A 56,636-nucleotide genomic window follows, 5' to 3' on the forward strand; every position below is an offset into this window, starting at 1 on the left:
CTGATGAAGGGGCGGCGGGCCACACGGCCCGCCGCCCCTTCTTCACGTCCGGACCCCTTCTTCGGCCCGCCGGAGGCATGATGGGCTTGGCGGCGCTCCTCTCCGTCCGGTGGGGTTGTCCCCACCCGAGGACTCGCGCCTGCCCCATGGCGGCGCCCCCGAGGACTTGGCAGGCTCGTGTCGTCCGGTCGAGTCACGGCGGCCGGCCCCTGCGCGCAAGGATGCCCGTCCGGATGCCCGGCCGGACGCCCGACAGGAGGAGCCACAGGATGACTGCCGAAGCGGCGGTGACAGGGCGCCCGCCGTTGCGCGAACGCGTGCCGTTGGGGCCGCGCGGGCCTCTTGGCCTGCTCGTCGACCCCATGACCTGGCGGGCCGCGCCGTACCTCATGGTCAGCGCGGCCCTCGGCGTCACCTGGTTCGTGATCCTCGCGGTGGCCGTGCCCGCCGCGCTGGCGATGATCCTCGTCTGGGTGGGCGTGCCGCTGTTCGTGCTGACGATGCTGCTCTGGCGGGTTGGGGCCATGCTGGAGCGCCGTCTCCTCAGGCTCGCCCTGGGCGTCACCATCCCCGATCCGTACCGGCCGAGGCCGGGCCGGGGGCTCGGCGTCCATCTGGGGTGGCTGTTCGGCGATCCCGCCACCTGGAAGGACCTCGGTTACCTGCTGCTGCTGTTCCCGCTCGGCATGGTCGAGTTCTTCGTATCGCTGACGTTGTGGGTGTGCTCGATCGGGTTCCTCATCCAGCCGGTCCTCGTGACCATGGGCCAGACGACCGCGATCACCGACCAGCTGGTGATCGCCAGCGTGCCCGAGTCGCTGCCGTGGGCCTTCGTGGGGCTGCTTCTGCTGGTGGCCACGCTCTACATCGTCCGGGCCATGGCGTGGCTCCACGGCACGCTGGCGACCGCGCTCCTCGGTCCAGGTGACGAGGCCCGGGTCATGCACCTGCGGGCGAGCCGGGCCAGAGGCGTGGACGCCGCCGAGGCCGAGCGGCGCAGGATCGAGCGTGACCTGCACGACGGCGCCCAGCAGCGGCTGCTCTCGGTGGCCCTGGACCTCGGGAGGGCCCAGGCCAAGCTCGACTCCCATCCCGAGGAGGCCAGGGAACTGCTCGCCCAGGCCCACGCGGGCACCAAGGCCGCGATCACCGAGTTACGCGATCTCGCGCGCGGCATTTACCCGGCCATCCTCACCGACAGGGGCCTCGACGCGGCGCTGTCGGCGCTCGCCGCCCGGGCGCCGGTCCGCGTGGACGTCTCGGTCGAGAGCGCCGACCGGCCGCCCGCGGCGGTGGAGAGCATCGCGTACTTCATCGTCGCCGAGTCGCTGACGAACATCGCCAGGCACTCGGCGGCCACCGAGGCGTCGGTCAAGGTGAGCCGCGAGAACGATCGGGTCGTGGTGGAGGTACGGGACAACGGCGTCGGCGGCGCGGAGGCACGCCCCGGGGGCGGGCTCGCCGGGCTCGCCGACCGCGCGGCGACGATCGACGGCGCGTTGACCGTCGAGAGCCCGCCGGGCGGCCCCACGCTCATCCGCGCCCGGCTACCGTACGAGTGGTGATGGTCATGAGGTGGCGGCCGCCATGCGGGTGGTGATCGCGGAGGACTCCGTCCTGCTGCGAGAAGGGCTGATCAGGCTGCTCGCCGACGGAGGCATCGACACGGTGGCGGCGACGGGCGACGGTCCGGGCCTGGTCGAGGCCGTGCGCACGTACGAGCCCGATCTCGCGGTCGTCGACGTGCGCATGCCGCCGAGCCACACCGACGAGGGTCTACGGGCGGCGCTCGCGGCCCGTGCGCTGGTGCCCGGGCTCCCCGTGCTGGTGCTGTCGCAGTACGTCGAGGAGCGGTACGCCACCGAGCTCATCGGGCGTGGCGCGGCGGCGGTGGGCTACCTGCTCAAGGAACGGGTCGCCGACGTGGCCGAGTTCCTCGACGCGGTGCGCCGGGTCGCCTCGGGGGGCACGGTCATCGACCCCGAGGTCGTCGTGCAGTTGCTGAGCCGCCGCCGGCACGACCGCCCGATGGACTCGCTCACCGGGAGGGAGGCGGAGGTGCTGGGGCTGATGGCGGAGGGCCGGTCCAACAACGCGATCGCCGGGCGCCTGCGCGTCACCGAGGGCGCGGTCGAGAAGCACATCTCCGGCATCTTCGGCAAGCTCGGCCTCGATCCCACACCTGACGACCATCGCCGGGTGCTCGCCGTCCTGGCCTATCTGGGCCACGTCTAGGTAACGCGCACGGCTCGTCCGCCGGGCGCGGAGAGCGCGCCGTGACCGTATCGGCGGGGTCGTCCTGCGGGTCTCGTGGCGGAGGCGTGACTCGCGGATGGCGCAACGACTGCGGTCACCTGCTGAATTTTCCGTAAATATTGGTGTTCCTTCGCTTAGGCTCCGCAGGCCGCCGGAGACCACTTCGGCGGTGTCGTGTCAGCCTCCAGTCCCGCCCGGGACCTGGTCCCTCCCGCCCGGGAATGATCGATGGCCTGGTGTGGTTACAGGATCTGGCACACTGGTAGCCGAACCACGGCGGTTCCGGTTCCCGCCCGCCCGCGCGTCACCTGACCGCGAGAGACGAAGGCGACCCGGCGACCGCGCCAGAGAGGATTGACATGAAGCCCGACATTCACCCGGAGTACGCCACCACTCAGGTGACGTGCAGCTGCGGCAGCAGCTTCACCACCCGTAGCACCGCCAAGAACGGCGTCATCCACGCCGACGTGTGCTCCGCCTGCCACCCGTTCTACACGGGCAAGCAGAAGATCCTGGACACCGGTGGCCGGGTCGCCCGCTTCGAGAAGCGTTTCGGCAAGAAGCCCGCGAGCAAGTAGCTCGGCAAGAAGCGCCGGCTCGGAGTCGTCCCCCATTCTGGGGGGCGGGCCCGGGTCGGCGTTCTTGGTGATGGCCCCGGTTCTTGCCTGTTTGTGATGGAAGAAGGACACACGGTGAACCTCGACGAGTTGCTCAACGAGTACGCGGAGCTTGAGCAGAAGCTCGCCGACCCCGCCGTGCACGCCGACCAGAACCAGGCGCGGACCCTCGGTAAGCGCTACGCGCAGCTGACCCCCATCGTCTCCACCTACCGTGAGCTCGAAGGCGTCCGGGACGACCTGCAGGCCGCCAAGGAGCTCGCCGGCGAGGACCCGGCCTTCGCCGAGGAGGCCGTCGAGCTCGAGGGCCGCATCTCCCCGCTGGAGGAGCGGCTCACACACCTGCTCGTCCCGCGCGACCCCAACGACGACAAAGACATCATCATGGAGATCAAGGCCGGCGAGGGCGGCGAGGAGTCGGCCCTGTTCGCCGGAGACCTGCTCCGCATGTACCTCCGGTACGCCGAGCGCGTCGGCTGGAAGGCCGAGATCATCGACGCCCAGCACTCCGATCTCGGCGGCTACAAGGACGTCACCGTCGCGGTGAAGGGCAAGGGCGCCGACGGCGTCTGGTCGCGCCTGAAGTTCGAGGGCGGGGTCCACCGGGTCCAGCGCGTTCCGGTCACCGAGTCGCAGGGCCGCATCCACACCTCCGCGGCCGGCGTCCTCGTGTACCCCGAGGCGGAGGACGTCGAGGTGCAGATCGACCCCAACGACCTCCGCGTCGACGTGTTCCGCAGCTCCGGTCCGGGCGGGCAGAGCGTCAACACCACCGACTCCGCCGTGCGGATCACCCACGTGCCGACCGGAGTGGTCGTCTCCTGCCAGAACGAGAAGAGCCAGCTGCAGAACAAGGAGTCCGCCCTGCGGATCCTGCGTGCGCGGCTCCTCGCCATAGCCCAGGAGGAGGCCGACGCCGCGGCCTCGGCCGAGCGCAAGTCGCAGGTGCGCACGGTCGATCGTTCCGAGCGCGTCCGCACCTACAACTACCCGGAGAACCGCATCTCCGACCACCGCGTAGGGTTCAAGGCCTACAACCTCGACCACGTCCTCGACGGCGACCTCTCCGCGGTCATACAGGCCCTGGCGGACGCCGAGATGGCGGACAAGCTCGCCTCCCACTCGTAACGACACAATCGACGAAAACTCCCATGACCCTGCTGATGGACGAGATAGCGCTGGCGACCGCCCGGCTCGCCGAGGCGGGTGTGCCCTCACCGCGAACCGACGCTGAGGAGATCGCGGCGTTCGTCCATGGTGTGCGGCGTGGCCAGCTCCACACGGTGCCCGATTCCGAGTTCGACGCGCTGTTCTGGGAGGGCATCGCGCGGCGCGAGTCGCGCGAGCCGCTGCAGCACATCACCGGGCACGCCTACTTCCGGTATCTGTCGCTGGAGGTCGGTCCCGGTGTGTTCGTGCCGCGGCCTGAGACCGAGGTGGTCGCGGGCTGGGCGATCGACCGGCTGCGCGAGATGGACGTCGCGTCCCCGGTCGTGGTCGATCTCGGCACCGGCTCGGGCGCCATCGCCCTGTCGATCGCCCAGGAGGTCGCGCTCGCCCAGGTGCACGCGGTCGAGGTCGATCCGGTGGCGTACGGCTGGGCCAAGCAGAACATCGTGGAGCATGGTCAGGGCCGCGTGTCCCTCCATCCCGAGGATCTCGCCGACTGCCTTCCCGAGCTCGACGGCCAGGTTGACCTGGTCGTCTCCAACCCGCCGTACATCCCTCCTGGGGCCGTGCCACGCGATCCCGAGGTGCGCGACTACGATCCGTCCCGCGCCCTGTACGGCTCGGGGGAGGACGGCCTCGACGAGGTGCGCGCCGTCGAGCGTACGGCGCGGCGGTTACTGCGTCCCGGAGGCCTCGTGGCCGTCGAGCACGCGGACCAGCAGGGCTCGGCCGTCTATCTCGTGTTCTCCGAGGAGCGCGGCTGGCGGGACGCTCGTAACAACGCCGATCTCGCCAACCGCGATCGTTTCGTCACGGCACGGTTCGGCCAGGAATAGGAGCCCGCACCGGTCTCCCGGCGCCGGGCTCACCCACGTGGGAGGATGAAAAGTCGTGAGTCGACGCTATGACTCTTCGAACATCGAGGAGCGTGCCGCAGGGCTGGCCGACGCCGCGTCGGCCATCAGGGCCGGCGAGCTCGTGGTCATACCGACCGACACGGTCTACGGCATCGGGGCCGACGCCTTCACCCCGTCGGCGGTCGCGGACCTTCTGGAGGCCAAGGGGCGTGGCAGAGACATGCCCGTCCCCGTGCTGGTCGGCACCGTCCGCGCGGCGGGCGCCCTGGTGGAGGACCTCGGCAGCTACGGGCAGGATCTGATCGACGCGTTCTGGCCCGGCCCGCTGACGCTGGTCTGCCGGGCGAGCCGCTCGCTCAACTGGGACCTCGGCGACACTAAGGGCACCGTGGCGATCCGCATGCCGTTGCACGCGATCGCGCTGGAGCTTCTCAAGGAGACCGGGCCCATGGCGGTGAGCAGCGCCAACCGGTCCGGCGCGCCGCCCGCGACGACCGCGGCGGACGCCGAGGAGCAGCTCGGGGAGTCGGTGGCGGTCTACCTCGACGGCGGCGCGTGCGCCGACAGCACGCCCTCCACGATCATCGACCTGACGACCCCCGTGCCCCGGGTGCTGCGTAAGGGCGCCATCTCGGTCGAGAAGCTGCGAGGCGTGATCGGGTACGTGGCGACGGACGCCGAACCGGAACCGGAGCCCGACCTCGCCAAGTCGGACTCTGGCGACAAGGTCGACCTAACCGATAATGCCGACCAGGCTGACAAGCCAGATCAGTCCGACAAGTCTGATCAGGTCGAGAAGGCCGACCACGCCGACCACGCCGACAAGGCCGGGCCGGCCGACGAGGTCCGGCCTTCCGTGACGGTTGAGACTTCGGAGAAGCCCGAGCCCTCGGAGAAGGCCGAGACGTCGGGGAAGGCGGAGACGTACGAGAACTCCGACAAGTTCGACAAGACCGACAAGCCGACCTCGATCGATCCCGTGGACGAGAACACCGGGGCCGGTCTGGCCGACTCGGTGAGATCCGGCAAGTCCGGTGCGGCCGACGCTACGAGGAAAGACGCCTGACGCGACGGGAAAGACGGCTGACACGACGAGGAAAGACGGCTGACGCTGCGCGGGAACGCGAGTGGCGGCGTCCGGGCACCGGCTCCGGCGCCGCTCGCGTCCTCCGCGAATCATGCCGTATGGCTATCGCCGGGGCGTATGGTCGGTGGGTCTCAGTACCGTGAGGTGCGTCTGTGCTCTTGAGCGACGGGCTGTAGCGAGGGAGCATGGCTGCGAGCGGGCGCGAGCCCTCTCCAGTGAGCGGAACCAGGGGGAGCGCGACCACGAGCACCGGGAGACGCCCATGGGCAAGCTGGACGGAATGGACCCGAAGCTGGTCCGTGAGCTGTTGGCCGAGGTCGGGCGGGCCGGTGCGCAAATGCGCACCGTGGAGTCCCGCATCACCCAGCTGACGAGCGGAGCCGGCCTGGCGGTCCCGGCCACCCATCGGCCCGCCCAGGTGGCGGACGCGGGAGACACGCTGGTCAAGGATGTCGGCGCCAGGCTCGTCCTCCTGGAGAAGAAGGAAAAGCAGAACGACCCGGCGACCGGCCCCAAGGGAATGAAGCAGACCGTTCCCGACAAGCACGACTCGAAGTCTCAGGGCGACAAGTCCGAGAAGTCCGACAAGGACGGCACGCCCACCAGCGACTCCCACGACAAGTCGCAGAAGCAAGATCCCCCGAAGACGGACAAGGATCATGCTCCCAAGGCCGACAAGGACCACACTCCAAAGTCCGACAAGAACGACGCCCCCAAGGCCGACAAGCCCGACAAGAACGACGCCCCTAAGGCCGAGAAGCACGAAAATCCCGCCCCCAAGGGCGACACGCACGACGCCCCTAAGGCCGAAAAGCACGACAAGGATCCCGCCCCCAAGGCTGACAAGCACGACCCCAAGGGCCACACGCACGAGGTCCCCAAGAGCGACTCGCAGGACAAGACCCACAAGGTCGAGTCTCCGCAGGCGGAAAAGCCCGAGAGGCACGAGTCTCCCGAGGCCGATCGGTCCGATCCTTCGCCGAAGGCCGACAAGCCGGATCCCGCTCCCAAGCCTTCCGACAAGCACGACGCCCCTCAGGCCGACAAGCCTGACAAGCACGACACTCCCAAGTCCGATAACTCGGATCCCAGCCCGAAGGCCGACAAGTCCGACCCGGCGCCCACGGGGGACTCGGCCCCTCAGGGTGACCCTGCTCCAAATGGGGATTCTGCGCCTACGGGGGACTCCGCTCCGCAGGGTGATGCGGCTCCGAGGGCTGAACCGGCGCCCACGGGGGACTCCGTTCCTAAGGGGGATTCCGTTCCCAATGCGGATTCTGCGCCTACGGGGGACTCCGCTCCGCAGGGTGATGCGGCTCCGAAGGCTGACCCGGCGCCTACTGGGGACTCGGCTCCGGAGGGTGGGCAGCCGCAGTCCGTGCCTCCGGCTGGGGATGGGGGGCAGGGCGGGGCCGATGGGCAGCTTGATACGCCGACTGTGGACAATCCCCACGACATCGACACCACGCAGGAGCGGACCCGGGTGATCGACGTCGATGGCGTAAGGGTCGTCGAGGTCACGATGAAGCCGCCCAGCGCGGAGCATCTCCGCTGGCTGATGCAGAACATGGACAAAATCCCCCCGACGGAACAGCCGGTGGTCGTCCCTCCCGACGGGGCCGCGCCAGGCCATCCTCACGCGGACGGGCCTGTCGGCTATATCGAGCCCGGCGATCCGTCCGGCTCGGCCAAGCCGTCGGCACCCCTGGCCCCGGATTCGGGCGGGCAGGCGACAGGGCAGGCTCTCGCGGCTCCTCAGGGCGTTGTCCAGCCCGGTCAGCATGTTCAGTCAGGTGTTTATGCCCCGGCCGACGACGCGGCCCGATATGGCCATTACAGCGGCGACGGCCCCCAGAACGGCGACGGCCCCCAGAACGGCGACGGCCCCCAGAATGGCGACGGCCTCCGGAACGGCGGTGGTTCCCAGTACGGTGACGGCCCCCAGGGCGGCGGTGGTTCCCAGTACGGTGACGGCGTCCAGAGCGGTGGTTCCGAGAACGGCGGGTTCCGCGATGGTGACGGTTACCGGAGTGGTCCAGGCGGTGCCGAAGCGGGTGCTGGGCAGCTCGGCGGCTCATCCGCGTTCCCCGGTTCGGCCTCGTCGGCCGGGTGGCGGGAGGGCTCTGAGGCGCCGCCGGATGGGTGGGGTTCGAGTTCGTCGCCTGAGGACGAGGGCGGCGTGACATCGCCGTCCGGTTCGTAGAGGAGGGCCGCCTGAGATGTATACCGACCCGCCGGCGCCGCAGCCGCTCCAGCCTGGGGAGACGCCCCCCGCGTCGTCTTCGGCCGACCCGTTCAGCCCGGACGGCCAGGCGAGCAACTGGCGCTTCAACCCCGAGTACCAAAAGCTCGTCGACCTCTGGCAGCAGACGCAGCCGTTGCTCGAAGGGCTCACCACCTCGCTGGACAAGGCGTACCAGATGGCCCGCAGCCGGGATGTCTGGGACGCGCCGGTCGCCGAGCGGTACGTCCAGGACATGACCGAGTGGCGCAACCGTCTCGGCATGTACCGCCAGGCCGTGCTGACCGCCATCAGCGACCAGGCGGCGGACACCCCCCGCTGGGTGCCGACGGCGTCCAGCGCTCCCCACGCCTACAGCTGATCGTCGCCGCGGAAGTGCGGTGACCTGGCATCACGAGGCATACAGTGGGGAGATCGGTGGTCCTTACCGCACGCGTTTCGCGCGGGGGAAGGAGTGGTGAGCGAGCCATGCACGCGAAAGAGCGCGGCCACGAGCACGCTGATGACTTCTACGGGCCTGATTTCTCCGAGCTTCAGCGGGAGGATCCGGAGATCGCCCAGGTTCTGCTCGACGAGCTCGGGCGGCAGCGCGGCGGCCTCCAGTTGATCGCCAGCGAGAACTTCGCCTCGCCCGCCGTGATCGCGGCGCTGGGATCGACGCTCACCAACAAGTACGCCGAGGGTTACCCCGGCCGGCGCTACTACGGCGGCTGCGAGGTGGTCGACCGTGCCGAGCGGCTCGCCATCGACCGGGCGAAGGCGCTGTTCGGAGCCGATCACGCCAATGTCCAGCCGCATTCGGGCTCGTCGGCCAACCTGGCCGCCTACGCGGCGCTGCTCCAGCCGGGCGACACCATGCTCGCGATGGAGCTGTCCCACGGCGGCCACCTGACCCACGGTTCCAAGGTGAACTTCTCCGGGCGCTGGTTCAACGTCGTGGCGTACGGCGTGCGGCGCGACACTGAGACCATCGACTACGACGAGGTCCGCGAGCTGGCGGTGCGGCACCAGCCCAAGCTGATCATCTGCGGCGCCACGGCGTATCCCAGGCTCATCGACTTCACGGTGTTCCGGGGCATCGCCGACGAGGTGGGGGCCTGGCTGCTCGTGGACGCCGCGCACACGATCGGCCTGGTGGCGGGGGGCGCCGTTCCCTCGCCCGTGCCGCACGCCGACGTGGTGACGTTCACGACGCACAAGGCCCTGCGCGGGCCGAGGGGCGGGGGCATCCTGTGCACGGCGGAGCTCGCCTCCAAGATCGACCGTGCGGTGTTCCCGTTCGTCCAGGGCGGCCCGCTGATGCACGCGATCGCGGCCAAGGCGGTGGCCTTCGGCGAGGCGGGGCGGCCTGAGTTCCGCGCGTACGCCGAGCAGGTGGTGGCCAACGCCCGTGCGCTGACCGACGCGCTGGCGGGCGAGGGCATGCGCCCGGTCTCCGGCGGCACCGATACCCATCTCGCGCTGATCGATTTGCGTGGCCTCGGGGTGACGGGAGCGACGGCCGAGCAGAGCTGCGCCCGTGCGAAGATCACTCTCAACCGCAACGCGATCCCGTACGACCCCGAGCCGCCCACGGTGACCTCCGGCATTCGCATCGGCACCCCGTGCGTCACGACGCAGGGCATGGGGGTGACGGAGATGAAGGAGATCGCCTCGATGGTCGCTCAGGCCGTGCGTGATCAGGGTGCGGTAGCGTCGGTGGCCGAGCGGGTGACGCAGCTCACCCGGGGTCATCCAGCGTATCCACGCGGTTAATGTGCTGTTCTGTGCAGTTTTCCGGTCACATCTGACCGGACAATCCGGGAAACTAGGTTCGTGCGCGAATACACTCTCATAGCGCTGGTCGCAGCGGCGGTCACCTATCTGCTGGTCCCGCTGGTCAGGGTTTTCGCGCTGCGCATCGGCGCCGCGCCGGAGATCCGCGAGAGAGACGTGCACACGGTCCGCACCCCGCGCCTCGGCGGCCTGGCGATGTACGCCGGCATGATGGCAGGGCTGTTCGTCGCCAGCAAACTCGACCACATCGGCCCCAAACTGGCCGATTCCCGGATGGGCGACGGCAAGACCGTCATCGCGCTGGCCCTCGCGGGCGGCGTGATCGTGCTGATCGGCTTCCTGGACGACTGGTGGGGGATGGACGCCTTCATCAAGCTCGGGGGTCAGATCGCCGCGGCGGGGCTGCTCGTCGCGTTCAAGCTGACCCTTCTGTGGGTCCCCCTGCCCAACGGCAACACGATCAGCCTCGACAGCACGCTGCAGACGATCATCACCATCCTGATCGTCGTCGTGGCCATCAACGCGGTGAACTTCGTGGACGGCCTGGACGGCCTGGCGGCCGGCATCGTCTGCATCGCCGCGCTGGCGACGTTCGCGTGGACGATCGCGCTCACCGACAGCATGGACCAGGGCCGCCTCAGCATCACGGCGGCCATCACCGCGGTCCTGATCGGGATGTGCCTGGGCTTCCTGCCGCACAACTTCCACCCCGCCAAGATCTTCATGGGCGACACGGGCGCGATGCTGATCGGCCTGGTGCTCGCCACCTCGGTGGTCACGGTGACCGGCACGGTCGACTACAACGGCGCCGCGGGGGCCAGCGACATCAACCGGTTCCCCGTCGTCCTGCCCATCCTGCTTCCCCTCGCGGTCATGGTGCTCCCGCTGGCCGACCTCATCATGGCGGTGGTGCGGCGCACCTCGTACGGGAAGTCGCCCTTCGCGCCCGACCGTGGTCACCTGCACCACCGGCTGCTGCAGGTGGGCCACTCCCACCGGCGCACCGTCCTCATCATGTACGCGTGGACGTTCCTGTTCGCCGCGACCGTCGTTGGCCTGTCGGTCGGCGGCGTGCCACTGATCGTCTTCCCCGTCGTCGTGCTGCTCGCGCTGGTCGTGCTGGTCATGATGGGCCTGCCGGTCTGGCGTTCGGGGCGGGGAGGCCGTGGCGGGGGCGCCCACGCCTCCGGACGGGGGCCCGCGCCCGACTCCGGCCCGGCCGCGGAGGACCCGCCCGTGCCGGGCGCGGCCACCAGTTCGCGCGCCTCGGCGGCGACGGGCTGAACCCTGCGGTTCCTTGACACCGGCCGGCCCGCCCGGTTCCGCCGGGCGCCGGCGGCTGGTCGTCGATTCATCGGTCTACCAGCACGAAAGCCCAGGTAAAGGCGGCCATTCCTGAGCTTGTGATACCTTTCACTAGCAGGGGCGGGCAGGACTCGCCTCGCAAGGTAGCAATCGCTCGCTTGACAACTGTTTCTTGGAGCACCGATGCAGGCCAACGACGTTCGCGCGCTCAAAGGCGCGGCTATACCCACCATCGCGGTCGGGCTGGTTGTCGTGGTCGTGGCCGCGCTGATGGCCGGAACCAAGGGTGCGCTGGGAGCGGCGATCGGGGTCGTCGTGGTCGCCGCGTTCTTCACCGCCGGCCTGGTCGCCGTCACCTGGGCGGGCCGCGTCTCGCCGCAGCTGATGATGCTGGCCGCCGTGCTGGGCTATCTGGTGAAGGTCGTCCTGCTGATGGTGCTGCTGAGCTCCTTCTCGGACGCCACGGCCTTCGCGCCGCGGGCCTTCGGTTGGAGCGTCGTCATCTGCACGATCGTGTGGACGATCGGCGAGGTGCGCGCCTTCCTCAAACTCAAAATGCTTTACGTCGACCCGGATGCCAAGGTCCCCGGACAGGGTGGCCGGTGATGAGCGTAAGATTCCCCGGGGCCGGTGTGGGGTCCGATATGACTAGTCCCCCGCCCGCCTGCTATCGTCGTGCCCGCGATGAGCGAGCAGCGCAAGCCCGAGGAAGACGGCCGCGACTTCGCCAATGCCGCCTGGTCCGTCCCGAGCACACTGATCGCCGGGATGCTGGTCTGGGGCGGTGTCGGCTGGTTGCTGGACCGTTGGACCGGCGTGGGCGCGTTTTTCCCGATAGGCGTCATCCTCGGGGTCGTGCTCGCTGTCTACCTGGTCTATGTGAAGTACGGCCGCTGAGCGCGCCGACCACATCCCGCAGTCTTCTGTTGATCCACCATCTTGGAGGGAACGCCGCGTGAGCGCGCTGACGGTCCTCGCCGACGGAGAGTTCGAAGCCCCGGGGCCTTCGATCTTCAACTTCCCCCCGCTCTGGCCAGGCGCCCCGGAATGGGCGTCGAAGCCCACCTTGCTCGCCGTTGCAGGCGCGCTCATTGTCTGCGCGCTCGGGTGGGCCGCCTTCTCCAGGCCGAAGCTCGTGCCTCGCGGCATGCAGAACATGGGTGAGCTCGGTTACCTCTTCGTCCGCGACCAGGTGGCCCGCCCGTTCCTGGGCAAGGACGCCGAGCGCTGGATGCCGCTGCTGCTCTCTCTGTTCTTCCTGATCCTCCTCTACAACATCTTCGGTGTCGTGCCGTTCGTCCAGATTCCGATCGCGTCGCACATCGCTTTCCCATTCGTCTTCGCGATCACGATCTACGTGATCAAGCTCTACCTGGGGATCAAGCACCAGGGGCTCGTCGGCTACTTCAAGAACATGATGTTCCCGCCGGGGCTGCCCAAGCCGATCTACGTGCTGCTGGCTCCGATCGAGTTCCTCTCGAACCTGATCATCGCGCCGTTCACGCACGCGGTCCGACTCTTCGCCAACATGTTCGCCGGTCACATGCTGCTGGCGTTCTTCAGCGCGGTCGGCTTCTGGTTCCTCTTCGAGAGGTTGACCGTCACCGGCGCCGCGGTGGGCGTCCTCGGTGTGGTGATGACCATCGTCATGACCGGGTTCGAGATCTTCATCGAGTTCCTGCAGGCGTTCCTCTTCACGATGCTGGCCGCGATGTACATCGGCGGCTCGCTGCACCCCGAGCACTGAGTCTCTCTACTGACCTGGTACTGACCGGTGAATCTTCACCGGCCGACAAGTAAAGGAAAGCATCACAATGAGCCTTCTCGCTGAGGTCTCCGGCAACGTCACCGCCATCGGCTATGGCCTCGCCGCCATCGGCCCCGGCATCGGCGTCGGCATCATCTTCGGTCAGGGCGTGCAGGCGATCGCCCGCCAGCCCGAGGCCTACGGCCTGATCCGCCAGAACATGCTGCTGGGCTTCGTCCTCACCGAGGCGCTGGCCCTCATCGGTCTGGTCGCGCCGTTCATCTTCCAGGGCATCAAGTAACGCGAACAACCCCTGACGAAAGGCTGCAGCCATGACTCTGGGAGCCAAGCTCCTCGCCGCGGAAGCGGAGAATCCGCTCATCCCGCATGCTTACGAGCTCATCGTCGGCGGCTTCGCGTTCCTGGTCGTCTTCATCGTCGTCGGCAGGATCCTCACCCCGCGCATCCAAAAGACGCTGGAGGAGCGGACCGAGGCCATCGAAGGTGGCATCAAGAAGGCCGAGGACGCCCAGGCCGAAGCCCAGCGCACGCTGGAGGAGTACAAGGCCAAGCTGAACGAGGCACGTCACGAGGCCGCCCGCATGCGGGAAGAGGCTCGTGAGCAGGCCGCGCAGATCAAGGTCGAGCTCCGTGAAGAGGCCCAGGCCGAGGCCCGGCGCCTGGTCGAGGCGGCGCACGCGCAGATCGAGGCCGACCGCCAGCAGGCGTTCGCCCAGCTGCGCGGCGAGCTGGGTCGCCTCGCGACCGAGCTCGCCGGCCGCATCGTCGGGGAGTCGCTCGAGGACGAGACCCGGCAGAGCCGTGTCGTGGACCGGTTCCTTGAGGAGCTCGAGTCCGCGGGCGGGGCGGCGGTGCGCTGATGAGGGGCCTGAGCCGCACCTCGTTCGCCGCCGTCGAAGAGCGTTTCAACGCGGTGGCCGCGACGGCGGACCTCGGCCGCCTGGCCGAGGATCTGCACGGCGTCGCCGTCCTGCTCGACCGCGAGCACGGGCTCCGGCGCAACCTCGCCGACCCTGCCCGTTCCGCGGAGCAGAAGGCCGAGGTCGTGCGGTCCCTGCTGGGCGGCAAGATCAGTGACGCCGCCCTGGAGACGGTCGTCGCGGCCGTCTCCGCCAAGTGGTCCAGGTCCGCGGACCTCTCGGACGCGCTGGAGCGGCTCAGCGTCATCGCCTCGGCCGCCGAGGCCGAGTCACAGGGCCGGCTCGACGACGTGGAGGACGAGCTTTTCCGGTTCGGCCGCATCGTCGAGGCCAATCCCTCGCTGCGCCTGGCGCTGGTCGACCCGGCCATCCCAGGGGACGCGAAGCGGCAACTGCTCGCCGAACTGCTGGGCGACAGGGTCGCGCCGGCCTCGCTGCGGCTGATCACGCAGGTCGTGCTGCACCCGCGAGGGCGTAGCTTGGAACGAGCGCTGGAGGCGTACATCCAGCTCGTCGCGGAGCAGCGGCAGCAGCTTGTCGCCGTGGTGCGGAGCGCGGTTCCGCTGAGCGATGTCCAAAGGGAGCGTCTCGCAACCTGGTTGCGCACCACTTACGGTCGTGACATCCACCTGAACACCGAGGTGGATCCGCGGGTGCTGGGTGGATTCTCGGTCAGGCTCGGTGACGAGATGATCGACACCACGATCGCAGGACGTATTGAAGATGTCCGCCGCCGGTTGGCCGGCTAGGAGTGTCGAGGCGGCCGATGATTAGGGAGACTGAGTAGAGATGGCGGAGCTGACGATCCGGCCGGACGAGATCCGGGACGCGCTTGAGCGGTTCGTTCAGGCGTACGAGCCGGAAGGCGGGGCGCGTGAGGAGATCGGGACCGTCGTCGACGCCGGCGACGGCATCGCCCACATCTCCGGCCTTCCCTCGGCGATGGCGAACGAACTGCTTGAGTTCGAGGACGGTACGCGCGGTCTGGCGCTGAACCTGGATGTCCGGGAGATCGGTGTCGTCGTCCTCGGCGACTTCAGCGGAGTCGAGGAGGGCCAGTCGGTCCGCCGGACGGGCGAGGTCCTGTCCGCGCCGGTCGGGGACGCCTTCCTCGGCCGCGTGGTCGACCCGCTGGGCAACCCCCTTGACGGCAAGGGCCCGATCGAGGCGGAGGGGCGCCGTCCCCTCGAAGTGCAGGCGCCCTCGGTCGTCCAGCGCCAGCCGGTGAAGGAGCCGCTGCAGACCGGCCTCAAGGCGATCGACGCCATGACGCCGATCGGCCGCGGCCAGCGCCAGCTGATCATCGGCGACCGCGGCACGGGCAAGACCGCGATCGCCGTGGACACGATCCTCAACCAGCGCGAGAACTGGGCCACCGGCGACCCGGCGAAGCAGGTTCGCTGCGTCTACGTCGCGGTCGGCCAGAAGGGCTCAACGATCGCGCAGGTCAGGGCCCGCCTGGAGGAGGCGGGCGCGATGGAGTACACCACCATCGTCGCCGCCCCCGCCTCGGACCCGGCCGGTTACAAGTACCTGGCGCCCTACACCGGTTCGGCCATCGGCCAGCACTGGATGTACCAGGGCAAGCACGTTCTCATCGTCTTCGACGACCTGACCAAGCAGGCCGACGCCTACCGCGCCGTGTCCCTGCTGCTGCGCCGTCCGCCGGGCCGCGAGGCGTTCCCCGGTGACGTCTTCTACTTGCACTCGCGTCTGCTGGAGCGCTGCGCCAAGCTCTCCGACGACCTCGGCGCGGGGTCGATGACCGGTCTTCCGATCATCGAGACCAAGGGCAACGACGTCTCGGCGTTCATCCCGACCAACGTCATCTCCATCACCGACGGTCAGTGCTTCCTGGAGACCGACCTGTTCAACGCGGGTGTCCGTCCGGCGATCAACGTCGGTGTCTCGGTCTCCCGAGTCGGCGGGTCGGCGCAGATCAAGGCGATGCGGAAGGTGGCCGGCACGTTGCGCCTGTCCCTGTCGCAGTACCGCGACCTGGAGGCCTTCGCGGCCTTCGCCTCCGACCTGGACGCGGCCTCCCGCGCCCAGCTGGAGCGTGGTGCCCGCCTGGTCGAGCTGCTCAAGCAGCCGCAGTACACCCCGTATCCTGTGGAGAAGGAAGTCGTCTCGGTCTGGGCCGGCACCAGCGGCGAGCTCGACGACGTACCGCTGGAGGACGTGGCCCGCTTCGAGGCCGAGTTCCTCGAGTACCTCTCCTCGAAGTACAAGGGCGTCCTCGACAGCATCCGCGAGACCAAGGATCTGAACGACGACACGATCACGACCCTCAAGGACGCGATCACGGAGTTCAAGAAGACGTTCCAGACGTCGACCGGCGAGCTGCTGATCCAGGACGAGCCGGTCGAGGCGCTCACGGCGGACGAGGTCGGCCAGGAGAAGATCGTGAAGCACGTCCGCAAGACCGAGAAGAAGTAGCTCATGGGTGCCCAGCTAAGACTGCTGCGGCGGCGGATCAGGTCGGTCAAGTCCACGGCGAAGATCACGCGCGCCCAGGAGCTCATCGCCTCGTCCCGCATCATCAAGGCGCAGCAGCGCATGGAGGCGGCCGTACCGTACGAGCGTGAGATCACTCGCGCGGTGTCGGCCGTCCTCAGCAACACCGCGGAGGTCGACCACCCGCTGACGGTCGAGAAGGACCAGCCGTCAACGGCCGGCGTGCTGATCGTGACCAGCGACCGCGGTTTCGCCGGAGGCTTCAACGCCAACATCCTGCGCGAGGCCGAGGCGCTGGCCGGTCACCTGCGTGGCCGCAACGTGCAGATGAAGCCGTTCGTCGTCGGCCGCAAGGGCATCGGATGGCACCGCTTCCGCAGCCGGGAGATGAGCGGGGAGTGGTCGGGGTTCTCCGACAACCCGCTCTACTCCCACGCCAAGGACATCGCCGGCTCGCTGGTCGACGCCTTCGTGGACGAGAACGGGATCGACGAGATCCACGTCGTGTACACGCAGTTCGTCTCCATGCTTACGCAGGAGGTGCAGGTCAAGCGGATCCTGCCGCTCGAGGTGGAGGAGACCACCGAGGAGCCGGCCGAGGGCCCGCTGCCGTACTACGAGTTCGAGCCGACCGCGGGTGAGGTGCTGAACCAGCTCCTTCCCCGCTACATCGAGTCGCGCATCTACAACGCGCTGCTCCAGTCGGCCGCCTCGGAGCACGCCTCCCGCCGAAGGGCGATGAAGTCGGCGACCGACAACGCCAACGAGCTCATCCGCACCTTCACCCAGCAGATGAACCAGGCTCGCCAGGCCGAGATCACCCAGGAAATCAGTGAGATCGTCGGTGGCGCCAACGCGCTCGCCGACGCCTCAGCGGGGAAAGAGTGAGAAACCACAATGACTGTTGAGACCGTCGCGACCGCCGTAGGTCGTGTGGCCCGCGTCACGGGTCCCGTCGTCGACGTGGAGTTCCCCGTCGAGGCGATGCCGGAAATCTACAACGCCCTCACCACCGAGGTCACCCTCGGCGAGGAGACCAAGCTGCTGACCCTGGAGGTCGCCCAGCACCTGGGTGACAACCTGGCCCGCGCCATCTCCATGCAGCCCACCGACGGCCTCGTGCGCGGCGCCGTCGTGAACGACACCGGCGGCCCCATCTCGGTGCCCGTCGGCGACGTCGTCAAGGGCCACGTGTGGAACACCCTCGGCGAGGCGCTGGACACCCCCACCTCCTCGCTCCAGATCACCGAGCGCTGGGGCATCCACCGTCCCTCGCCGCCGTTCGACCAGCTCGAGTCGCGCACCGAGATGCTGCCCACCGGCATCAAGGTCATCGACCTGCTCACCCCGTACGTCAAGGGTGGCAAGATCGGCCTGTTCGGCGGCGCGGGTGTCGGCAAGACCGTCCTCATCCAGGAGATGATCCGCCGGGTCGCGCTGAAGTTCTCCGGTACGTCGGTGTTCGCCGGCGTCGGCGAGCGCACCCGTGAGGGCAACGACCTCTGGCTGGAGATGGAGGAGGCGGACGTCCTCAAGGACACCGCCCTGGTGTTCGGCCAGATGGACGAGCCCCCGGGCACCCGTCTGCGGGTCGCGCTCTCCGCGCTGACCATGGCGGAGTACTTCCGTGACGAGCAGGGGCAGGACGTGCTGCTGTTCATCGACAACATCTTCCGCTTCACCCAGGCCGGTTCCGAGGTGTCCACCCTGCTCGGCCGTATGCCGTCCGCGGTGGGTTACCAGCCGACCCTGGCCGACGAGATGGGCGTTCTCCAGGAGCGCATCACCTCGACCCGCGGTCACTCGATCACCTCGATGCAGGCGATCTACGTCCCCGCGGACGACATCACCGACCCGGCCCCGCACAACGCGTTCGCGCACCTCGACGCGCAGACCGTTCTCTCGCGGCCGATCTCGGAGAAGGGCATCTACCCCGCGGTGGACCCGCTCGACTCCAGCTCCCGGATCCTCGACCCGCAGATCGTCGGCGAGGAGCACTACCGGGTGGCCCAGGAGACCAAGCGGATCCTGCAGAAGTACCGCGAACTGCAGGACATCATCGCGATCCTCGGCATCGACGAGCTCTCGGAAGAGGACAAGGTCGTCGTCCAGCGGGCTCGCCGCATCGAGCGCTTCCTGTCCCACCCGATGTACGCCGCCGAGGCGTTCACCGGCCAGCCGGGAGAGTTCGTGCCGGTCGAGGAGACCATCCGCTCCTTCAAGGGCCTGTGCGAGGGCGAGTACGACCACCTGCCCGAGCAGGCGTTCTTCATGGTCGGCGGCATCGACCAGGCCATCGCCAAGGCGAAGGAACTGGCCCGCTGACAACTGGGTGCCGGTACGGCCCCGCCGTACCGGCATTCGAGGAAGGTTTGTGATGGCAAAGCTCCGCATCGGCGTCGTGTCGCCGGAACGCGAGATCTGGTCCGGCGAGGCCGACATGGTGATTGCCAAGACCGTGGACGGTGAGATCGGTATTATGCCGAATCATGCGCCCGTGCTGGGTGTCCTCGTAGAGGGCGGTGTCCTCCGCGTGAAGCGCGCAGAGGGTGGCGACATCGTCGCCGCCGTCCACGGCGGGTTCATCTCGGTGGCCAACAACGATGTGTCGGTTCTGGCCGAGACCGCCGAGCTCGGGTCCGAGGTCGACGTGGCCGCGGCTCGTGACGCTCTGCAGCGTGCTCTCGCGTCCGTCGACGCCGACGGCGAGGACACCGACGCCCAGCTCGAGGCCAAGCGTGCCAGGGCCCGGCTGCGTGCTGCCGGCGAAGAGGTCTGACCGACAACGAACATGAAAGTGGGGGGCGACGATGGCGGCGCTTGACATTCTGATAAGCGTTGTGGCGATCGCCGTCCTCCTGGTTCTCCGCGGGCTCGTGCTCGCACGATCCCGGGGGAACGTCGTATGTAGTCTCCGCACGGGAGACCGCGCCTGGAAAAGTGGGGTGGCCCGCTACGCGGGCGGAGAGCTCCACTGGATTCCGTTTCTTGGACTGCGACTGAGGCCGCGCCACGCTATCGCGAGGCGCGGCCTCACCGTTTCCACCCGTCGTCCCCTCGTCGGCGAGGAGGGCCCCGCGGGCTACTGGACCGTCGACTGCGCGGGCGTCTCGCTCGCCATGAGCGAGGACGCCCTCACCGGCTTCCTCGCGTGGGTCGAGTCGGCTCCTCCCAGCGCCCACCTCGACGCGGCGTAGTCGTGTCTCCGCTCGGCGGGTTGAGTGACTAGCGGGTGCCCCCGGGCTTCCAGAGCAGCTCCTGGCCGTTCGCGGCGGTACGGCAGATGATGAACATCAGGTCGCTCAGGCGGTTGAGATACTTCGCGGTGAGCGGGTTCACGTCGTCATGGGTCTCCACCGCCGACCAGGTGGTGCGTTCGGCACGCCGTACGGTCGTGCGGGCCACGTGCAGGAACGCCGGGCCGGGCGCGCCGCCGGGGAGGATGAAGCTGCGCAGCGGCTTCAGCTCCTCGTTGAACCGGTCGCACTGCGACTCCAGCCACTCGATGTAGGACGGCTCCACCCGCAGCGGGGGAAACTCGGGATTCTCCGTCACGGGCGTGCACAGGTCGGCTCCGACATCGAACAGCTCGTTCTGCACCCGGGCCAGCACCTCGGAGATCTCGGGGGACAGGGCGCCCAGCGCCATGGCCACGCCGATGGCGGCGTTCGCCTCCTCGACGTCGGCGTACGCGGCGAGCCGGGGATCGGTCTTCCGTGTGCGGCTCATGTCTCCGAGCGTCGTGGTGCCGTCGTCGCCGGTGCGGGTGTAGATCTTGGAGAGCACCACCGGCTTCTCGTTGTCAGCTCGTGTCATGCCGCCCAGCGTAACGGCCGCCGGGAGACCGCCTCTGCCCGGTTTCCGGCAGATGGCGGCATAGGTCGCGGAGGGGTGGGCAGGCTTCTTACGCGGCCTGTCAAGGTCGCCGGACGTGAGGAGGCGGCATGCCACGCCGGAGTGGTCCGGGATACCAGGTGGTCAGCGTCGGGTCGCGTCTCGACGTGGGCACGGTCGCGAGGCTGCGTCCGCGCCTGCACGACGCGGTCGACTCCGGCGACGGTGACATGATCGTCGATATGTCCGACTTAGAGATGATCGACGCCACCGGTCTCGGCGTGCTCGTCGGCACGCATCACCGCGCGCTTCGCGCGGAACGCCGCCTCGTCCTGCGGGCGGTGCCCCCGCGCGTCATGCGGCTGCTCGCCGTCACCCGGTTGCACCGGGTGCTCACGGTGGAGCTTCCGGCCGCCGCCGTGGCCTGATCGCGGCCTGTGGCCCGGTCACCGGTGGGGCTCAGGGGCCTGGTGAGGGCACTGGGTGATCAGGTGCCGAAGGAGCGCCGGAAGATGTGGACGGCCGTCTCGATGAGGTGTTCCAGGGGCGGCGGGGTGGTAGCCAGAACCCACTCGATCAGTAGCTCCTGGATCGCGCCCACCATTCCGAGGGCGAGCAGGTGCGTCCTCTCCGGCAGGCCGCCCGGCAGGTCTCCCAGGGTCTCCTCGATCATCTGGGTGAAGTCGGTGACCGCGCGCTGCCGGTGGGCGGTGAGGATGTCGCCGGCCCGCCGTACCTCCAGGTGCATGATCCGGGCACGCCGCGCGTCGCGGGTGACGAAGGTGATGTACTCGCCGATTCCGGCCTGGATCCTGCTGTCGGGGTCGGGAGGCGCGTCCCCGATGGCCTTGGCGACCGACAGGAGGGTCTCGCCGACGCAGCGGTCGTAGACCGCCCGCATCAGGTCCTCACGCCCGGTGAAACATTCATAGAAGGCACGGTTCGAGATGCGTGCGGCCGCGCACAATCGTTCGATCGTGGTCGCGGTGAAACCCGCGCCGGCGAACAGCGTGTACGCGGCGGTCAGCAACCGCTCCCTGCGGTCGGCTAATCGCTGCTCCGCCGTCATTCCCCGGTAGTCGCGTCCCGTCGCCACTGCACACCTCGCGTCCTGCTGGCCCCGTAGGAACCCATCATTATGGACGCAAGATCGTTTTTCGGGAAGTATCGGGACAACTAGCTCTTGCGCCCGCCGTGCAGGAAGGTGACCACCTTCACGAGTCGGTCCAGGTCAGCGGGGGTGCGGCTGAAGGACGTCAGATTCATTCCTGGTATGGCGAAACGCTGCCTGGAGATCGCCTTCGGGCGTGCGAACTCGCGCAGCCCGTCCGCGCCGTGAATGCGCCCGAACCCCGACTCGCCCACCCCGCCGAACGGCAGCGAGGGCACGCCGGCGAAGGAGATGACGGAGTTGATCGCCGTCATGCCCGTGAGCATCGCACGGGCGAGCTCCATGGCCCTGCGCGTGTTGCCCGAGAAGATGGTGCCGCCGAGGCCGTAGGCGACGGCGTTGGCCTTCTCCAGCGCCTCCTCCACCGTGGCGACCTTCCGCACGGTGATCGTGGGCCCGAAGGTCTCCTCGCGCACCGCGCTGGACTCCTCGGGGACGTCGGTGAGCACCACGGGGTCGACGTACGGGGGCCTGACGGACTCCGCGCCGCCCACCACGGCCTTCGCGCCCTTGGCGAGGGCGTCGTCGACGTGCCGCCGGATGATGTCCGTCTGGGCGGGCATGGTGATCGGCCCGTAGTCGGCCCCGCCGCGTACGGCTCGCGCCCGCTCGGTGAGCTCACGAAGGAAGTCGTCGTAGACCCGCTCCACCACGTAAACACGCTCGACGCCCACGCAGGTCTGGCCGGCGTTGGACATCGCGCCCCAGACCGCCGCGTCGGCCGCGGCGGCGAGGTCGGCGTCCACGTCGACGATCAGCGCGTCCTTGCCGCCGCACTCGGCCACGATCGGCGTCAGGTTGGCCGCGCAGGCGGCCATTACCCGCTTGGCCGTGGCGGTCGAGCCCGTGAAGGCGATCTTACGGACGCCAGGGTGCGCGGCGAGCGCGGCCCCGGTCTCGCCGAGGCCGGTGACCACCTGGAACACCTGGCGCTCGGGGACGCTCTGCGCGAACAGCTCGGCCAGCAGCGCGCCGACCCCGGGAGTGAGCTCGCTGGGCTTGAAGACCACGGCGTTCCCGGCGGCCAGCGCGTACGCGATCGAGCCCATCGGGGTGAAGACGGGGTAGTTCCACGGCCCGATCACGCCGACGACGCCCAGCGGCAGGTACTCCAGGGTAGCCGCGAGGTTGATCCCGATCATGCCCGTCGCGACCCGGCGCGGTCCGAGGACCTTGCGCGCCTTGCGGGCGGCCCAGTCGAGGTGGGTGATGGCGAGCACCGTCTCCAGGGTCGCGTCGCCGATCGGCTTGCCCGTCTCCTCGTGGATCAGGGCGGCGACGCGGGTGAGGTTCTGGGTGAGGACGGCCTTGAAGTCGAGCAGCCGCCGCTTGCGCCGCTCGAACCCGAGGCCCGCCCACCACCTGGCCGCCTCCCCGGCGCTCTCCACGGCCGCCCGCACGGCTTCTGCGTCGTGGATGGGATGGGTGCCCACGACGGCCCCCGAGGCGGGGTTCACGGAGTCGAACGTGCGCTGCTCGGTAGCCGTTGACATGGCGTCTCCTTCTCGGGCCCTTGCGGCCACGCTCGCCCCCCGGATCAGGGCTCCCGGACCGCGCTGCTCCCCGCCCAGGGGATCTGGGGCCACCATAGCCCCATCGTTGCGGGGCAAACCATCTCTCGCGCCCTTGCGCCCCCGCCGCTACGCGGGAGTGCCGAGGGAGCGGTCCGGGGGACTCGGCGGTCGCGTCCCGGATTCGTCGAGGTCCGCCAGCAGGGCCGCCCACTGGGCGCCGATGACGTCGAGGCCGTAGTTCGCGGCGGTGCCCACGGCGTTCGCGCCGAGCGTGCGGCGGAGCTCCTCGTCCTCGATCAGGCGGCAGATGCCGCTCGCGAGCGCGGCGGCCTTCTTCGAGCGGACGAGCAGGCCGTCGTGCTCGTTGGTGATGATCTCCTTCGGGCCGTGCGGGCAGTCGAAGCTGACCACCGGCACCCCCTTGCTCATCGCCTCGAGGATCGTCATGCCGAACCCCTCGTAGCGCGAGCTGACGGCGTAGATCGACGACTTGGCCAGCTCGGCGCCGATCTCCGGCGTGCTGCCCATCAGGAAGACCTTGTCCGACAGCCCGGCGTCGTCGATCCGGGTCTGGAGCTTCTCCTCACGCTCGGGCGTGCCGCCTCCGTAGATGCGCAGCACCCAGTCGGGGTGCGCCTTCGCCACGGTCTTCCAGGCGTTGACCAGCCGGTCGAACCCCTTGGCCCAGACGATGCGGCCGATGCCGACGACGACCTTCTCCTCCAGCGACGAGACGTCGCCCCCGAGGTCGGGAATGGCGTTGGGGATGCGCAGCAGGCGCTTGGGCGGGTGGGACTTCAGCATCTTGCTGTACTGCTTCAGGTCCGCCTGGGTGAGCGTGGTGAAGGCGTCGAGCCTGCCGTACCGCCTCTTGATCTGGGCCTGGAGGGCCGGCCCGTGGGACTCCAGGGTGACGTGCTCCTGGCCGATGGTGAGTACCTCGGGCGGCGCGAACAGGCTCACGACGAGGTTGAACCCCGGACGCGTCCCGATGACCACGCCCCCTTTGAGTGATCGGAGGAAGCGGACCAGCCTCAGGTCGGTCAGCAGGCTCATGCTGAGATACGCCTTCTCCTCCTGCGGGACCAGCCTGCTGGGGCGGCGGGAGAGGAACTCCGCGATCCGGCCGCGCGGGACGGTCCTGTCGTCCAGGAAGGACACCTTCACTCCGGGAGGCAGTTCGAAGAACGGCTCCTCGGCCGTGCGGATCAGGCTGACGATCTCCACCTCACGGTCCCGCGACAGATAGGAGGCGAGGTTGAGCACTGTGCGGATCGTGCCCCCCATGCCGTAGGCGTGCAGCAGCAGGATCCGGACGGTCCCCGTACCACGTGCCGGCGCCTTCCGCGCCCTCCTCCTGTTGAGCGCTTCGAGCAGCCCCAGGGCCGCGCGGGCGAAAGCCTGCCGTCCCCTCGCTAACACGCTAAACACTCCTTGCCTGGTGAAGTCATGGTTATGCCCCCTCGTAGTGTCATATGCCATGCATCGCCGGGAGCATGCCTAATCCGAGGTGAGAGTAGTAAGTCCCGTCACCTCGGCAGGTAAGAATTCGGTTAGAGCGCCCCTTACCCAGCCCCCGCTCATGATCTAGACGATCGGCGGCACCTCAAACGTTGCATGGGTTTTCCACAAGTTCGCCGAGTAGTCGGGCAACTACCCGTCAGGGGGCTCTCCGCCGGGCTCGTGCCCGCGGAGACGGCGACGACCATCGTGGCGGTGCTGCAGGGCGGGTACCTGCTGGCGCGGGCCGCCGGCTCGGCGGAGCCGTTCGACCAGGCGATCAGAGGCGTGCTCGCGCTGCTCACCTCCCAGGCTCGCTGAAAGCCGATGATCCGACCGGAGGTTCTCATGCATGCCATGCAGTACGAGATAACGCTGCCCGCGGATTATGACATGGCCATAATCCGTCACCGCGTAGCCACAAAAGGGACGGCTCTCGACGGGTTTCGCGGACTCGGACTGAAGGCGTACGCCATTCGCCAGCGAGGCTTCGGCGGCTCGCCGGTCAACCAGTACGTCCCGTCTTATCTGGCGCCCGCTCGGAGAGCCGCCCGGACCGTGAGCGCCGCGGTCAGAAGAGCGTGTCGGTGCGCTCGATGCCGCGGAGGGCGTCGTAGTCGAGGGTCACGCACCCGATGCCGCGATCGGTGGCGAGCACCCGCGCCTGCGGCCTGATCTCCTGGGCCGCGAAGATGCCCTTGACCGGCGCGAGCAGCGTGTCGCGGTTGAGCAGCTCCAGGTAGCGCGTGAGCTGCTCGACCCCGTCGATGTCGCCGCGTCGCTTGATCTCGATGGCGACGGTGCCGCCGAGGTGGTCGCGGCAGAGGATGTCGACCGGGCCGATCGCCGTGGGGTACTCCCTGCGGATCAGGCTCCAGCCGTCGCCGAGGGTGTGGATGTGCTCCGCCAGAAGCTCCTGCAGGTGGGCCTCGACGCCGTCCTTCTGCAGCCCGGGGTCGACCCCGAGCTCGTGCGAGGAGTCGTGGAGGATCTCCTCCATCGTCAGGATGAGCTTCTCGCCCGTCTTGCCATGCGTGACGGTCCAGGTGCCTTCTTCCTCGCGCACCTTGCACGGTGGGTTCATCCAGTTGAGCGGCTTGAAGGCCCGGTCGTCCGCATGGATGGACACCGAACCGTCCGCTTTCAAGATCACCAAACGGATTCCTGAGGGCAAATGCGCTGACAGGCGGCCTACATAGTCCACGGTGCAGCGGGCGACGACGAGACGCATCGGGCCAGCCTAGCTGTCGCCTCCGGGGGGCGGGGCTACAAGAGGTTGACAGTAGGTTGGCAACAGGCCGCCCGGACTGCCAGCGTGAGAGATCTGACATTCGCTGCGCCCCAGTCATTGCAACACCCTAAGGTTCCGCGAAAAAGAACCGTGGGCCCATTCTCTGGGGCCCTGCCGGCTCTAGCTACTTGCTCCCGAAAAAGGGTCGTCGAAGCTTTGGGCAGGGGGCTGATGGTCGGCCTGTTGTCAACGGCCAAGTGCGTGTGGGTCTGGCCCACTTTTGCATGGCCACGGACACCTGTGGGGCGGGGGGCTGCTTGCCGATCCGATTTACACTCTCCAGTCGGTTCCTCGTTTGCGGATTCTCCGAACTAACGATCTTTGTTGCGCGGGTAACCGTTCACGGGTGCGCGCGTCCATGAGTGCCTTGCGGCGTCGCACTGTTTTGCGGTTGCCGATTCTCGTCCTGGCGGATAGGGCAGGGCGCGACCCACGGAGCCCAGCGGGCTAGGCGTGCGCCCGCCGTCGGCGACGGCCCGCCCGCACGCACGGCGCAGCCGGGCGGTCGTCCGCATCCCGGCACTGACGGTTATGGGGCGGACTTTCCCGGAGTGGTCCGGGCAAGAAAGAGGGAGGCGCACCGGCCTCCCTCCCTCTCATAAAGTCTTATAGTGCTGACTTTTCCGGATCGGTCCTACAGCCCTTCCCGCAAGTCCGCCTCACGCGCCCTGCGTTCTGCCATGGCTTCGGCTGAGGTCGGACGCCTCCATGAAGCCGGGCTCCACAGCGTCAGAGAGGGCGTTGATGATGCGCTGCTGGAGGTCTTCCGGAAGGAACAGATCCATGGCCGGTGCCTTCGGGCTGCCTCCCACGTACAGCCGGACTCCGGTCTTCCGTAGAAGCTCGCAGCGGGTCTTCCAGTCGGGGGTACGCTCCCAGAACTGACGGAAGGTCTGTCCGGTGCCGGACTCCTCCCACCGCGACGGGATGACGGGCAGGGCCTCAAGCTCGGCCAGGGCCGTCTCGTGGTCCTCCATCGCCTTGATGACCGCGTTCGCTCCAGCGGTCCCAGGCTTCATGTGGACGAGGTTGCCTGCCAGGTTGTCCAGGGCCTCTCGGAGTTCCTTGATTTCGGAGGACCAGTCGGAGCCTGGCACGTAGGTCTTGGTGGTGATCTCCAGATCACCGGCTAGGCCGAGGAAAGCTTCCTCCAGATGGATCTCCAGGACATCCCGCTCCCACGATTTGACGTACTGGCATTTGGTGCCGACCCGGACCGTCTTGCACAGGTGGTAGGAGTAGTGCCTTGCCGAGCCATCGGCGAGTGTCCGGGTGGCCGAGTTCGAGTAGAGCATCTGGCCGCACGGGCAGTAGACGATGCCGACCATGGGTGAGGTCTCGCGGGTAAGGTTTTTGTACGCCTTGCCGCGATGGTCCAGCACCTCCTGGAGCTTGTCGAACTCCTCGCGGGTGAGTATCGGTTCGGCCCACTGCACGGGCAGACCGTGCTTCTTTAGAACCTCGCCCCTGTGGATCGCGTAGCCCATGAGGGAAGCCTTCGACATGACCGCCTTGAGCGCGGAGGTCGACCACTTGGTTCCCAGCACCTTGCTGACGGCTCCCTCGCGGCCTTCGAGGGCGTTGACGTGTCGCTGGTAGTCGAGGGTGGTCAAGATGCCGCGAGCGTTCCAGTCCTTGACGATGCTGCCCATCGACTGGCCCTTGTTCACCAGGCGGTCGTAGGTTTCCCGCACGAGAGGGCCGGTGATGGGGTCAACGTCGAGCCTCCACCGCATCTCGCCCTTGTGCTCCACGCGGACCGCCCGGTAACCGAAGGGCCACGTGCCACCCGACCAGAGCTGTTCTTCCCGGTACCAGCCAAGCTGGTTGAGCTTCTTCTCCTGGACGGCCTTCCGGTAGTTGGCTGCCTGTGTCGCCTTGATGTTGGCGATCATTCGGCCGTTGGGGGTGGACAGGTCGAAGCCGGGGTCATCGAGGATGATGACCGTCTTGTTGTTCTCCATCACCCAGCCGACAAAGGCGGCCCAGTGCAGGTCGTCGCGGGTGATCCGGTCCTGGCTCGTGACCATCATGCAGTCCCACTCGTAGACCAGTGGCTCGCGTAGCCACTTGCCGAGTGATGGCCGCTTGTCCAAGTTGACCGCGCCGGAAACGGTGGCGTCCTCCACCCAGCCGGCCAGCGTGTGGCGGTCCTTCCGGATGGCCGCTGCTAGCTGAACCTCCTGGCGCTCAAGCGCCGACGACTGCTCTGTGTCCCTGCTGATCCGCTTGACTGCCAGCACACGCAAGGCATGTCTCCCTAGTGCTCGTGGGGTAACCCAGAGTAAAAGGAAGTTTGGACTACTGCAAAACCGAACCGTCCACCTTGATGAGGATCAATCGGGGCGCCATCGGGAGGTGCGCCGTCAGTCGTCCCACGTAATCCACGCTGCATCGCGCGATGACCAGCCGCATGACCGCCAACCCTACCGCCCGCCCCGGCCCGGCCGGGGCGGTCTTCGAAGGCGGCCGGGAGGTCGCCTGGGGGCGTTTTGGGATGACGGCGACCCCTCTGGGAGACTGGCCGACAACGGACAGGGAGGGCAGGATGGCACGCGCGTTCGAGACCGTCGGAGTCGTCGGGCTCGGCACCATGGGTGCCGGGATCGCCGAGGTGTTCGCCCGCGCCGGGCTGAGCGTCATCGGCGTGGAGGTCGACGCCGCGGCGCTGGAGCGCGGCCGGGGGCACATCCGCAGGTCCACCGACAGGGCGGTGAGCCGGGGCAAGCTCACCGAGGCCGAGCGCGAGGAGATCGTCGGCCGGGTGACCTTCACCGGCTCCCTGGACGACCTGGGCGGCGCCGACCTGGTGGTCGAGGCGATCCCCGAGGTCATGGACTACAAGCGCGCCCTCTTCGCCGACCTCGACCGCATCTGCGGGCCCGGCGCCGTGCTCGCGACGAACACCTCGTCCCTCTCGGTCACCGCGATCGCCGCCACGACCTCCCGCCCCGGGCGGGTCATCGGCATGCACTTCTTCAACCCCGCCCCCGTGATGAAGCTCGTCGAGGTTGTGCACACGGTGGTCACCGACGACGGGCTCGCGGACGACATCGCCGCGCTCGCCCGGCGCCTCGGCAAGACCCCGGTGACCGTGGGCGACCGGGCGGGGTTCGTGGTCAACCGGCTGCTCCTCGGCTACCTCAACCACGCCGCGACGCTGCTGGAGCGCCGCGTGGCATCTCAGGAGGACATCGACACCGCGATGAAGCTGGGCGCCGGCCTTCCCATGGGCCCGTTCGCGCTGCTCGACCTCATCGGCCTGGACACCTCGCACGAGGTCTGCGAGGTGCTCTTCCAGGAGAGCCGCGACCGCGTTCACGCGCCGGCGCCCATCCTGCGGGAGCTGGTCACCGCCGGGCTGCTCGGGCGCAAGTCCGGGCGGGGCTTCCACGACTACGAGGGGGCCGGGCGGGCGCGCACCGCCTCGGAGTTCCCGCCCAAGATGGGCGTGGCGTCGGTCCACGTCATGGGCGAGGGCGCCGAGGGGCTGTCGGCCAAGCTCACCGCCGCCGGGTTCAAGCCGGGTGACGCGCAGGACGCCGACGTGGTGATCGCGCTGTCCCGCACCCCCGTGGTCGAGCACGCCACACGGCTCCCGCGCCCCGAGCGCCTGGTCGGGCTCCACCTGGTGGGCGGCGAGGTGGCCGAGCTGGTGTCGACGGCGCTCACCTCGCCCGAAGTGGCCCTGGCGGCATATGACCTCGTCAAGGTGCTCGGGCTGACGCCGGTGCCGTGCGCCGACCGCGCCGGGTTCGTGGTCGACGCGCTGCTGTATCCCTATCTGAACGACGCCGTGCGCATGTACGACTCCGGGTACGCCTCGATCGAGGACATCGACACCGCGATGCGGCTCGGCTGCGGCTACCCCGCCGGGCCGTTCGAGACGCTGGACGCCATCGGGCTCGCCACCGTGCGCGACGGCCTGCGCGCCCTCTACGCCGAGTACCGCGAACCGTCCTTCGCGCCCGCTCCGCTGCTCGACCGCCTGGTGACCGCCGGGGTGACGGGCATCCGGGGCCGGTGACGGAAGAACACCGTCGACATCGACGTTTGTGACGTTATGAGCCCCCGCCGAGCCCGCCGTGTCGACCCTTCAGGCAAGGGCCGGCCGGGTGATCCCATTCGTCCGCTGGACGGCGTTCTGCGCGGGATGGAACGGGTAGAGGACTGGCCGGACGGCGAGTGGAAGGTGCGGAGGGTGTCGGGCGCGGGCGCGGACAAGATGTACAGGTGCCCAGGCTGCGACCACGAGATCCGGCCGGGCCTGCCGCACGTCGTCAGCTGGCCCAACTGGACCGGTGGCGAGGATGAGCGCCGCCACTGGCACACCGCCTGCTGGAGCAAGCGCGTCGAGCGCGGCCCCGGCCGCTCCCGCTACTGAACGGCTCACGCCCGAACCGCTCACGAAAGACCGCGACTTTGAGGAGCCGGCATTGGAGATTCGCTCGTCGACGGTTCTGCCCGCCGTACGGGAGGACATCGAGCTGCACACCGCCGACGGGCTGACGCTCGTCGGTGAGCTGGCGCTCCCTCCGGAGGGGCGCCCGGTGGCCACGCTGATCTGCCTGCACCCGCTTCCGACGGCCGAGGGCATGATGGACAGCCACGTGCTGCGCAAGGCCGCCTACCGGCTGCCCGCCCTCGCCGGCATCGCGGTGCTGCGCTTCAACACCCGGGGCACCGCCTCCGATCGGGGCAAGTCAGAAGGGGCCTTCGACGACGGCGAGGCGGAGCGGTTCGACGTGGCGGCGGCGCTGGAGTACGCCGAGTTCAACGACCTGCCGAACCCCTGGCTGCTCGGGTGGTCGTTCGGCACCGAGCTGGCGCTGAAGTGGGGGCACGACCCGCTCGTCCAGGGCGCGATCCTGCTGTCGCCACCCCTCAACCGGGCCGGGGACGCCGACCTGGACGCCTGGGCGGAGTTCGGGCGGCCGCTGGTCGCGCTGGTGCCGGAGTTCGACGACTACCTCAGGCCCGAGGAGGCGCGGCAGCGCTTCGCCAGGGTCCCGCAGGCCGAGGTGGTGGGCGTCGACAACGCCAAGCACCTGTGGGTCGGCGAGCCCTACGTGCGCATCGTGCTGAATGAGATCGTCAGGCGGGTCAACCCGGCGGCCTGTCCCTTGCCCACCGAGGTGTGACGCCGCGCCGCGCGGACCCATAGAATCTTGTTCGGTTCTAGCGAGGAGGCTGCCGTGCAGGCGTTTGATCTTTCCGGGCGGAACGCGCTCGTCACCGGTGCGTCACGAGGCATCGGGCGGGCGATCGCCCTGGCCTACGCTGAGGCCGGCGCCGACGTCGCGCTGGTCGCGCGGTCGCCCGAGACCCTGGCCGAGGTGGCCAAGGAGGTCGAGGCCCTCGGGCGCCGGGCGTACGCCATCCCCTGCGATCTCGTCGAAAGGGACGCGGCGGGCGCGGCCGTACGGGAGGCGATCGAGAGCATGGGCCACCTCGACATCGTCGTGAACAACGCGGGCGGCTCCAACTTCATCGTCCCCTTCAAGGACCTGCGGCTGTCCGGGTGGGACAAGCTCATGAAGCTCAACCTCGACTCGGCGATGGCGGTGTGCCACGCCGTCGCGCCGCACCTGCTGGAGCGCGGGTCCGGTTCGGTGATCAACATCGCGTCCGTCGCCGCCCTGGGCGCCCCCTTCATGGCCCCGTACGCCGCGGCCAAGGCCGGCCTGGTCGCCCTCACCAAGACCCTCGCCCTTGAGTGGGCGGGCAACGGCGTCCGCGTCAACGCCCTGTGCCCCGGCTGGACCGCGACCGACCTCAACCGCAGCCTCTGGGAGGACGAGAACGCCAGCCGGGCCACCATCTCGTCGGTGCCCATGGGCCGCTGGGGCACCCCCGAGGAGATGGCCCACCCGGCGGTCTTCCTGGCCAGCACGGCTTCCGCCTACATGACCGGCCAGGTGCTGTTCATCGACGGAGGCGTCACCGCCACCTGATCTAGAGCCGGGCCTGCCGGGGGAGGACCACCTCGCGGACGATGAGCGCCACGGCGGCGGCCACCGGGATGGCCAGCAGCGCGCCCACGGCTCCAAGCAGCGCGCCGCCGAACAGGGCGGCGATCACCGACACCGCCGGGGCGACGTCCACCGACCTGCTCATCACGCGCGGGTAGATCACGTAGTTCTCGACCTGCTGGTAGACCACGAAGAAGATGACGCAGGCGATGCCGAGGGTTCCCGACTGGAGGAACCCGACGGCGGACACCAGGACCGCGCCGACCGTCGCGCCCACCAGCGGGATCAGGTCGGTGACCGCCACGACCAGCGCCAGCGCCAGCGCGTACTTGGCTCCGGCGATCGTCAGGAACAGCCAGGACAGGCCGCCCGCGATCACCGAGATCAGCACGTTGCCCGCCACGTAGCCGCCGATGCCGGAGAGGATCTCGTCGCCCATGGCCCGCGTGCGGGGACGGCGGCTGGCGGGCACCAGCAGGAGCAGGTACTCCTTGATCACCGGAAGCGATCCGAGGAAGTAGAGCGTCAGCACCAGCAAGGTGAACCCGGAGAAGAACGCGTCGAGCACGACCGCCCCCGCGCCCAGGATGCCTCCGGCCACGGTCGCGCCGAGGCCGCCGCTGGTGATGTAGGTCTGAATGTTTGCGAGGATCTTGTAGTCGGTGTCCAGCTGCTTGATCGTGGGGTTCGCCATCAGGGACTGGACGTAGCCGGGCACGGCGCTGACGAAGTCGCTGGACTCCTGGCTGACCGGCGGCACGATCGCGAGCCCGAACAGCACGAAGAACGCGATCACGCCCAGGAACACGATTGAGATGGCCCAGCGCCGGTTCATCCCGCGTCTCTGGAGGGCCTCCACGACGGGGTTGAGCCCGACCGCGAGGAACGCGGCCACCACGATCAGCACGATCACACTGCGGGAGCTGATCAGAGCCTGGGCCAGCGCCCACGCCGTGAGCACGCCGAGCGCCGCCGTCAGGCCCCACAGGAACGGCCCACGGGCCAGCGGCTTGCCCGGCACGCCGTACGGCAGCGCGGCGTCCTCACCGTCGTCGGCCGAGCCGTCCAGGCTACTCGGGGCCGGCATGGCGGAGGAGCCGGACGCCCTTCTGGCTTGAGAGCCCTGCCTGGACGCGGCCCGCGAATCCGGCCTCGGCGTGGCCTCGGAGCCCGGCTCAGGCGTGGCCCGGGAGCCTCGGCTGGGTGCGGCCGTCCGGGACGGGTAGGGCACGCCCGCCGCGGCGGGCAGGATGTCGGTCGCCTCGGCCGCGTCCGCATAGGTGGCGCGCGTGGCTCCCGGCCTCCCAGGGATATCGGGTACCGCGTCCGTCGCGCGATCGGGCACGTCTGCTCCTCGGCATCAGGGGGTGAGAGGTGAGGTGGTGACGGCGGGAGGGCATGCCCCTGAGGGGCCACCATGGGCCCTCTGCGTGCCGTACGGGGGTGGAACAGTGCGGACAACAGAGGAGAGCCTAGCGACCATGGTGATCGCCAGGCTCTCCCGGTAGCCGTCCCTAACGCCCCTGAAGTGGTGAGGTGCCTACTCCTGCCACCACTCGGACTCGTCCTCAGCCGACGCGGGGGCCCGCTGCGGGGCCGGTGCGGGGCTGGGCTTCTCGGCCGCGGCGGGCGTGGCCGCGAGGGCGGGCTTCGGCGGCGCCGCCGCGACCGCCGGGGCCTCGTCCATGCCCGGCAGCGCCGCGCCACCGAGCAGCTGGCGCAGCTGCGCGAGGTGGCTCGTGATGCTGTCGCGCTGGCGGGTCAGCTCGTCGACCTGGCGCTGGGCGACGGTCCTGTTGCGCTCGGCCTCGGACTTGGCGTCCGACACGATCGACTCGGCGCTGGACTTGGCCTCGGCGACCAGCTGGTCGGCGTTCTTGCGGGCGTTCGCGAGCAGCTGCTTGGCGTGGGTGTCCGCCTCGCGACGGCTCTGCTCGGCCTGCTGGGTGGCCTTGGTGGCCCGCTGCTCGGCGGTCGCGGCGCGCTGCTCGGCCTCGGCCACGAGCTTCTGCGTCGCGGCCTGGGCGGTGGCGTGGCGCTCGGACTCCTGGCGCTCGGCCTCCTCGCGGCGGGCGGCCAGCTGGATCTCAAACTCGGCCTCGTCCTGGGCGCGCTTGGCCTCGGACTCCTCAAGGACGCGCTGGGCCTGGGCCCGCATCTCGTCGGCCTGGCGCTTGGCGGTGGTCAGCACCTCGTCGCGCTCGCGCTTGGTGGAGGCGCGGAGCTGGGCCACCTCACGCTCGGTGGTGGTGCGCAGCTTGGCGATCTCACGCTCGGCGTCCGCACGCTTCTCGGCGACCTCGTGGTCGGCCGTGGCCCGGAGCTTGGAGACCTCGCGCTCGGTGGTGGAGGTCAGCTCGTCGGCCTCGCGCTTGGCGGTCGAGCGGATCTCCTCGGCCTCCCGCTCGGCCATGGTGCGCATCTCGTCGGTCTCGCGGGTGGCGAGCGCCCGCTTCTCGGCCGCCTCGTTCTCGGCGGCCGCCCGCACGTCCGCCGCGTCCACCTTCGCCGCGGCCTTTATCTCGTTGGCCTCGGACCTGGCGGCCTGCACCAGCTCGGTGGCCTGCTCCTCCGCCAGACGCAGCAACTGCTCAATGCGGGCACCTAGCCCGGAGTAGGTCGGGCGCTCCTGCTCCTGCAGTTGGCGCTGCGAGTCGGAAAGCTCCCGCTGCAACGCGGAGAGCTGCTCACGGGTCTGACGCAGGTCGGTGTCGAGCTGCTTCAAGTGGTCGTGAACCTGGTGCCGGTCGTAGCCACGGAGAACCACGTCGAATTCCCGCGTGGGGGCGTCTTCAAAGAAATTGTTCAGCTGGGCGTCGATGTCGGACTGCATGAGGCTCGATCCTGGGTTGTCGAGACGGCTACACGGGCCGGACGGGGGGGCGGACATCCGAGGCGGGGACCCGCTTCCAACGGTCGCGCTCGCTCGGGCACTCGCTAGCAGGGGTGGACTCTCGCTCACCCCTGGATCCATGTGCTCGGCTCGCCCGTCCATGGCGGGATCCACGTCCGGATGGTAGGCCAGCGTACTCCGGTGTTGCCGAATTGGAGGTCCCGTCCGACTTTCTGCGCGACTTGTTACGAATAAGCCATTGTTGAGTTTCGTCAGCTACGAGTGGCGCATGGGGGACTCCACCAGCTCTGTCAAGACTCCTCCCACGTCTTTCGGATGAAGAAACGCGATTGAGGTGCCCATTGCTCCGTGGCGGGGGTGTTTGTCGATCAATCGCACCCCCGTGCCGCCGATCTGTTCGATCGCCTCGGTGACATCCGTCACCCCGTAGGCGACGTGGTGGAGGCCCTCCCCCCGTTTGGCGAGGAACTTCCCCACCGGGCTGTCGGAGCTGAGCGGCTCCAGCAGCTGGATGTAGGAGCCGCCTCCCTCGCCGTCCGCCACGTGCAGCATGGCTTCTTTCACCCCCTGCTCCTGGTTGACCTCCCGGCTGACGACGGTCACGCCGAAGGTCGCCTCGTAGAACGCGATCTTCTCCTCAAGATTCTCGCAGGCGATGCCCACATGGTCGATTCTCAGCAGCATTGCGTGTCCTCCCTGCGCGTACGGCGGCCACCGCCGGCCCACTCCCGGGTGACCTCTCTGAGGGCGAGTGGTCCGTCGTAGGTATGGTGGCAAAGTCGCCGAAGACCCCATCATGGAGGCCCTGGTGTCCAGTTCTCCCGCCACCCCGTCCGGCATGTCGCGTTCCGTCATCGTGGCCGGGGCCCGCACGCCCATCGGCCGTTTGCTCGGCTCGCTGTCGGACCTGTCCGCCGTCGAGCTCGGCGGGCTCGCGATCAAGGCGGCCCTGGAGCGCTCCGGCGTGGCGCCCGAGCTCGTCCAGTACGTGATCATGGGTCAGGTGATCCAGGCGGGCGCCGGCCAGATCCCGTCGCGGCAGGCCGCGGTGAAGGCGGGCATCCCGATGAGCGTGCCGTCGCTCACCATCAACAAGGTCTGCCTGTCGGGCCTCGACGCCATCGCCCTGGCAGACCAGCTGATCCGCGCCGGCGAGTTCGACATCGTGGTCGCGGGCGGCATGGAGTCGATGACCAACGCCCCCCACCTGCTGCCCGGGCTGCGCAAGGGCGTGAAGTTCGGCGGGGCCGACATCCTCGACTCGATGGCCTTCGACGGGCTCACCGACGTGTTCGACCAGGTGTCGATGGGCGAGTCCACCGAGCGGCACAACACCCGCCTCGGCCTTGGGAGGGCGGAGCAGGACGCCTTCTCCGCCCGCTCGCACCAGCTCGCCGCCGCCGCGGTCAAGGACGGCAGGTTCGACGACGAGATCGTCCCGGTGTCGCTTCCGCAGCGCAAGGGCGACCCCATCGTGTTCTCCGCCGACGAGGGCATCCGTGGCGACACCACCGTGGAGACGCTGAGCAGGTTGCGGCCGGCCTTCGCCAAGGACGGCACGATCACGGCGGGGTCGTCGTCCCAGATCTCCGACGGCGCCTGCGCGGTCGTGGTCATGTCCAGGGCCAAGGCCGAGGAGGTGGGCCTCACCTGGCTCGCCGAGATTGGGGCGCACGGCAACGTGGCGGGCCCGGACAACTCCCTGCAGTCCCAGCCTGCCAACGCCATCCTCCAGGCCCTCGGCAAGCAGGGCATGGGCGTGGAGGACCTCGACCTGGTCGAGATCAACGAGGCGTTCGCGGCGGTCGTGCTCCAGTCGTCCAAGGAGCTCGGGGTGCCGCAGGACAAGGTCAACGTCAACGGCGGGGGCATCGCGCTCGGCCATCCCATCGGCGTCTCGGGCGCGCGGATCGTGCTGACGCTGGCCCACGAGCTCCGCCGCCGGGGCGGCGGCGTCGGCGCGGCGGGCCTGTGCGGCGGCGGCGGCCAGGGCGACGCCCTGATCATCACCGTTCCCTCGTCCTGATCCGAGCCGGTACGTCCCCGCCGGAGGTTCTGGCGGTGATGGGCGGAACTCCCTAGCATCGTTCATCGTGGCGGAACGGCCGGATGACCGCGTGTGGCGGCGATTCACGGGCACGGCCTCGCCTCTGATCGACGGGGAGCCCTGCCCGGATGTCGGCGTATCCGTCGAGTGGGGCGACTCGCCGCTGTTCCTGCTCTCCTCGCCCGGCCAGGCTCCGGGCGGCCTGCTGTGGGTGGTCACCGGCGACGACGACGCGCGGGTCACGTTCGACGAGGGCGGCGTGACGGTGGCTCTCGGGCCGCTGCACGCCCCCACGTCGCCACCGATCTGGTGGGCGGCCGTCGCGAGCCCGATGGGAGCCCGGTTCGACCTGCCGATCGAGGCCCGCACGGGCACGGCGCGGATGTCCGTACGGGGCGACCTCCTCTCCGGCACCGTGCGGTTCTCCGGGGTGCGGTTCGACGGCGGGCAGGTCCGCTACGAGGCGACGGTCACCGGCCGCCCGGCCGAGGACGCCGGGGTTCCACCGGCGCCGGAGGTGGCCGCGCGGGAGCCGCGCGGCGATCCGTCCTCGCCGATCAACAGGCTCAACGCCCTCTCCAGGCGGATTTCGCGCGACTTCGCCGATGGACACCTAGGCGCGCTGGTCGGCCACCTGCGAGAGGCCGCCGCCCTCCGGCGCGAGCTGAGCGTCGGCGACGCCGTGACCGGGGCGTGGGGCCGTTTCCTGGCCGACGTGCGGGAGTCTCTCGCCCTCGACCGGCAAGTGCTGGCGTCCATCGCGACACTCGGTCACCTCGACGCCCTGATCGCGGCGGCGGACTCGGAGCTCGCGTCCGCCGCCGGGCTGGTCGGCCGCCTGGACCCGGCGCCGCACGGCCTGGCCGAGCTCGCCGCCTGCGTCGCCGAGGCGGCCGATCTGCTGGCCCGTACCCCCGCACGGCTGCGCGAGCTCGCCGACGGGTTCGCGGTGACCGTGGATGACGTCGCCGTGGCGCTGACCGGCGCCGCCGCACGGCTGGAGCACTATCGCGACCACCTCGGCAGGCTCGACCCGGTCGGCCACGCGCGGCGTACCAGGGCGGGCAACATCGAGGCGATGGCGCGGATGGCCCGCTACGTCGAGCAGTGGCGAGCGCGCGTAGGGACCGACTGGGACCGGATCCTGATGATGGAGGAGGCCAAGTCCTTTCTGGGCGGCCTGGTCGGCGTCTTCCTGGAACTCGGTGACGGCGGGGCGGCCTTGGCCGCGTCCGAGATGGCCCGCGCCCGCGCGTTCGCCGACCTGATGAGCGGCCGGCGGCAGGCGCCCGTGCTCACCCCGGCCCGGATGTCCGCGCTGCTTGGGGAGTACGGCGGGCCGGTCGTGGAGTACTTCCTGCACGACGACCGGCTGATCGTCTTCGTGGCCGGCCCGGACGGCGCGATCGAGACGGCCGACCTGCGCGTGGACGGCGGCGCGCTGCTCGGGTGGATCGACGAGCTGCACCGCCATCTCAGGGACGAGGTGGTCGACCGCGCGCGGTCGCGTGAGCTGCTGCGCCTGCTCGGCGGCGTCCTTTGGGATCCGGTGGCCAGGTGGCTGCCCCGCGACCCCGAGACCGCAGTGGCGCTGGTGCCCCACGAGGAGCTGCTGCGCGTGCCGTTCCACGCGCTGGTCGGTGCCGAAGGACGTCACCTCGCCGAGCGCCACACCACGACGGTGCTGCCCGCCGCCTCGATCCTGCCCTCTTTGATGGCCCGGCGTACGAGCGCGCCGGCCGCGCCGCCGAGGTTGTGCGCGCTGGTCGACCCCGAGCCCATGCCCGGCGGGCTGGCGCCGCTGCCGCTCCTGCGCGAGCGCTTCGGCGTGGTCGGCGACCTGTTCACCGGCGCCGAGGTCCACGTGGGCCCCGCCGCGACGCGGAACGCCATGGTCGAGGGCGCGGCCGCACGGCCCTCGGTGCTCTGCCTGGCCACCCACGCCCGAGCACTGCCCGACGATCCCATGGCGTCCTTCGTCGCGCTGGCCTCCGGTGAGCTCAGGGCCGACGCCGTACACGGGCTCGACCTGCCCGCGCGGCTGGTCGTCCTCGCTGCCTGCGAGACCGGCGCGGGACGGGTGACCGGCGACGGGGTCATCGGCCTGAGCCGGGCCTTCCTCGCGGCCGGACCGCTCGCCGTGCTCATGACGCTGTGGCCGGTGCGCGAGCGCGACAGCCTCCGCGTGCTGCGGCGCTTCCACGAGCTGCACCTGAACGGCGGGCTCGGCACCGCCCAGGCCCTGCGGGCGGCGCACTGCTCGCTGCTCGCCGGCCGCTCCGGCGACCCGCAGGGCTGGGCGGCCTTCACGCTGTTCGGCCTGCCCGACTGACCCGTTCTTGGAGGTATCGAGTGATCGACCCCGGCTACGCGATCGAGGCACGAGTCGACCTGGTCGCCGAGGAGACCCTCCAGGGCGCGGGTACGCGGTTCACCCGTGAGGCGGGGGCCGTGCTCGGCCGTCCCATGGTCGTCGCCGTACGGCCCGCAGACCTGCCGCCCGAGGTGGCGGCGGCGCGCGGCGCCGGGGGCTGGTCCTACACGCAGGTGCTGTTCCCCTTCGACCTGGAGGAGGCGGCTCCCGGACTCGGCTACGTCGAGGCCGTCTTCGAGGTCGCCCTGGACGACCGTGACGTGGTCGCGCGGCAGCTCACCGCCGTCCGCTACGACGACCCCTCGGCTCTCGGCGCCCTGACCACGTTCGGGGACGGCCGAGGCGACTTCCGCTGGCGGATCCGCCCCCAGCCCGGCGCGTCCCTCGTCGAGGGGAGCCGGGTGGCCAGAGTGCTGCTGGAGGTGCCCCGGGGCACCACGTCGCTCACCGGGACGATCGGGGTGTCGGCGAGGCTCGCCGACACCGAGCTGGGCGTCGACGTTCCCGTCACGACCCAGGAGCCCGTGCCGTTCGTGCTCAGCCTGCCGGACGACACGTTCTCCGCGCCCTCCCCGCCGGGTCCTGTGGCCCGCGAGGAGCCCGTGCGCCACGGTGCCAGGCGCATGTGCGTCACGGTCGACGTCGAGGGATACAGCAAACGCGACGCGACCGAGCAGGGGAGGGTGCAGGCCGTCCTGGTGCGGGTGCTCGACCTGGCCCTGTCCGCCGCGCAGGTCGCCGCGTGCGAGTACGACCGCCAGGCGCAGGGCGACGGCCACCTGATCGTCATGCCCCCGGGCATCGACGAGCCGAGGGTGATCCGCCGCTGCCTGCGCGAGCTGGCGAGCGAGCTGGCCGAGGCCAACCGCCATGTGCGGCCCGAGTACGCGGTGCGGGTGCGTGTCGCGCTGGACGAGGACATGGTCTACCCGGAGGTCAACGGGTTCGGCGGCGACGGCGTGGTACGGGCGCACCGGCTGCGCGACTGCGCGGAGGCCAAGGCGGCCCTGGCAGGCGCTCCGGGCCACCACATCGTGATCGTCTCGGAAGGGCTCTACCTCAGCTCGGTGAGGACGGCCTTCTCGGGCGACCCCGGCTGGCGCTTCGAGCGGACCGTCGCCAGGGTCCCCGACAAGGACTTCTCCGAACCCTGCTGGATCCACGTGCCGGTGGGTCAGGGAGCGGTGTAGACGTCCAGCGGGGCGGTGAGCGTCAGGGTGGGGGCCGACATGAGGGCGGTGAGGTCCGAGGCGTCCACCTTGGGAGCCCACTCGGCGTTCATGACGGCCGGTCTCCGGCCGAGGTCCACGTCACCGCCGATCTCGGTGGTCACGGTCGTGCCCCGCAGGTCCAGCTGGACGGCCAGCCAGAAGGTGACTCTGTTCCCCTCCCGTAGCCACTGGCCCGCGCCCGGCCTCAGGTCTGGACGGCTCGCCACGGTGGAGAAGGACAGCCGCCCGTCCTTCTCGGCCCGCCAGACGCCGCTTCCGAGCCAGCCGGCGGCAATGCCCTTCCACTCGGATGACCCCGACTGCTGGGTGAGCGGGGTGAAGGCGGTGATCCGCATCTCGACGGGGAGCGGCCGGTCGCCCCACGGGCGGTCGTCGACCAGGCCGGTCCGTTCGGGTGCCGGTGCCGCCGCCGTGGGGAGGGGGGTGCTCGTGGCGGCGGGGACGGCCCCCGCGACCGTCCCCGTCGTCAGGCCCCCCGTGACCAGGGCCCCCGGGATGAGAGCCGACAGCAGATAGGGCGCGAAGCGTTGCCGTACGGCGCGCACGGACGTCCACACGCGCATCCACAGCGGCGCGAGAAGCGGCCAGTTGACCAGCAACACGATCATCTCGAACAGCGTCGCCCGCGCGGATGCCAGATCGGCCCGCAGGTCGCGCGCCACCATGCCGAGCGCGTCGCCGAACGAGTAGCCGGTCAGCAGGTACGCGAGCAGCTCGAAGACCGCTATGGCGCCGACCCGCACGACGACCGCCGCCGGCCACAGGGCGGCGAGGACGGCCGTGCCGCCCGGGCGTGGGACGGTGGCCCACAGCCGCAGCCGGAGGGGCGGGTGGGTGAGCCCGTCCAGGAGCCTTCCTGTCAGGCGCCGGCTCCGGACAGGGCCGAGGGCGCGGCGCAGCGCGTCCGGTCCCGCCTCGTGCAGCGCGAAACGGTCGGCGCTGAGCTCGGCGACCCAGAGACCCGCCACCGGCAGGATCAGCCCGATCGGGATCGCGGCCGCGTCGTGGAGCAGGGACGCGAGCAACGCGGACCTCTCCGACGCCCCGGCGAGCAGCGAGAACGCGAACACCACCACCACCAGGGCGAGGAGGATCAGGCTCCACACCCTGACGAACCACCCGAACGGGCCGGCGAGGCCGACGATCAGATGGTCGCCCTGCCGCAGGTGGGCGACCTCATGGAGCAGCACGGCCTGAGCCGCCTCCCGATCGTCATGCCACAGGCGCAGTAAGGGGGGATAGACGGCGATACGCGCCTCCCGCCAGCCGGTGGGGTACACGCGGGCCATCCGATCGTGGCGCTCGCCGAGCCGCAGCTCGATCGCGGAGGCGTACCGCCGTACGAACGCGGACATCTCCTCGATCACCGGATCGCCGCTCGGCTCCAGGTGGTGCCGCCGCTCGGCCCAGCGCCCGCGCGCGCCGGGGAACAGGACGCCCGCGATGCCGGCGAGCAGGAGAGCGGCGGGGAAGAACTCCAGCAGGCCCGCGCCTGTGAGGAGGGCGACGGCCGCCTGCCGCGCACCGGAGGCCAGGGCCCCGGCCAGCGCGGTCATGCCGCCGGCGTCGGCCTGGAAGCTCTCCACGAGCCCCGGTACAGATGGGGCGGTGACTCCGAGGAAATAGAACCAGAGCCAGGGAGGCAGCATCCATCCGGTGGTGTCGCCACCGATGGCGGGCAGGTGCTCGGACGGCGGGTCGCCGCGCAGTGGCCCGGCGGGAGGGCTGCCCGCGAGCGCACGGAGGAACACCTCGATCTCGGGCACGTCGCGATCCTGCTGGAAGACCAGCTTGAGCGTGTCGTAGGTGAGCTCCCGCGCCCGGTCGGGGGCGACCCCGTGGGCGCGAAGGCGGTCGCCGAACGCGCCGATCACCCGATCGAGCTTCGGTTCGGCCGTGCTCTCCTCCTGCGGCGCGCTCCCCGTGATCCCGCGCATGACGAGAAGCGCCAGCAGATCGGCCAGCGGGTGGCCGTAGGCGAGGCCGAGCAGGTGGTCGGCCAGGTAGCGCAGCCCATCCAGGACGACCGGCAGCTCACCCGGTCCGAGGCCCGCGCCGAATCCTCCGGGCTCGGAGCCTTTCGCCGCCCGCAGCAGGTCGCGGCGGCGCCTGCCTCCCGCGATGTAGGCGGCGCCGACCCGCTCGGCGGACGTGGTCTCGGCGGGGGTGACCCGCTGGGCGATGCGCCGCGACCAGACGGCGACGGTGTCCGGGGAGCCTGCCATGTCCGTTACCGGAGGTCGCCCGCGAGGGGCGTGGTCGCCGGGAGGGCATCGCGTACGCGGCGGGCCGCCCCGGCGATCGGAGCGGCGCGCCGCGCGAGGTCAGGCCGAGAAGTCGACACGGAAGGCATAGAAACCCTCGTTCGTCGCGCCGGTCAGCGTCAGACGGGCCCCGCTGCTTCCGATCGTGCCGCTGATGCGGGTGCCGGTCTGGAGCGCGTAGACCATGGGGATGGTCCCGAGGCCGGAACGGCAGGGAATCAGATCCTGCTGGCCGAAGAAGGTGTTGTAGGTCGTGGCCTTGTCGGTGTGCGAGGCCACAAGGCGTCCGGAGAACCTGCCGCTGCCGCTGTACGAGCTGGTCCAGTAGTTGAGCAGCACTCCCGGGGGCTTGGCCACCGCCGCCGAACCGACCTGGAACGATCCGGTCGCGCCGATGGATCCGACGTAGAACAGCCACGTGAAGGGATTGCGCTCGACGTATCCGCCGTACGTCTTGCGCGGGCCGGTGCTGAACTGTGCGCTGGTCCGGTAGGAGGTGCGGCCGGTCAGCCGGCGGCCGCCGCCGTTGCCGCAGTAGTCGTAACTCTCCAGGATCACGGTGGCCCTGCCTCGGAAGACCTTCGCGGTGGAGGCCTTCGCGGCCGAAGCGGGGGCGACCAGCGCCGTCACGAGACTCAGCGCGATCAGCGCGCCTAAGGTGATCAGCCTTTTCTTCATCGGTGTCCTCCAGAGCAGGAGCGGAGCACGAGCGCACGGCGATGATGTCAGCTCTGGAACGGTTCAACCCCATCAAATGATTGGATTTCCGTGGCCGGATTTCGGTGGGTGGCGGTGGCCTTCCGGAACCACGTTGGACCGGATTTTTCACGACTCAGAGGAGCGTGCGGGTCTTTACAGAGACTTGTCAATATGTGAGGGACGTCGCCGTGCGCGGCAGTCGTCGGGCCGACGCTCGGTGAAACGGGCCGCACGTGGGGATCAACCGCTTGTCTTCCGGCCGTCAAGGGCGGCCGTCAATGGGCTATTGACGGCCGGGGCCGGTTGTTTTATCTTCCTCTGGAAATTAAAACGTTTTTCAGCGGGCTGCCTGGCGGCAGGCCCTGTACGTCGACCTGACCTCCGCCGTCCGAGCCGGGTCCAACACGGTCGCCATAGCGGCGCGCAACACCACGGCGAGCCCGGCGGGAGTGATCGCCAGGCTCAGGGTGACCACCGCCGGTGGCACGGTCGACCTGGTCACCGACGGCGCCTGGAAGGCCGCGAGCACGGTCACCCCCGGCTGGACCGAGCCCGGGTTCGCCGATGGATCCTGGCCCGCGGCGGCGGTCTCCGGCACCTACGGGGCCGCTCCCTGGGGCACCGGTGTGGCGGCCCCCGACCTCGCCGCCGCCTCGCCGCTCACCGTCGGCGCCCCGACCACCGAACGGCGGCCCACGCCCATAGGCGTCGACGCGTCCACCCCTCGCTTCGGGTGGCAGCTCACCGGCGGCTCGGGTGAGCAGGTCCAGGCGGCGTACCAGATCATCGTCGCCTCCACCGAGAGCGGAGCCCAGTCCGGCACCGGCGACCTCTGGAACAGCGGGCGGGTGGTCTCCGGCCGGTCCGTCGACGCGGTCTACAGCGGCGGAACGCTGGCGTCCGGCACACGCTACTACTGGCGGGTCCGGGTCTGGGACACCCAGGGCCGGGTGGGCGCCTGGGGGCCGGTCACGTGGTTCGAGACCGGCCTGTTCGCCCCGTCCACAGAATGGCAGGCCGACTTCGTCGGCGCCCCGGCCGGCACGCCCGCCCTGGCGGGGGCCAGCTGGATCTGGTACCCCGAGGGTGACCCCGCGTCGAGCGTGCCGGTGGGCACCCGCTTCCTCAGGCGCACGTTCACGCTGCCCGCCGGCACGATCGGCCGGGCCCGCCTCACCGTCACCGGCGACGACACCGCCGACGTGTGGGTGAACGGCAGACAGGTCAGCTCCTCGCCGAGGGGCGTCGACTCGTGGAAGTCCGCCGCCGTCGTCGACGTCGCGGCCTGGCTGCGGGCGGGCGCAACACCCTCGCGATCTCAGCGGAGAACACCACCGCCTCACCGGCCGGGGTGGTCGCCGCGCTGGAGGTCGACGTGGCGGGAGCGGGTACGACCAGGCTCGTCACCGATGCCGGGTGGAAGGCCTCGCAGAGCGGGCCATCGGGCTGGCAGAACGCCGGGTTCCGTGCGTTTCACCGACGGCACCACCCAGACCGTCCGCACCGACTCCTCGTGGCGCACCGCGCCGAGCCCGATCCGCGTGGACGACCTCTACCAGGGCGAGGAGTACGACGCGCGGGCCGTCCGCGCCGGCTGGGACACCGCCGCGTACGACGACGCCGGGTGGGCCGCGGTCACCGTCCGAGGCGGCGCCAAGCCGCACCTCGTCTCGGCCGTCGATCCCGGCGTCGCCGTGCAGGCGAGCATCACCCCGGTCTCGGTGGCCCAGCCCAAGCCCGGTGTGTGGGTCCTCGACCTGGGGCAGAACTTCGCGGGCTGGAACCGGCTGCGCGTGCGCGGAGCGGCCGGCACCACGGTGACCATGCGCCACGCCGAGGTGCTCAACTCCGACGGCACCATCTACACCGCCAACCTGCGCGCGGCCCGCCAGACCGACCGTTTCACCCTCGCGGGGACCGGCGCCGACGAGGTGTACGAGCCGAGGTTCACCGTGCACGGCTACCGCTACGTCGAGCTCACCGGCTTCCCCGGCACGCCCACGACCGCCAGCGTCACCGGGCTCGCCGCGTGGACCAACGGCCAGGCGACCGGCACCTTCACCTCGTCCAACGCGCTGGTCAACCAACTGCAGCACAACATCCTGTGGGGAGCGCGCTCCAACATGCTCTCGGTCCCGACCGACTGCCCGCAGCGTGACGAGCGGCTGGGCTGGACGGGGGACATCGGCATCTTCGCCGCCACCTCGACCTTCAACTTCGACGTTTACGGGCTTCTCGACAAGTTCGCCGACGACCTGGCCGACGCCCAGCACGCCGACGGCGCCTTCACCGACGTGGTGCCCGACGTCTGCTGCGGGGCGGGCAAGGCGGGCTGGGCGGACGCGGGCGTCATCGTCCCTTACACGGTCTGGCAGCGCTACGGGGACGTGCGCGTCGTCGACGAGCACTTCACCGCGATGAAACGCTGGGTCGACTACTCCAAGAGCACCGCGGGATCCGACCTGATACGCAACCAGGACACCTACGGCGACTGGCTCAACGTCAACGACGACACCGCCAAGGACCTGATCTCCACCGCGTTCTTCGGCCACAGCGCCCGGCTGCTCGCGCAGATGGCCGCCGCGACCGGACGCACCTCCGACGCCGCCACGTACGGCACGCTCGCCGACCAGGTGGCACAGGCGTTCACCAGCAGGTTCGTGGCGGCCGACGGCACCGTGTCCGGCAACACCCAGACCGGTTACGTCCTCGCGCTGGCGTTCGGCCTGGTGCCCGACGCCCGGGTGCAGCCCGTCGCCGACAAGCTCGCGGCCAAGGTGGCGGCGAGCGGTGGCCACCTCAGCGTGGGCTTCCTCGGCGTCGAGAACCTGTTGCCCGTGCTGGCCGACCACGGTCACCTGGACACCGCGTACCAGATCCTGCTGCAGCCTGGATATCCCGGCTGGGGCTACTTGAACAGCCGCGGGGCCACCACGATCTGGGAGCGCTGGGACGGCATCCGCACCGACGGCTCCCCGCAGGACCCCGGCATGAACTCCTTCAACCACTACGGTCTCGGTTCGGTGGGCGACTGGCTGTACCGCTCGGTCGGCGGCCTCGGTCCCGACGCCCGTGATCCCGGCTACCGCCGGATCACCATCGCGCCCCGGCCGGGCGGCGGCCTCACCTCCGGCAAGGCCGACCTGCGCACCCCGTACGGCAGGGCGCTGAGCGACTGGTCCATCACCGGCGGCACACTTACCCTGCGAGTGGAGATCCCGGCCAACGCCACCGCCACCATCAAGGTCCCGGCCGCGTCGTCCTCGGCCGTGACCGCACCCGCTCAGGCGGCATCGATGGGCTACACGGACGGCGCGGCGGCCTTCCAGCTCGGTGCCGGCTCCTACACCTTCACCGCCCCCGCCTGACCGCGACCCGCTGAACCCGGCGTCCCCTGGGGCGGCCCGTCGTTCGACGAGCCGCCCCACCGCTTAGAAGGGGCAGGGGCGCGAACGTCTGACCGCCCGCGTTACGCCGCTCGCCGGGTGCCGGGGATCGCGGCCAGCAGCTCGCGGGTGTACTCGGCCCGGGGATGTTCGAAGATCTCGCGCGGGGTGCCGGACTCCACGATGCGCCCGGCCCGCATCACGTGCACGGAGTGGGAGATCATGCGCACGACCGCGAGGTCGTGGCTGATGAACAGGTAGCTGAGTGAGAGCTCCCTCTGGAGCTCGGCGAGCAGCTCCAGGATCTGTGCCTGCACGAGGACGTCGAGCGCCGAGACGGCCTCGTCGAGCACGACGAGCTCGGGCGACAGCGCGAGCGCTCTCGCGATCGCCACGCGCTGGCGCTGCCCGCCGGAGAGCTCGTGCGGGAGCCGTTCGGCCATCGACGAGGGCAGCGACACCTGGTCGAGCAGCCGGGCCACGGCCTGCTTCCTGCTCGACGCGGTGCCGACGCGGTGCACCCGTAGCGGTTCCAAGATTGACTTCTCGACGGTGTAGCGGGGGTCGAGCGAGGCGTAGGGGTTCTGGAAGACGGGCTGGACCCGGCGGCGGAACGCGAACAGCTCGCGCCGCCGCAGCGAGGTGAGGTCGGTGCCGTCGAAGAGGATCCGTCCTGAGGTGATGTCGTCGAGGCCGAGCAGCAGGTTCGCGGTGGTCGACTTGCCCGATCCGGACTCGCCGACGATGGAGACGGTCTGGCCGCGCGGGATGCTCAGGCTGACCTCGTCGACCGCCGTGAACCGGGTGGCGACGCCGGTGCCCGCCGCGCGGATCGTGAAGTCCTTGCGCAGGTTCTCGATCTCGACGAGGTTCCCGGCCGAGGCGGGCGGGTGGGACTCGGCCCGGTCCCGCGTGGTCGCGGCGGGCGCCGGCACCATGGTGGTGGAGGACAGGCTGGGAACCGCCCTGAGCAGCCGCTCGGTGTACTCGTGCCGGGGGTCGGCGAGGATCTCGGATGCGACGCCCGCCTCGACGATCTCACCTCGGTACATGACGACGACGGTGTCGGCACGTTCCGCCGCGAGGGCGAGGTCGTGCGTGATGAGGAACACCGCAGTGCCCATGTCCTCGGTGAGCGTCTCCAGCTGGTCGAGGATGCGCCGCTGCACGGTGACGTCGAGCGCGGAGGTGGGCTCGTCGGCGATGAGGAGCTTCGGCCGGCAGGCCAGGCCCATGGCGATGAGCGCGCGCTGGCGCATGCCGCCCGAGAACTCGTGCGGGTACTGGTCCGCCCGTCGTGCCGGGTCGGGGATGCCGACCATCTCCAGCAGCTCGACCACGCGTGCGCGCGCGGCCCTGCCGGTGGCGCGCCCGTGGACTTCGAGGGCCTCGGCTACCTGGTCGCCGATGCGCATGAGCGGGTTGAGGTTGGACATCGGATCCTGGGGCACGAGCCCGATCGCCGCTCCCCGGATCGCGGTCATCTCCCGCTCGCTCGCCCGGGCCAGGTCGCGTCCCTCGAAGATGACCTCGCCGCCCGTGATGCGGCCGTTCTCCGGCAGGAGCCGGTTGACCGCGGCCGCCGTGGTCGACTTCCCGGAACCCGACTCGCCGACGACCGCCACGGTCTGGCCCGGAAGGATCTCCATCGAGACGTTCTTCACGACCGTGACGTCCTGACGGCCTGTGCGGAACGCGACCGACAGGTTACGGAGTTCCAGGAGTGGGGTGGGGGTCGTCATGTTCTCTCTTCGATCTCTGTCGCGGTGGCCTTCAGCAGTTCATGCCAGAGCGCCTCGCCGGGTACGGGGGTTCCCTCGACCAGCAGGCGGTTGCTCGCCAGGGCGAGGGCGACGCCGCGATCGGGTACGAAGCCGACGGCGCATCCGACATGGCCGGGATGGCCGAGCACCGTGAGGGTCTCGCCGCCGAGTTCCAGCCGGTACCTGCGGAAACCGAGCGCCTGGGCCTCGTCGGGGCCCGCGGCGAAGAACTCCCGCGCGACCTCGGGCCGTACGAGCGTGTCGTGCTCGCGGTAGCCGGCGAGCGCGGTCGCGAAACGCAGCAGATCGGGGACCGTGGAGAAGAGCCCGGCGTGGCCCGAGACCCCGCCGAAGGCGTGGTAGGCGTTGCCGTCGGCGACCTGCCCGTGCACGGGCCCGCGGCGCCAGCCGGCGAAGTCGCCGCTGCGATGGGGCACGGGGTACGGCAGCCCCGAGTCGAGCATGGCGATCTCGATCCGGTCGTCGCGTGCCCCCGTCGCCACGGGTTCGCCCGCCGGTCGCGCGTATCGGGTCGCGTCGAGGCCGAGCGGCCCGGTCACGAGGTCGGACACCGCCTGTTGGAGGCCGAGACCGGTGACGGAGGTGATGACGCGCCCCAGCAGGATGAAACCGAGGTCGGAGTAGTGGCGCTCCGCACGCGGCTGGTAGCGCAGGGGCAGCTCCTCGGCGACGCGGTGGGCCTCCTCCGGGCCGTCGGCCGCGATGTAGAGGGGGTGCCACTCCCACAGTCCCCCGCGGTGCAGGAGCAGATCGCGTACGGTGACGCTCTCCTTCCCGCCGCCGTGGAAGCCGGGAAGGTAGCGGTTCACCTCCGTGTCCAGGTCGACGATCCGGTCGGACACCAGGCGCATGAGCGCCGTCGTGGTGCCGACGACCTTGGTCACCGAGGCGAGATCGTGGTGCGTGCCGATCGTCAGGGGATCCTCGCCCTCGCGCACGCCGTCCTGCCAGCGGACGGTGCGGTGACCGGCGCACGCGGTCGCGTCGAACCACGGGGTCCGCGCCGCCAGGGCGACGCCTGGGGGCGGACGCAGGTCGTGTGGGGCGGCCGGTCCGCCGGGGGGAGCCGAGACGAGGCGCTCCGCGGCCGAGGCGAGGGCGTTCATCCCTGACACTCCTCCACGTCCCGCGCCGGGCTCGCCGGGTGTTGCTTCACCAGGCGGATCTCGGGCTCGCCGAACTCGGCCGTGGTGCGGGACCCGCCGTCCGGCACCCAGCCCTGGCGACGGTAGAAGCCGACCGAGGGCTCGTTGTCGCGGAACACCCACAGCAACGCCCGCGAGGCGCCGGCGGCCGAGAGCGCGGACTCCGCCGCCCGCAGTAGACCGGCGCCGAGCCCCCTGCCCTGGACGCCCGGGTCCACGTAGAGCGAGTGCACCATGCCGTCGCCGTCGTCCTGGCGTACGTACCGCGTCACGCCGAGCACCGAGGAGGTGCCGCCCCGGTGGCCGAGGGCGACGACGACCTCGGCCCGCCCCGGTTCCTCCAGCACCCTGGTCCAGAGCGCCCGCGCCCGATCCCGCGTCATGCTCGCGACCAGGCGCGCGGGCAGGACCCGCGCGTAGCTGTCGTGCCAGCACGAGAGGAAGACCTCGACGATTCCATCGAGATCATCACGTGTCGCCAGGCGGAGGGTGGGGGGCATCGCGTCCTGCTCGGCGTGCCGCCGGGTCAGTGTGAGCGCGCGAGGAGCCTCGGTGGCCGGGGCGGGAAGGACGAGCGGCCCCGCTCCCGGCGTGAGGGTGCCGAGGACGCGGGCGGCGCGGGCTCCCGTGCCCGCCGGCACGGTTCCCGGCAGGCCGTGCGCGGTGTGCCAGCCGATGAGGGCGAAGGCGATCGCCTCCTTGTCGTCGGCGGGAGCGCCGTACTCGTCGGAGAGCCCGATGGTCACGCCCGGCAGGGCGCGGCGCAGGCCGTCCATCAGCACGGGGTTGCGGCACCCGCCACCGGAGGCGATGACGAGGTCCACGCCACCCGCGGCCAGATCCCTCGCGACCGTGCGAACGGTGAGCTCGGTGAGGGTCGCCACGAGGTCGGCCGCCCCGGGCCGGCTGCCGGCCTTCGCCATCGCGTCCTCGACATAGGCCAGGTGGAAGTGCTCCTTGCCCGTGCTCTTCGGGGCGGGCCACCGGTAGTAGGGGTCGTCGAGCAGGACCCCGAGAAGGCGCTCGTCGACCGTCCCGGAGGCGGCGATCCGCCCGTCCTCGTCGAATCCCCGCTCGCTGAGCCCGTCGCTCACCACGACGGCGTCGATCAGCGCGTTCGCCGGGCCGATGTCGTAGGCGATGAGGTCACCCGCGCCGCGCATCAGCGTCATGTTGGCGATGCCGCCCAGGTTGAGCGCGGCGGCGGTGCCCTCGTGGCCCGCGAGCAGGAGAGCGTCGAGCAGGGAGACGAGAGGAGCGCCGTGGCCGCCGGCCGTGATGTCGCGGACACGCACGTCGGAGAGCACCGGCGTGCCCGTACGCTCGGCGATCCAGGCGGGCTGGCCTATCTGCAGGGTGCCAAGGGCGTGCGCGCCGTCCACCCAGTGGAACACGGTCTGGCCGTGCGAGACGATGAGGTCGACCGCACCGGCTTCCGCGATCGCCGTGGCCGCGACCTCGGCGAAGCTCTGGCCGATGAGGGTGTCGAGCTCGCACATCTCGGCGAGGGTGGTCGCCGCAGGGGGGAGCGCCTCGATGAGGCGGGCGCGGAGTCCGGCCGGGTAGGGCGTGCTCGCGGTGTACTCCACCACTCCGCTGAGCGTGCCGCCGGAGCCGTCGAAGTCGACCAGGGCCGCGTCGATGCCGTCGTGCGAGGTGCCGGAGATCATGCCGAGGATTCTCATGACTGCTCTCCGAGCGCGACCCGGAGCCGGCCGCTGCTCTCGATGAGGCGTGCCATGGCCTCCTGGGGGGTGAGGCCGAGGCGGAAGGCCACGATCGCCTGTTTCACGTTGTAGTCGTTTCTGTCGAGGGTCCTGATCGCCTCGTCCCGCCTGGCGCCGGTGATCGTGCGCATGATGCGGATCGCCCGCTCGCGCAGCTTCTCGTTGGTGGCCTTGACGTCGACCATCAGGTTGCCGTACGTCTTGCCCAGCTGAACCATGACGATCGTCGAGAACATGTTGAGCACGAGCTTCTGCGCGGTGCCTGCCTTGAGCCGGGTGGAGCCGCTCACCACCTCCGGCCCCACGATCACCTCGATCGCGTGCTCGGCCGCCTCACTCAGCGGGCTCCCGGCGTTGCACGAGAGCCCCACGGTCAACGCCCCGCGCTCCCGCGCCCGCCGGATCGCCGAGAGGACGAACGGGGTGCGTCCGCTTGAGGTGATTCCGACCACGGTGTCGAGCGAGCCGACGCCGGCGGCCTCGATCGCGGCGACCGCGGCGTCCGTGTCGTCCTCGGCCCCCTCCGACGGGGAGACGATCGCGCTGTGGCCGCCCGCCATGATGCCGAAGACCTGCTCCGGCGGGGTGCCATAGGTGGGTGGGCACTCCGAGGCGTCGAGCACCCCGAGCCGCCCGGGGGTTCCCGCGCCGACGTAGATGAGGCGTCCACCGGCCTTCATCCGGTCCGTCGCGGTCTCGATCGCGCTCGTGATCTGGGGGAGCGCCCGGGCGATCGCGCCGGGCACCGTGGTGTCGGCCTCGTTCATGGCCGCCGCGAGCTCGGCCACCGTCATTGTGTCGATTTCCGTGTACCGGGGGTCGGTGGCCTCTGTCGTGAGATCACCGAGCCGGGCGAATTCGGAAGAGTTCACGATCAACGCTTTCCTCGGTTTCTCGGATCGAGAGTGTCGCGCAGGCCGTCGCCGAGGAGGTTGAGCCCGACGACGAGCAGCACGACGACGGCTCCGGGCGCGATCATCGTCCACGGAGCGATGGAGACCAGGGTGCGGGCCTCGAAGATCATCGACCCGAGCGACGGCGAGGGCGGAGGTGTGCCGAGGCCGAGGAAGCTCAGGGACGCCTCGGTGAGAACCGCCCAGGACAGGGATAGGGCCACCTGGATGATGACGATCGAGGTGATGTTCGGCAGCACGTGCCGCATCATGATCATTACCCGGCTCTGACCGGTGCTCGTGGCCGCCTTCACGTACTCGATCTCCCGCAGGGAGAGAACGGGGCCGCGGGTGACGCGGATGAAGATGGGCACGTAGACGATCGCGATCGCGACGGCCACCGTGAACCGGTTGCGGTCGAACACCGATGCGAGCGACAGCGCCAGCAGCAGCGGTGGGAAGGCGAACAGCACGTTCGTCACCCCGCCGATGACGCCGTCGGCGAAGCCGCGGTAGAAGCCGGCGACGAGCCCTCCCATGGTGCCGATGACCGCGGAGAAGGCCACGGCGACGACCGAGATGAGCGCCGAGCTCGCGGCGCCCGCCGCGACGCGGGAGAAGATGTCGCGGCCGAACTGGTCGGTGCCGAGCAGGTGCTCGTGCGACGGAGGCAGGAGACGCGCGGGCGGGTTCTGGGCGATCGGGTCGTAGGGGAGCGCGTGGAAGAAGGACAGCAGCGAGACGATCGCCAGCACCACGACGATGACGAGGCCGGCGAGGCCGCTCGGGCTCCTCAGCAGGCCCCGGCAACGGTGGGCACCCCTGTGTGCGCCCGGCGGAATCTGCGCGGTCTGCGCGATATCGGTCATCGGGCTCTCACCCTGGGGTCGATGACGCGGTAGAGGACGTCGGTCAGCAGGTTGACGATGACGAACGTCAGCGCGATGACCAGGACCGTGCTCTGGACGACCGCGTACTCCTTCTGCTGGATGCCGAGCAGGACCTGCCGGCCGATGCCGGGGACCGAGAAGATCTGCTCGACGACGACGGCCCCGCCCAGCAGGTAGCCGAACTGCAGGCCGGTCATCGTGACGATCGGGACGAGCGCGTTGCCGAGAACGTGCTTGGTCTGCAGGCGTCGCGCCGGGACGCCCTTGGCACGCGCGGTGCGGACGAAGTCGTCCGAACGGACCTCGAGAACGGCGGTCCGCGTGGTGCGCAGGATGGGCGCCGCGATGCCGAACCCCAGCACGAGCGCGGGCATGAGCATCTGCCGCAGGTTGAGCAGGGGATCGGAGAAGAGGGTCGCGTACCCCTGGCCGTTCGGGTTGAAGCCGAACGAGGACGCGAAGACGGACAGCAGGGTCGTCGCGAGAAGGAAGGCCGGGATCGAGAGGCCGGCGAGGCTGACGAACTGGCCCACGGCGTCCCTGGGGGAGTCGGGTTTCGAGGCCGCCAGCATGCCGAGCGGGACGCCGACCAGCAGGGCGAGGATGATCGATAGCACGGCCAGCTCGAAGGTGACCGGCAAGGAATGCAGGGTGAGGTCGAGCACGCTCTGCTGGGCGCGCGCCGAGTAGCCGAGGTTGCCGGTGAAGAGGTTGCCGAGCCAGGAGAAGAACTGCGTGAACAGCGGCTGGTCGAGACCGTAGTAGCGCTGGAGGGCCTCCTGCTGGGCCGGGGACAGCGCCGCGGCCTCCGTGCCGAGCCCCGCGGTGATCTGGTTGCCGGGTATCGCGCGGAGCATGACGAACACGAAGACGGCCACGCCGAGGAGTGTGCCGATCATGCTCGCCGCGCGCCGCGCGACGCGGTTGCGGATGAGTGTCTGCAGCATATGCCTGGGTCCTCGCCCCTGGTGGGGTGCCACGGGGGCACCCCAGGAAGGCGGCTAGTTGACGGCCGTGGTGCGCAGGTACTGGAGGGAACCGTTCGCCATCGGGGTGAAGCCCTGTACCTGGGAGGTGGTCGCGGTGTAGGTGTAGCCCGTGAACAGCCAGACCCACGGCGCGTTGTTCTCGAGCTCCGTGGACACCTTGTCGTAGATCGCCTTGCGCTCGCCCTGATCGGTCGCCGCCTTGCCCTCGGCGAAGAGCTTGTCGAGCTCCGGCGAGCTGTAGCCGGTCACCTTGTTGAGGTTTCCCTTGCTGGTGAAGTAGCGGCTGTACATGCCGTCGGGGTCGGGGCGTCCGCCGTTCAGGGCGACGGCCGCGTCGAAGTCGCCGGCCACCCAGCGGTCTACGTACGCGCCGGACTCCAGCACCTCGAGGTCGAGGTTGATCTTGGCCTCGGCCAGCTGCGCCTTGAGGCTCTGGGCCTCGTTGACCGACGTCGAGTACTCGCCCTGGGAGACGATCGTCTTGATCGTCACCCCGGAGCTCTTCCCGGCCTTGCCGAGGTACTCGGCGGCCTTGCCGGGATCGCGTGTGGGGCAGGGACGCTGGTCGGGGTTCGACTTGAAGGCGGGCGCCGTGATGGGCCCGGTCACCGTGCCCTCGCCGAGGGCGGCGGTGTCGAGCACCTGCTTGCGGTCGACCGCGCACTGGACGGCGAGGCGCACGTTGACGTCGGTGAGGTCGCCGCGGCGCGCGTTGAGCTGCAGGACGTGGTAGCTCAGCTGCGGGGTCTTGGCCACCGTGAGCTGCGCCGCCGCCGCGGTCTTGGCCACGAGCGGGTCGTCGAAGACCGCGAGCTGCACGTTGCCCGACTGCATCGCGGAGACGATGGAGGACTCGTCGGGGATCACGCGGAACTCGACGCCGGCCAGCTTCGGCTTCTCGTCGCCCCAGTACTTCTCGTTCTTGACGAGGTTGAGCGACTGGCCCGCGACCCGGTTCTTCAGGACGAACGGCCCGGTGCCGTCGGGGGTCGTGTTGAGCGACGCCTCGGTGTCGTCCGAGGAGAGCATGGCCATGTTGACCACGGCGAGGTTCGACGGCAGGGCCGCGTCCGGCGTGCTGAGGTGCAGCACCACGGTCTTCGGGTCGGGCGCGTCGACCGAGGTGACCGAGGCCAGCGAGGCGCTCGCGACGGCGGCGGTGGCCTCGTCCTTGATCTTGTCGAGTGAGGACTTGACGTCCTTGGAGTCGAAGGCGCTGCCGTCGCTGAAGGTGACGCCGTCACGCAGAGCGAAGGTCAGCGTGCGGCCGTCCTTCGACGTCTCCCACGACGTGGCCAGCCCCGGTACGACGTTGAGGTCCTTGTCGAACTCGGTGAGGGTGCCATAGATGTTCTGCAGGACGTTCACCGCCTGGAACTGCGTGGCCTTCCAGGGAAAGAGCGTGTCGGGGTCGGACGTCACGCCCACCACGAGGCTGCCGCCGGTTCCGCCCGCGGCGCCGGGCTTCGCTGCCGGCGTCGAGGACGAGCACCCGGTGAGCGCGGCGGACGCCGCCGTGGCGACCCCGATCGCCAGGAGGGCGCCACGGGTCATCCGTGATCTGTGCCACATATGGTCTCCTCAGTGACATTCGATGCTGCTCTGCCGGCGCGCTGAGCAGCCGCGCGGTCACCGAGGAAGCATCCGTGGTCCAAGTAGGGCATAAAAGTACACGCGTTGGTTTGGTTTGTGTAATTTTATTGCCGTGATGACCGGACAACGCTGGGGCGAGGGAGTCGGGATGAGTGCAGGCGGGGCCGGTCACACGGACTCGGGGGTGGTCCTGGTACGGATCCGGGCGGCCTTACCCGGGTTACGGCCATCGGAGAAGCGCCTGGCGCAGGTCTTCCTCGACAACCCGGCGGAGGCCGCCAACCTGTCGATCGCGGAGCTCGCCGCCCGGTGCGGCACCTCGACCACCTCGGTCGTGCGCTTCTACCAGCGCATGGGCTACGCCCACTACAAGGACTTCCGGATCGACCTGACCCGGGAGGTGACGCGGGAAGAGCTCACGACATCGAACATCTCCGAGATGTCCGGCGACATCGACCGCGACGACACGCTGGACGAGATCGTCGCCAAGGTGGCGATGAACGAGACGCTCTCCATCGCCGACACCGCCCGCACGCTCGACACCGAAGCGCTCGGCCGTGCCGTCGCGCTCGTGCTCTCGGCCCGCCGCCTCGACAGCTTCGGCGTCGGCGCGAGCTCCTTCGTCGGGCTCGACCTCCAGCAGAAACTCACCCGCATCGGCCGGACGGCCATCAACTGGCGTGACCCGCACTCGGCCTGGACCTCCGCGGCCACCCTCGACGACGCCTGTGTCGCCATCGCCATCTCGCACACCGGCGCGACCGTCGACACCGTCGAGTTCCTCGCGATCGCCCGCAAGGCCGGCGCCGCGACGATCGCCATCACGAACTTCCGCGAGTCACCGCTCGCCGCGACGGCCGACATCGTGCTCACCACCGCCGCGCGGGAGACCAGGTTCCGCTCCGGCGCGCTCGGCAGCCGCATCGCCCAGCTCATGGTGGTCGACTGCCTGTTCACGGGCGTCGCCCAGGCCTCCTACGACGCGTCGATGGAGGCGTTGCGCAGCACCTACACCATCGTCC

Annotated in this window: 50 protein-coding genes and 2 pseudogenes (1 of these 52 running past the window's edge); 33 read left to right on the forward strand and 19 right to left on the reverse strand. The window is 69.9% G+C overall.

Annotation, left to right across the window (positions count from 1 at the left end; translation table 11 throughout):
* The first annotated feature begins 269 nt into the window (after positions 1 to 269).
* From AB0O34_RS09225 to AB0O34_RS09325, 21 genes and pseudogenes are all read left to right on the forward strand, one after another.
* The gene (locus AB0O34_RS09225; RefSeq protein ID WP_363914365.1) at positions 270 to 1,565 is read left to right on the forward strand and encodes a sensor domain-containing protein; all 1,296 of its coding nucleotides are present in this window, start codon (positions 270 to 272) and stop codon (positions 1,563 to 1,565) included.
* 22 nt (positions 1,566 to 1,587) lie between these two features.
* Positions 1,588 to 2,235: a response regulator transcription factor gene (locus tag AB0O34_RS09230; RefSeq protein ID WP_363914367.1), complete on the forward strand. Its 648-nt coding sequence runs from the start codon at positions 1,588 to 1,590 to the stop codon at positions 2,233 to 2,235.
* Between the two features lie 380 nt (positions 2,236 to 2,615).
* On the forward strand, positions 2,616 to 2,834 hold the full coding sequence (rpmE, locus tag AB0O34_RS09235) for a 50S ribosomal protein L31 (protein WP_363914369.1): 219 nt from the start codon (positions 2,616 to 2,618) through the stop codon (positions 2,832 to 2,834).
* 96 nt (positions 2,835 to 2,930) lie between these two features.
* Positions 2,931 to 4,001, forward strand: a complete 1,071-nt coding sequence (gene prfA / locus AB0O34_RS09240) for a peptide chain release factor 1 (RefSeq protein WP_363914371.1) — start codon at positions 2,931 to 2,933, stop codon at positions 3,999 to 4,001.
* Positions 4,002 to 4,024: 23 nt separating this feature from the next.
* A complete protein-coding gene (gene prmC / locus AB0O34_RS09245) occupies positions 4,025 to 4,879 on the forward strand; it encodes a peptide chain release factor N(5)-glutamine methyltransferase (protein ID WP_363914373.1) in 855 nt (284 codons plus the stop codon).
* A 55-nt stretch (positions 4,880 to 4,934) separates the two neighbouring features.
* Positions 4,935 to 5,585: pseudogene (locus tag AB0O34_RS09250) on the forward strand (L-threonylcarbamoyladenylate synthase); the annotation flags it as partial.
* A 664-nt stretch (positions 5,586 to 6,249) separates the two neighbouring features.
* Positions 6,250 to 8,190, forward strand: a complete 1,941-nt coding sequence (locus tag AB0O34_RS09255) for a hypothetical protein (RefSeq protein WP_363914375.1) — start codon at positions 6,250 to 6,252, stop codon at positions 8,188 to 8,190.
* A gap of 16 nt (positions 8,191 to 8,206) precedes the next feature.
* On the forward strand, positions 8,207 to 8,590 hold the full coding sequence (locus AB0O34_RS09260) for a hypothetical protein (RefSeq protein ID WP_363914377.1): 384 nt from the start codon (positions 8,207 to 8,209) through the stop codon (positions 8,588 to 8,590).
* A gap of 107 nt (positions 8,591 to 8,697) precedes the next feature.
* Positions 8,698 to 9,984: a serine hydroxymethyltransferase gene (gene glyA / locus AB0O34_RS09265; protein ID WP_363914379.1), complete on the forward strand. Its 1,287-nt coding sequence runs from the start codon at positions 8,698 to 8,700 to the stop codon at positions 9,982 to 9,984.
* A 60-nt stretch (positions 9,985 to 10,044) separates the two neighbouring features.
* Entirely contained in the window at positions 10,045 to 11,289 is a 1,245-nt protein-coding gene (locus AB0O34_RS09270; RefSeq protein WP_363914382.1) for an MraY family glycosyltransferase, read from the forward strand.
* 204 nt (positions 11,290 to 11,493) lie between these two features.
* Positions 11,494 to 11,916 carry a hypothetical protein gene (locus AB0O34_RS09275; protein WP_363914384.1) on the forward strand — a complete coding sequence of 141 codons (423 nt, stop codon included), beginning with the start codon at positions 11,494 to 11,496 and terminating at the stop codon, positions 11,914 to 11,916.
* A 78-nt stretch (positions 11,917 to 11,994) separates the two neighbouring features.
* On the forward strand, positions 11,995 to 12,207 hold the full coding sequence (locus tag AB0O34_RS09280; protein ID WP_358551084.1) for an AtpZ/AtpI family protein: 213 nt from the start codon (positions 11,995 to 11,997) through the stop codon (positions 12,205 to 12,207).
* A gap of 58 nt (positions 12,208 to 12,265) precedes the next feature.
* Positions 12,266 to 13,057: a F0F1 ATP synthase subunit A gene (gene atpB, locus AB0O34_RS09285; RefSeq protein ID WP_363914386.1), complete on the forward strand. Its 792-nt coding sequence runs from the start codon at positions 12,266 to 12,268 to the stop codon at positions 13,055 to 13,057.
* Positions 13,058 to 13,124: 67 nt separating this feature from the next.
* Entirely contained in the window at positions 13,125 to 13,358 is a 234-nt protein-coding gene (gene atpE / locus AB0O34_RS09290; protein ID WP_248964339.1) for an ATP synthase F0 subunit C, read from the forward strand.
* Between the two features lie 31 nt (positions 13,359 to 13,389).
* The gene (locus AB0O34_RS09295; protein WP_358551088.1) at positions 13,390 to 13,938 is read left to right on the forward strand and encodes a F0F1 ATP synthase subunit B; all 549 of its coding nucleotides are present in this window, start codon (positions 13,390 to 13,392) and stop codon (positions 13,936 to 13,938) included.
* Positions 13,938 to 14,747: a F0F1 ATP synthase subunit delta gene (locus AB0O34_RS09300; protein WP_363914389.1), complete on the forward strand. Its 810-nt coding sequence runs from the start codon at positions 13,938 to 13,940 to the stop codon at positions 14,745 to 14,747. Before AB0O34_RS09295 ends, AB0O34_RS09300 begins: the two co-directional genes overlap by 1 nt.
* 40 nt (positions 14,748 to 14,787) lie before the next feature.
* On the forward strand, positions 14,788 to 16,437 hold the full coding sequence (atpA, locus tag AB0O34_RS09305; RefSeq protein ID WP_363914391.1) for a F0F1 ATP synthase subunit alpha: 1,650 nt from the start codon (positions 14,788 to 14,790) through the stop codon (positions 16,435 to 16,437).
* Positions 16,438 to 16,440: 3 nt separating this feature from the next.
* Positions 16,441 to 17,343, forward strand: a complete 903-nt coding sequence (locus AB0O34_RS09310; RefSeq protein ID WP_363914393.1) for a F0F1 ATP synthase subunit gamma — start codon at positions 16,441 to 16,443, stop codon at positions 17,341 to 17,343.
* 9 nt (positions 17,344 to 17,352) lie between these two features.
* Complete coding sequence (atpD, locus tag AB0O34_RS09315; protein WP_363914395.1) at positions 17,353 to 18,780, forward strand: F0F1 ATP synthase subunit beta; 1,428 nt, start codon at positions 17,353 to 17,355, stop codon at positions 18,778 to 18,780.
* A gap of 52 nt (positions 18,781 to 18,832) precedes the next feature.
* On the forward strand, positions 18,833 to 19,234 hold the full coding sequence (locus AB0O34_RS09320; RefSeq protein ID WP_363914397.1) for a F0F1 ATP synthase subunit epsilon: 402 nt from the start codon (positions 18,833 to 18,835) through the stop codon (positions 19,232 to 19,234).
* 61 nt (positions 19,235 to 19,295) lie between these two features.
* The gene (locus AB0O34_RS09325) at positions 19,296 to 19,652 is read left to right on the forward strand and encodes a DUF2550 domain-containing protein (protein ID WP_363914399.1); all 357 of its coding nucleotides are present in this window, start codon (positions 19,296 to 19,298) and stop codon (positions 19,650 to 19,652) included.
* Positions 19,653 to 19,680: 28 nt separating this feature from the next.
* On the opposite strand, the gene AB0O34_RS09330 is transcribed toward AB0O34_RS09325, so the two are convergent.
* Positions 19,681 to 20,271, reverse strand: a complete 591-nt coding sequence (locus AB0O34_RS09330) for a cob(I)yrinic acid a,c-diamide adenosyltransferase (RefSeq protein WP_363914401.1) — start codon at positions 20,269 to 20,271, stop codon at positions 19,681 to 19,683.
* A gap of 128 nt (positions 20,272 to 20,399) precedes the next feature.
* Here AB0O34_RS09330 and AB0O34_RS09335 point away from each other — a divergent pair, with 128 nt between their 5' ends.
* Complete coding sequence (locus tag AB0O34_RS09335) at positions 20,400 to 20,717, forward strand: STAS domain-containing protein (RefSeq protein ID WP_363914403.1); 318 nt, start codon at positions 20,400 to 20,402, stop codon at positions 20,715 to 20,717.
* Positions 20,718 to 20,776: 59 nt separating this feature from the next.
* Here AB0O34_RS09335 and AB0O34_RS09340 read toward each other — a convergent pair whose 3' ends face one another.
* The 3 genes from AB0O34_RS09340 to AB0O34_RS09350 all read right to left on the reverse strand — a co-directional run bounded on the left by AB0O34_RS09340 (position 20,777) and on the right by AB0O34_RS09350 (position 24,396).
* Positions 20,777 to 21,385: a TetR/AcrR family transcriptional regulator gene (locus AB0O34_RS09340; protein WP_363914405.1), complete on the reverse strand. Its 609-nt coding sequence runs from the start codon at positions 21,383 to 21,385 to the stop codon at positions 20,777 to 20,779.
* An 80-nt stretch (positions 21,386 to 21,465) separates the two neighbouring features.
* Positions 21,466 to 22,953 carry an aldehyde dehydrogenase family protein gene (locus AB0O34_RS09345; RefSeq protein ID WP_363914407.1) on the reverse strand — a complete coding sequence of 496 codons (1,488 nt, stop codon included), beginning with the start codon at positions 22,951 to 22,953 and terminating at the stop codon, positions 21,466 to 21,468.
* 147 nt (positions 22,954 to 23,100) lie between these two features.
* On the reverse strand, positions 23,101 to 24,396 hold the full coding sequence (locus tag AB0O34_RS09350; protein ID WP_363914409.1) for a glycosyltransferase family 4 protein: 1,296 nt from the start codon (positions 24,394 to 24,396) through the stop codon (positions 23,101 to 23,103).
* Positions 24,397 to 24,591: 195 nt separating this feature from the next.
* Between AB0O34_RS09350 and AB0O34_RS09355 the strand changes: the two genes are divergently transcribed.
* Positions 24,592 to 24,795, forward strand: coding sequence for a hypothetical protein (locus AB0O34_RS09355; RefSeq protein ID WP_363914411.1), 204 nt, complete (start codon positions 24,592 to 24,594; stop codon positions 24,793 to 24,795).
* Between the two features lie 36 nt (positions 24,796 to 24,831).
* Positions 24,832 to 25,149 carry a DUF4865 family protein gene (locus AB0O34_RS09360; RefSeq protein WP_363914515.1) on the forward strand — a complete coding sequence of 106 codons (318 nt, stop codon included), beginning with the start codon at positions 24,832 to 24,834 and terminating at the stop codon, positions 25,147 to 25,149.
* On the opposite strand, the gene nucS is transcribed toward AB0O34_RS09360, so the two are convergent.
* From nucS to AB0O34_RS09375, 3 genes and pseudogenes are all read right to left on the reverse strand, one after another.
* Positions 25,046 to 25,705, reverse strand: coding sequence for an endonuclease NucS (nucS, locus tag AB0O34_RS09365; RefSeq protein WP_363914413.1), 660 nt, complete (start codon positions 25,703 to 25,705; stop codon positions 25,046 to 25,048). The genes AB0O34_RS09360 and nucS overlap by 104 nt on opposite strands.
* Before the next feature lie 719 nt (positions 25,706 to 26,424).
* A complete protein-coding gene (locus AB0O34_RS09370; RefSeq protein WP_363914517.1) occupies positions 26,425 to 28,008 on the reverse strand; it encodes a recombinase family protein in 1,584 nt (527 codons plus the stop codon).
* A gap of 67 nt (positions 28,009 to 28,075) precedes the next feature.
* Positions 28,076 to 28,180 (reverse strand): annotated as a pseudogene (locus tag AB0O34_RS09375) (endonuclease); the annotation flags it as partial.
* Between AB0O34_RS09375 and AB0O34_RS09380 the strand changes: the two are divergent.
* The 4 genes from AB0O34_RS09380 (at position 28,179) to AB0O34_RS09395 (ending at position 31,719) form a co-directional block, all read left to right on the forward strand.
* Complete coding sequence (locus AB0O34_RS09380) at positions 28,179 to 29,792, forward strand: 3-hydroxybutyryl-CoA dehydrogenase (protein ID WP_363914415.1); 1,614 nt, start codon at positions 28,179 to 28,181, stop codon at positions 29,790 to 29,792. The pseudogene AB0O34_RS09375 and the gene AB0O34_RS09380 overlap by 2 nt on opposite strands.
* Positions 29,793 to 29,918: 126 nt before the next feature.
* Complete coding sequence (locus AB0O34_RS09385) at positions 29,919 to 30,149, forward strand: ATP/GTP-binding protein (RefSeq protein ID WP_363914417.1); 231 nt, start codon at positions 29,919 to 29,921, stop codon at positions 30,147 to 30,149.
* A 52-nt stretch (positions 30,150 to 30,201) separates the two neighbouring features.
* A complete protein-coding gene (locus AB0O34_RS09390) occupies positions 30,202 to 30,906 on the forward strand; it encodes an alpha/beta hydrolase (RefSeq protein ID WP_363914419.1) in 705 nt (234 codons plus the stop codon).
* A 54-nt stretch (positions 30,907 to 30,960) separates the two neighbouring features.
* Positions 30,961 to 31,719: an SDR family NAD(P)-dependent oxidoreductase gene (locus AB0O34_RS09395; RefSeq protein WP_363914421.1), complete on the forward strand. Its 759-nt coding sequence runs from the start codon at positions 30,961 to 30,963 to the stop codon at positions 31,717 to 31,719.
* A gap of 1 nt (position 31,720) precedes the next feature.
* On the opposite strand, the gene AB0O34_RS09400 is transcribed toward AB0O34_RS09395, so the two are convergent.
* From AB0O34_RS09400 to mce, 3 genes are all read right to left on the reverse strand, one after another.
* On the reverse strand, positions 31,721 to 33,082 hold the full coding sequence (locus tag AB0O34_RS09400) for an AI-2E family transporter (protein WP_363914423.1): 1,362 nt from the start codon (positions 33,080 to 33,082) through the stop codon (positions 31,721 to 31,723).
* A 195-nt stretch (positions 33,083 to 33,277) separates the two neighbouring features.
* Positions 33,278 to 34,570, reverse strand: coding sequence for a DivIVA domain-containing protein (locus AB0O34_RS09405; protein ID WP_363914425.1), 1,293 nt, complete (start codon positions 34,568 to 34,570; stop codon positions 33,278 to 33,280).
* 276 nt (positions 34,571 to 34,846) lie between these two features.
* Complete coding sequence (gene mce, locus AB0O34_RS09410) at positions 34,847 to 35,275, reverse strand: methylmalonyl-CoA epimerase (protein ID WP_363914427.1); 429 nt, start codon at positions 35,273 to 35,275, stop codon at positions 34,847 to 34,849.
* A gap of 154 nt (positions 35,276 to 35,429) precedes the next feature.
* Between mce and AB0O34_RS09415 the strand changes: the two genes are divergently transcribed.
* From AB0O34_RS09415 to AB0O34_RS09425, 3 genes are all read left to right on the forward strand, one after another.
* Positions 35,430 to 36,617 carry an acetyl-CoA C-acetyltransferase gene (locus AB0O34_RS09415; protein WP_363914519.1) on the forward strand — a complete coding sequence of 396 codons (1,188 nt, stop codon included), beginning with the start codon at positions 35,430 to 35,432 and terminating at the stop codon, positions 36,615 to 36,617.
* A gap of 91 nt (positions 36,618 to 36,708) precedes the next feature.
* Positions 36,709 to 38,970, forward strand: coding sequence for a CHAT domain-containing protein (locus AB0O34_RS09420; RefSeq protein WP_363914429.1), 2,262 nt, complete (start codon positions 36,709 to 36,711; stop codon positions 38,968 to 38,970).
* Between the two features lie 20 nt (positions 38,971 to 38,990).
* A complete protein-coding gene (locus tag AB0O34_RS09425) occupies positions 38,991 to 40,202 on the forward strand; it encodes a hypothetical protein (RefSeq protein WP_363914431.1) in 1,212 nt (403 codons plus the stop codon).
* On the opposite strand, the gene AB0O34_RS09430 is transcribed toward AB0O34_RS09425, so the two are convergent.
* Both AB0O34_RS09430 and AB0O34_RS09435 read right to left on the reverse strand, forming a co-directional pair.
* Positions 40,187 to 42,469: a M48 family metalloprotease gene (locus AB0O34_RS09430; RefSeq protein WP_363914433.1), complete on the reverse strand. Its 2,283-nt coding sequence runs from the start codon at positions 42,467 to 42,469 to the stop codon at positions 40,187 to 40,189. The two genes, AB0O34_RS09425 and AB0O34_RS09430, sit on opposite strands and share 16 nt — an antisense overlap.
* 99 nt (positions 42,470 to 42,568) lie before the next feature.
* Complete coding sequence (locus tag AB0O34_RS09435) at positions 42,569 to 43,186, reverse strand: hypothetical protein (protein WP_363914435.1); 618 nt, start codon at positions 43,184 to 43,186, stop codon at positions 42,569 to 42,571.
* A 488-nt stretch (positions 43,187 to 43,674) separates the two neighbouring features.
* On the opposite strand from AB0O34_RS09435, the gene AB0O34_RS09440 reads away from it, so the two are divergent.
* Entirely contained in the window at positions 43,675 to 46,575 is a 2,901-nt protein-coding gene (locus tag AB0O34_RS09440) for a family 78 glycoside hydrolase catalytic domain (protein WP_363914437.1), read from the forward strand.
* Positions 46,576 to 46,676: 101 nt separating this feature from the next.
* On the opposite strand, the gene AB0O34_RS09445 is transcribed toward AB0O34_RS09440, so the two are convergent.
* From AB0O34_RS09445 to AB0O34_RS09475, 7 genes are read right to left on the reverse strand one after another with little or no spacing between them, the layout of a single operon-like run.
* Complete coding sequence (locus AB0O34_RS09445; RefSeq protein WP_363914439.1) at positions 46,677 to 48,335, reverse strand: ABC transporter ATP-binding protein; 1,659 nt, start codon at positions 48,333 to 48,335, stop codon at positions 46,677 to 46,679.
* Entirely contained in the window at positions 48,332 to 49,483 is a 1,152-nt protein-coding gene (locus AB0O34_RS09450) for a serine hydrolase domain-containing protein (protein WP_363914441.1), read from the reverse strand. The genes AB0O34_RS09445 and AB0O34_RS09450 overlap by 4 nt, the downstream gene beginning before the upstream one ends.
* Positions 49,480 to 51,207: an anhydro-N-acetylmuramic acid kinase gene (locus AB0O34_RS09455; RefSeq protein WP_363914443.1), complete on the reverse strand. Its 1,728-nt coding sequence runs from the start codon at positions 51,205 to 51,207 to the stop codon at positions 49,480 to 49,482. Before AB0O34_RS09455 ends, AB0O34_RS09450 begins: the two co-directional genes overlap by 4 nt.
* Complete coding sequence (gene murQ, locus AB0O34_RS09460) at positions 51,204 to 52,121, reverse strand: N-acetylmuramic acid 6-phosphate etherase (RefSeq protein ID WP_363914445.1); 918 nt, start codon at positions 52,119 to 52,121, stop codon at positions 51,204 to 51,206. Before murQ ends, AB0O34_RS09455 begins: the two co-directional genes overlap by 4 nt.
* Positions 52,122 to 52,123: 2 nt before the next feature.
* Positions 52,124 to 53,011, reverse strand: coding sequence for an ABC transporter permease (locus AB0O34_RS09465; protein WP_363914447.1), 888 nt, complete (start codon positions 53,009 to 53,011; stop codon positions 52,124 to 52,126).
* Positions 53,008 to 53,979 carry an ABC transporter permease gene (locus AB0O34_RS09470; RefSeq protein WP_363914449.1) on the reverse strand — a complete coding sequence of 324 codons (972 nt, stop codon included), beginning with the start codon at positions 53,977 to 53,979 and terminating at the stop codon, positions 53,008 to 53,010. The genes AB0O34_RS09465 and AB0O34_RS09470 overlap by 4 nt, the downstream gene beginning before the upstream one ends.
* A 54-nt stretch (positions 53,980 to 54,033) precedes the next feature.
* Positions 54,034 to 55,593, reverse strand: coding sequence for an ABC transporter substrate-binding protein (locus AB0O34_RS09475; RefSeq protein WP_363914451.1), 1,560 nt, complete (start codon positions 55,591 to 55,593; stop codon positions 54,034 to 54,036).
* 169 nt (positions 55,594 to 55,762) lie between these two features.
* Here AB0O34_RS09475 and AB0O34_RS09480 point away from each other — a divergent pair, with 169 nt between their 5' ends.
* Positions 55,763 to 56,636, forward strand: the 5' portion of a protein-coding gene (locus AB0O34_RS09480; protein ID WP_363914453.1) for a MurR/RpiR family transcriptional regulator. 29 nt of this gene lie beyond the right edge of the window; only the first 874 of its 903 coding nucleotides appear in the window; its start codon is at positions 55,763 to 55,765; its stop codon lies beyond the right edge, outside the window.

The sequence above is a fragment of the Sphaerisporangium sp. NPDC088356 genome, assembly GCF_040685555.1.
Taxonomy (GTDB): Bacteria; Actinomycetota; Actinomycetes; order Streptosporangiales; family Streptosporangiaceae; genus Sphaerisporangium.

Coding starts and splice junctions, on each gene's coding strand:
- AB0O34_RS09260 (WP_363914377.1), top strand. CDS start 8,207: ATGTATACCGACCCGCCGGCGCCGCAGCCGCTCCAGCCTGGGGAGACG.
- prmC (WP_363914373.1), top strand. CDS start 4,025: ATGACCCTGCTGATGGACGAGATAGCGCTGGCGACCGCCCGGCTCGCC.
- AB0O34_RS09320 (WP_363914397.1), top strand. CDS start 18,833: ATGGCAAAGCTCCGCATCGGCGTCGTGTCGCCGGAACGCGAGATCTGG.
- atpE (WP_248964339.1), top strand. CDS start 13,125: ATGAGCCTTCTCGCTGAGGTCTCCGGCAACGTCACCGCCATCGGCTAT.
- AB0O34_RS09380 (WP_363914415.1), top strand. CDS start 28,179: ATGACCGCCAACCCTACCGCCCGCCCCGGCCCGGCCGGGGCGGTCTTC.
- atpA (WP_363914391.1), top strand. CDS start 14,788: ATGGCGGAGCTGACGATCCGGCCGGACGAGATCCGGGACGCGCTTGAG.
- AB0O34_RS09405 (WP_363914425.1), bottom strand. CDS start 34,570: ATGCAGTCCGACATCGACGCCCAGCTGAACAATTTCTTTGAAGACGCC.
- nucS (WP_363914413.1), bottom strand. CDS start 25,705: ATGCGTCTCGTCGTCGCCCGCTGCACCGTGGACTATGTAGGCCGCCTG.
- AB0O34_RS09295 (WP_358551088.1), top strand. CDS start 13,390: ATGACTCTGGGAGCCAAGCTCCTCGCCGCGGAAGCGGAGAATCCGCTC.
- AB0O34_RS09430 (WP_363914433.1), bottom strand. CDS start 42,469: ATGGCAGGCTCCCCGGACACCGTCGCCGTCTGGTCGCGGCGCATCGCC.
- AB0O34_RS09355 (WP_363914411.1), top strand. CDS start 24,592: ATGGGTTTTCCACAAGTTCGCCGAGTAGTCGGGCAACTACCCGTCAGG.
- rpmE (WP_363914369.1), top strand. CDS start 2,616: ATGAAGCCCGACATTCACCCGGAGTACGCCACCACTCAGGTGACGTGC.
- AB0O34_RS09470 (WP_363914449.1), bottom strand. CDS start 53,979: ATGCTGCAGACACTCATCCGCAACCGCGTCGCGCGGCGCGCGGCGAGC.
- mce (WP_363914427.1), bottom strand. CDS start 35,275: ATGCTGCTGAGAATCGACCATGTGGGCATCGCCTGCGAGAATCTTGAG.
- AB0O34_RS09445 (WP_363914439.1), bottom strand. CDS start 48,335: ATGACGACCCCCACCCCACTCCTGGAACTCCGTAACCTGTCGGTCGCG.
- atpD (WP_363914395.1), top strand. CDS start 17,353: ATGACTGTTGAGACCGTCGCGACCGCCGTAGGTCGTGTGGCCCGCGTC.
- AB0O34_RS09330 (WP_363914401.1), bottom strand. CDS start 20,271: ATGACACGAGCTGACAACGAGAAGCCGGTGGTGCTCTCCAAGATCTAC.
- AB0O34_RS09275 (WP_363914384.1), top strand. CDS start 11,494: ATGCAGGCCAACGACGTTCGCGCGCTCAAAGGCGCGGCTATACCCACC.
- AB0O34_RS09360 (WP_363914515.1), top strand. CDS start 24,832: ATGCAGTACGAGATAACGCTGCCCGCGGATTATGACATGGCCATAATC.
- AB0O34_RS09225 (WP_363914365.1), top strand. CDS start 270: ATGACTGCCGAAGCGGCGGTGACAGGGCGCCCGCCGTTGCGCGAACGC.
- prfA (WP_363914371.1), top strand. CDS start 2,931: ATGGAAGAAGGACACACGGTGAACCTCGACGAGTTGCTCAACGAGTAC.
- AB0O34_RS09450 (WP_363914441.1), bottom strand. CDS start 49,483: ATGAACGCCCTCGCCTCGGCCGCGGAGCGCCTCGTCTCGGCTCCCCCC.
- AB0O34_RS09280 (WP_358551084.1), top strand. CDS start 11,995: ATGAGCGAGCAGCGCAAGCCCGAGGAAGACGGCCGCGACTTCGCCAAT.
- AB0O34_RS09465 (WP_363914447.1), bottom strand. CDS start 53,011: ATGACCGATATCGCGCAGACCGCGCAGATTCCGCCGGGCGCACACAGG.
- AB0O34_RS09335 (WP_363914403.1), top strand. CDS start 20,400: ATGCCACGCCGGAGTGGTCCGGGATACCAGGTGGTCAGCGTCGGGTCG.
- AB0O34_RS09415 (WP_363914519.1), top strand. CDS start 35,430: ATGTCGCGTTCCGTCATCGTGGCCGGGGCCCGCACGCCCATCGGCCGT.
- AB0O34_RS09310 (WP_363914393.1), top strand. CDS start 16,441: ATGGGTGCCCAGCTAAGACTGCTGCGGCGGCGGATCAGGTCGGTCAAG.
- AB0O34_RS09475 (WP_363914451.1), bottom strand. CDS start 55,593: ATGTGGCACAGATCACGGATGACCCGTGGCGCCCTCCTGGCGATCGGG.
- glyA (WP_363914379.1), top strand. CDS start 8,698: ATGCACGCGAAAGAGCGCGGCCACGAGCACGCTGATGACTTCTACGGG.
- AB0O34_RS09255 (WP_363914375.1), top strand. CDS start 6,250: ATGGGCAAGCTGGACGGAATGGACCCGAAGCTGGTCCGTGAGCTGTTG.
- AB0O34_RS09435 (WP_363914435.1), bottom strand. CDS start 43,186: ATGAAGAAAAGGCTGATCACCTTAGGCGCGCTGATCGCGCTGAGTCTC.
- AB0O34_RS09455 (WP_363914443.1), bottom strand. CDS start 51,207: ATGAGAATCCTCGGCATGATCTCCGGCACCTCGCACGACGGCATCGAC.
- AB0O34_RS09385 (WP_363914417.1), top strand. CDS start 29,919: ATGGAACGGGTAGAGGACTGGCCGGACGGCGAGTGGAAGGTGCGGAGG.
- AB0O34_RS09345 (WP_363914407.1), bottom strand. CDS start 22,953: ATGTCAACGGCTACCGAGCAGCGCACGTTCGACTCCGTGAACCCCGCC.
- AB0O34_RS09230 (WP_363914367.1), top strand. CDS start 1,588: ATGCGGGTGGTGATCGCGGAGGACTCCGTCCTGCTGCGAGAAGGGCTG.
- AB0O34_RS09300 (WP_363914389.1), top strand. CDS start 13,938: ATGAGGGGCCTGAGCCGCACCTCGTTCGCCGCCGTCGAAGAGCGTTTC.